Annotated in this window: 46 protein-coding genes (2 of these 46 running past the window's edge); 32 read left to right on the forward strand and 14 right to left on the reverse strand. The window is 68.6% G+C overall.

Translation table 11 applies throughout. The features are described from left to right. The 5 genes in view from E0H45_RS19270 to E0H45_RS19290 are tightly spaced (at most 20 nt apart) and all read left to right on the forward strand, a layout consistent with a single transcriptional unit that may run on beyond the window. Positions 1 to 460: the final stretch of a potassium transporter Kup gene (locus E0H45_RS19270; RefSeq protein ID WP_131339130.1), read on the forward strand. Its footprint begins 1,493 nt before the window's first position; only the last 460 of its 1,953 coding nucleotides appear in the window; its start codon lies beyond the left edge, outside the window; the stop codon is at positions 458 to 460. A 20-nt stretch (positions 461 to 480) separates the two neighbouring features. Beyond that, positions 481 to 1,329: a helix-turn-helix domain-containing protein gene (locus E0H45_RS19275; RefSeq protein ID WP_131339132.1), complete on the forward strand. Its 849-nt coding sequence runs from the start codon at positions 481 to 483 to the stop codon at positions 1,327 to 1,329. Further along, entirely contained in the window at positions 1,310 to 2,539 is a 1,230-nt protein-coding gene (locus E0H45_RS19280; RefSeq protein ID WP_131339134.1) for an FAD-binding oxidoreductase, read from the forward strand. Before E0H45_RS19275 ends, E0H45_RS19280 begins: the two co-directional genes overlap by 20 nt. Beyond that, entirely contained in the window at positions 2,536 to 3,096 is a 561-nt protein-coding gene (locus E0H45_RS19285) for a dihydrofolate reductase family protein (RefSeq protein ID WP_131339136.1), read from the forward strand. The genes E0H45_RS19280 and E0H45_RS19285 overlap by 4 nt, the downstream gene beginning before the upstream one ends. Further along, a complete protein-coding gene (locus tag E0H45_RS19290; RefSeq protein WP_131339138.1) occupies positions 3,093 to 3,701 on the forward strand; it encodes a DinB family protein in 609 nt (202 codons plus the stop codon). Before E0H45_RS19285 ends, E0H45_RS19290 begins: the two co-directional genes overlap by 4 nt. A 114-nt stretch (positions 3,702 to 3,815) precedes the next feature. Here E0H45_RS19290 and E0H45_RS19295 read toward each other — a convergent pair whose 3' ends face one another. After that, a complete protein-coding gene (locus E0H45_RS19295; RefSeq protein ID WP_131339140.1) occupies positions 3,816 to 4,430 on the reverse strand; it encodes a maleylpyruvate isomerase family mycothiol-dependent enzyme in 615 nt (204 codons plus the stop codon). An 88-nt stretch (positions 4,431 to 4,518) separates the two neighbouring features. Between E0H45_RS19295 and E0H45_RS19300 the strand changes: the two genes are divergently transcribed. The 6 genes from E0H45_RS19300 (at position 4,519) to E0H45_RS19325 (ending at position 12,449) form a co-directional block, all read left to right on the forward strand. Then, positions 4,519 to 5,733: a helix-turn-helix domain-containing protein gene (locus E0H45_RS19300; RefSeq protein ID WP_131339142.1), complete on the forward strand. Its 1,215-nt coding sequence runs from the start codon at positions 4,519 to 4,521 to the stop codon at positions 5,731 to 5,733. A gap of 144 nt (positions 5,734 to 5,877) precedes the next feature. After that, complete coding sequence (locus E0H45_RS19305) at positions 5,878 to 7,776, forward strand: outer membrane protein assembly factor BamB family protein (RefSeq protein WP_131339144.1); 1,899 nt, start codon at positions 5,878 to 5,880, stop codon at positions 7,774 to 7,776. After that, positions 7,773 to 9,743, forward strand: coding sequence for a PQQ-binding-like beta-propeller repeat protein (locus E0H45_RS19310; RefSeq protein ID WP_131339146.1), 1,971 nt, complete (start codon positions 7,773 to 7,775; stop codon positions 9,741 to 9,743). The genes E0H45_RS19305 and E0H45_RS19310 overlap by 4 nt, the downstream gene beginning before the upstream one ends. 23 nt (positions 9,744 to 9,766) lie before the next feature. Continuing rightward, on the forward strand, positions 9,767 to 10,999 hold the full coding sequence (locus tag E0H45_RS19315; protein ID WP_131339148.1) for a DegT/DnrJ/EryC1/StrS family aminotransferase: 1,233 nt from the start codon (positions 9,767 to 9,769) through the stop codon (positions 10,997 to 10,999). Beyond that, entirely contained in the window at positions 10,996 to 11,724 is a 729-nt protein-coding gene (locus E0H45_RS19320; RefSeq protein WP_131339150.1) for an amidohydrolase family protein, read from the forward strand. The genes E0H45_RS19315 and E0H45_RS19320 overlap by 4 nt, the downstream gene beginning before the upstream one ends. Next, on the forward strand, positions 11,718 to 12,449 hold the full coding sequence (locus tag E0H45_RS19325) for an amidohydrolase family protein (RefSeq protein WP_131339152.1): 732 nt from the start codon (positions 11,718 to 11,720) through the stop codon (positions 12,447 to 12,449). The genes E0H45_RS19320 and E0H45_RS19325 overlap by 7 nt, the downstream gene beginning before the upstream one ends. Here the strand turns inward: E0H45_RS19325 and E0H45_RS19330 are convergent. From E0H45_RS19330 to E0H45_RS19345, 4 genes are all read right to left on the reverse strand, one after another. Next, positions 12,439 to 12,972 (reverse strand): GNAT family N-acetyltransferase, encoded by a 534-nt coding sequence (locus E0H45_RS19330; RefSeq protein ID WP_131339154.1) that lies wholly within the window; start codon positions 12,970 to 12,972, stop codon positions 12,439 to 12,441. The genes E0H45_RS19325 and E0H45_RS19330 overlap by 11 nt on opposite strands. Before the next feature lie 58 nt (positions 12,973 to 13,030). After that, positions 13,031 to 13,396, reverse strand: a complete 366-nt coding sequence (locus E0H45_RS19335) for a hypothetical protein (protein WP_131339156.1) — start codon at positions 13,394 to 13,396, stop codon at positions 13,031 to 13,033. Between the two features lie 63 nt (positions 13,397 to 13,459). After that, the gene (locus tag E0H45_RS19340) at positions 13,460 to 14,257 is read right to left on the reverse strand and encodes a CPBP family intramembrane glutamic endopeptidase (RefSeq protein ID WP_131339158.1); all 798 of its coding nucleotides are present in this window, start codon (positions 14,255 to 14,257) and stop codon (positions 13,460 to 13,462) included. A gap of 3 nt (positions 14,258 to 14,260) precedes the next feature. Further along, the gene (locus tag E0H45_RS19345) at positions 14,261 to 14,845 is read right to left on the reverse strand and encodes a TetR/AcrR family transcriptional regulator (protein WP_131339160.1); all 585 of its coding nucleotides are present in this window, start codon (positions 14,843 to 14,845) and stop codon (positions 14,261 to 14,263) included. Positions 14,846 to 14,891: 46 nt separating this feature from the next. Here E0H45_RS19345 and E0H45_RS19350 point away from each other — a divergent pair, with 46 nt between their 5' ends. Next, positions 14,892 to 17,297, forward strand: coding sequence for a beta-glucosidase family protein (locus E0H45_RS19350; protein ID WP_131339161.1), 2,406 nt, complete (start codon positions 14,892 to 14,894; stop codon positions 17,295 to 17,297). Between the two features lie 17 nt (positions 17,298 to 17,314). On the opposite strand, the gene E0H45_RS19355 is transcribed toward E0H45_RS19350, so the two are convergent. Next, the gene (locus E0H45_RS19355; protein WP_238155091.1) at positions 17,315 to 18,019 is read right to left on the reverse strand and encodes an NUDIX hydrolase; all 705 of its coding nucleotides are present in this window, start codon (positions 18,017 to 18,019) and stop codon (positions 17,315 to 17,317) included. A gap of 67 nt (positions 18,020 to 18,086) precedes the next feature. On the opposite strand from E0H45_RS19355, the gene nadA reads away from it, so the two are divergent. Beyond that, positions 18,087 to 19,067 carry a quinolinate synthase NadA gene (gene nadA, locus E0H45_RS19360; protein ID WP_131339163.1) on the forward strand — a complete coding sequence of 327 codons (981 nt, stop codon included), beginning with the start codon at positions 18,087 to 18,089 and terminating at the stop codon, positions 19,065 to 19,067. Further along, positions 19,064 to 20,584 carry an L-aspartate oxidase gene (nadB, locus tag E0H45_RS19365; protein ID WP_131339165.1) on the forward strand — a complete coding sequence of 507 codons (1,521 nt, stop codon included), beginning with the start codon at positions 19,064 to 19,066 and terminating at the stop codon, positions 20,582 to 20,584. The genes nadA and nadB overlap by 4 nt, the downstream gene beginning before the upstream one ends. Positions 20,585 to 20,588: 4 nt before the next feature. On the opposite strand, the gene E0H45_RS19370 is transcribed toward nadB, so the two are convergent. After that, positions 20,589 to 21,563 (reverse strand): ArsR/SmtB family transcription factor, encoded by a 975-nt coding sequence (locus E0H45_RS19370; RefSeq protein WP_131339167.1) that lies wholly within the window; start codon positions 21,561 to 21,563, stop codon positions 20,589 to 20,591. A 59-nt stretch (positions 21,564 to 21,622) separates the two neighbouring features. Between E0H45_RS19370 and E0H45_RS19375 the strand changes: the two genes are divergently transcribed. Genes E0H45_RS19375 through E0H45_RS19385 form a run of 3 tightly spaced genes read left to right on the forward strand, consistent with a single transcriptional unit; the run spans position 21,623 to position 24,295 of the window. Continuing rightward, positions 21,623 to 22,870 carry an MFS transporter gene (locus E0H45_RS19375; protein WP_131339168.1) on the forward strand — a complete coding sequence of 416 codons (1,248 nt, stop codon included), beginning with the start codon at positions 21,623 to 21,625 and terminating at the stop codon, positions 22,868 to 22,870. Then, the gene (locus E0H45_RS19380; RefSeq protein WP_131339170.1) at positions 22,809 to 23,642 is read left to right on the forward strand and encodes an ABC transporter ATP-binding protein; all 834 of its coding nucleotides are present in this window, start codon (positions 22,809 to 22,811) and stop codon (positions 23,640 to 23,642) included. The genes E0H45_RS19375 and E0H45_RS19380 overlap by 62 nt, the downstream gene beginning before the upstream one ends. Continuing rightward, positions 23,639 to 24,295 (forward strand): hypothetical protein, encoded by a 657-nt coding sequence (locus E0H45_RS19385; protein ID WP_131339173.1) that lies wholly within the window; start codon positions 23,639 to 23,641, stop codon positions 24,293 to 24,295. Before E0H45_RS19380 ends, E0H45_RS19385 begins: the two co-directional genes overlap by 4 nt. A gap of 20 nt (positions 24,296 to 24,315) precedes the next feature. Here E0H45_RS19385 and E0H45_RS19390 read toward each other — a convergent pair whose 3' ends face one another. Then, positions 24,316 to 25,362 carry a LacI family DNA-binding transcriptional regulator gene (locus tag E0H45_RS19390; RefSeq protein WP_131339174.1) on the reverse strand — a complete coding sequence of 349 codons (1,047 nt, stop codon included), beginning with the start codon at positions 25,360 to 25,362 and terminating at the stop codon, positions 24,316 to 24,318. Between the two features lie 7 nt (positions 25,363 to 25,369). After that, a complete protein-coding gene (locus E0H45_RS19395) occupies positions 25,370 to 27,730 on the reverse strand; it encodes a glycoside hydrolase family 3 N-terminal domain-containing protein (RefSeq protein WP_238155092.1) in 2,361 nt (786 codons plus the stop codon). 268 nt (positions 27,731 to 27,998) lie between these two features. Between E0H45_RS19395 and E0H45_RS19400 the strand changes: the two genes are divergently transcribed. The 8 genes from E0H45_RS19400 (at position 27,999) to E0H45_RS19435 (ending at position 41,845) form a co-directional block, all read left to right on the forward strand. Next, entirely contained in the window at positions 27,999 to 29,351 is a 1,353-nt protein-coding gene (locus tag E0H45_RS19400; protein WP_131339178.1) for an extracellular solute-binding protein, read from the forward strand. After that, positions 29,348 to 30,289 (forward strand): carbohydrate ABC transporter permease, encoded by a 942-nt coding sequence (locus tag E0H45_RS19405; RefSeq protein ID WP_238155093.1) that lies wholly within the window; start codon positions 29,348 to 29,350, stop codon positions 30,287 to 30,289. The genes E0H45_RS19400 and E0H45_RS19405 overlap by 4 nt, the downstream gene beginning before the upstream one ends. Before the next feature lies 1 nt (position 30,290). After that, positions 30,291 to 31,181, forward strand: a complete 891-nt coding sequence (locus tag E0H45_RS19410; RefSeq protein ID WP_131339180.1) for a carbohydrate ABC transporter permease — start codon at positions 30,291 to 30,293, stop codon at positions 31,179 to 31,181. 115 nt (positions 31,182 to 31,296) lie between these two features. After that, positions 31,297 to 31,941, forward strand: coding sequence for a hypothetical protein (locus tag E0H45_RS19415; protein WP_131339182.1), 645 nt, complete (start codon positions 31,297 to 31,299; stop codon positions 31,939 to 31,941). 174 nt (positions 31,942 to 32,115) lie between these two features. After that, positions 32,116 to 34,362 (forward strand): HelD family protein, encoded by a 2,247-nt coding sequence (locus E0H45_RS19420; RefSeq protein WP_238155094.1) that lies wholly within the window; start codon positions 32,116 to 32,118, stop codon positions 34,360 to 34,362. Continuing rightward, the gene (locus E0H45_RS19425) at positions 34,359 to 37,946 is read left to right on the forward strand and encodes an ATP-binding cassette domain-containing protein (RefSeq protein WP_131339184.1); all 3,588 of its coding nucleotides are present in this window, start codon (positions 34,359 to 34,361) and stop codon (positions 37,944 to 37,946) included. The genes E0H45_RS19420 and E0H45_RS19425 overlap by 4 nt, the downstream gene beginning before the upstream one ends. 147 nt (positions 37,947 to 38,093) lie before the next feature. Continuing rightward, on the forward strand, positions 38,094 to 40,508 hold the full coding sequence (locus E0H45_RS19430; RefSeq protein ID WP_131339185.1) for a transglycosylase domain-containing protein: 2,415 nt from the start codon (positions 38,094 to 38,096) through the stop codon (positions 40,506 to 40,508). A 74-nt stretch (positions 40,509 to 40,582) separates the two neighbouring features. Next, positions 40,583 to 41,845, forward strand: a complete 1,263-nt coding sequence (locus E0H45_RS19435; RefSeq protein WP_131339187.1) for an aspartate aminotransferase type Ic — start codon at positions 40,583 to 40,585, stop codon at positions 41,843 to 41,845. Here the strand turns inward: E0H45_RS19435 and E0H45_RS19440 are convergent. Continuing rightward, on the reverse strand, positions 41,836 to 42,348 hold the full coding sequence (locus tag E0H45_RS19440; RefSeq protein WP_131339189.1) for a PaaI family thioesterase: 513 nt from the start codon (positions 42,346 to 42,348) through the stop codon (positions 41,836 to 41,838). The two genes, E0H45_RS19435 and E0H45_RS19440, sit on opposite strands and share 10 nt — an antisense overlap. 202 nt (positions 42,349 to 42,550) lie before the next feature. Between E0H45_RS19440 and E0H45_RS42915 the strand changes: the two genes are divergently transcribed. Further along, positions 42,551 to 43,180, forward strand: coding sequence for an excalibur calcium-binding domain-containing protein (locus E0H45_RS42915; protein WP_238155095.1), 630 nt, complete (start codon positions 42,551 to 42,553; stop codon positions 43,178 to 43,180). A gap of 7 nt (positions 43,181 to 43,187) precedes the next feature. Here the strand turns inward: E0H45_RS42915 and E0H45_RS19450 are convergent, their stop codons facing one another. Both E0H45_RS19450 and E0H45_RS19455 read right to left on the reverse strand, forming a co-directional pair. After that, a complete protein-coding gene (locus E0H45_RS19450; RefSeq protein ID WP_131339191.1) occupies positions 43,188 to 44,609 on the reverse strand; it encodes a tetratricopeptide repeat protein in 1,422 nt (473 codons plus the stop codon). An 81-nt stretch (positions 44,610 to 44,690) separates the two neighbouring features. Next, positions 44,691 to 46,052, reverse strand: coding sequence for an NAD-dependent succinate-semialdehyde dehydrogenase (locus E0H45_RS19455; RefSeq protein ID WP_131339193.1), 1,362 nt, complete (start codon positions 46,050 to 46,052; stop codon positions 44,691 to 44,693). Positions 46,053 to 46,311: 259 nt separating this feature from the next. On the opposite strand from E0H45_RS19455, the gene E0H45_RS19460 reads away from it, so the two are divergent. After that, complete coding sequence (locus E0H45_RS19460) at positions 46,312 to 48,372, forward strand: M6 family metalloprotease domain-containing protein (RefSeq protein ID WP_238155096.1); 2,061 nt, start codon at positions 46,312 to 46,314, stop codon at positions 48,370 to 48,372. Here E0H45_RS19460 and E0H45_RS19465 read toward each other — a convergent pair. Then, the gene (locus E0H45_RS19465; RefSeq protein ID WP_202872398.1) at positions 48,337 to 49,008 is read right to left on the reverse strand and encodes a histone deacetylase; all 672 of its coding nucleotides are present in this window, start codon (positions 49,006 to 49,008) and stop codon (positions 48,337 to 48,339) included. The two genes, E0H45_RS19460 and E0H45_RS19465, sit on opposite strands and share 36 nt — an antisense overlap. A gap of 183 nt (positions 49,009 to 49,191) precedes the next feature. On the opposite strand from E0H45_RS19465, the gene E0H45_RS19470 reads away from it, so the two are divergent. From E0H45_RS19470 to E0H45_RS19480, 3 genes are all read left to right on the forward strand, one after another. Continuing rightward, positions 49,192 to 50,625 (forward strand): HNH endonuclease signature motif containing protein, encoded by a 1,434-nt coding sequence (locus tag E0H45_RS19470; RefSeq protein WP_238155097.1) that lies wholly within the window; start codon positions 49,192 to 49,194, stop codon positions 50,623 to 50,625. A 108-nt stretch (positions 50,626 to 50,733) separates the two neighbouring features. Further along, positions 50,734 to 51,312, forward strand: a complete 579-nt coding sequence (locus E0H45_RS19475) for a GNAT family N-acetyltransferase (RefSeq protein WP_131339199.1) — start codon at positions 50,734 to 50,736, stop codon at positions 51,310 to 51,312. A 184-nt stretch (positions 51,313 to 51,496) separates the two neighbouring features. Then, positions 51,497 to 53,530 (forward strand): phosphocholine-specific phospholipase C, encoded by a 2,034-nt coding sequence (locus tag E0H45_RS19480; protein WP_131339201.1) that lies wholly within the window; start codon positions 51,497 to 51,499, stop codon positions 53,528 to 53,530. Here the strand turns inward: E0H45_RS19480 and E0H45_RS19485 are convergent. After that, a complete protein-coding gene (locus tag E0H45_RS19485) occupies positions 53,527 to 54,147 on the reverse strand; it encodes a LysE family translocator (RefSeq protein ID WP_165546519.1) in 621 nt (206 codons plus the stop codon). The two genes, E0H45_RS19480 and E0H45_RS19485, sit on opposite strands and share 4 nt — an antisense overlap. A gap of 127 nt (positions 54,148 to 54,274) precedes the next feature. Here E0H45_RS19485 and E0H45_RS19490 point away from each other — a divergent pair, with 127 nt between their 5' ends. Both E0H45_RS19490 and E0H45_RS19495 read left to right on the forward strand, forming a co-directional pair. Beyond that, entirely contained in the window at positions 54,275 to 57,082 is a 2,808-nt protein-coding gene (locus tag E0H45_RS19490; protein ID WP_131339205.1) for an AfsR/SARP family transcriptional regulator, read from the forward strand. A 42-nt stretch (positions 57,083 to 57,124) separates the two neighbouring features. Next, positions 57,125 to 57,671, forward strand: the 5' portion of a protein-coding gene (locus E0H45_RS19495; RefSeq protein WP_165546520.1) for a class I SAM-dependent methyltransferase. Its footprint extends 245 nt past the window's final position; only the first 547 of its 792 coding nucleotides appear in the window; its start codon is at positions 57,125 to 57,127; its stop codon lies beyond the right edge, outside the window.

The raw sequence follows: 57,671 nt of genomic DNA on the forward strand, positions 1-57,671 counted from the left end.
GACGGCGATCTTCCTGAACCGCGGCGGCGTCAGCGCTCCCCTCGCACTGCGGGCGAACGTCGAGCACAACCAGGTCCGGCACGAGCACGTGGTGATCGTTGCGATCGCCACGGAGCCGGTGCCGCGGGTCGCCGAGGACCAGCGGGTCACGGTCGACGACCTTGGGTACGGCGACGACGGGATCACGCACGTCACGATCAAGTTCGGGTACATGGAGTCCCCCGACGTACCGGCCGCCCTGGCGCGGCTGGACCCGGCCGACTCCGAAGGCCCGCTCGATCTCGACAAGGCGTCGTACTTCCTGTCCAAGATCGAGCTCCGCCGCGGCAAGGCCGCCACGATGGCGGGCTGGCGCAAGCAGTTGTTCCTCGCCACCTCGCACATCACCGCCGACGCCGCCGAACACTTCGGTCTCCCCCAGGACCGCACGGTCATCATCGGCTCCCATATCGAGTTGTAGACCCATGGAGGATTAGACGCATGGAGCAGACGTACGACGAGAGCGCGCCGGTGCCCGCACTGGCCGGTCTCGTCCGTACAGTCTGGATCCAGCGCACCGGATCGCAGCCCTACCCGCAACGTGATCTGCCGACGGGTGGCGTCGAACTGCACTGCCCGGTCGGCGGCGTACCGCGGCTGATCGGGCCGCTGACCCGGGCGCATCTGCAGGTGATTCCGCCGCGGACGACGATCGTCGGCGTGCGGTTCATGCCGGGCGCGGGGACGCCCATGCTCGGCGTACCGGCGGACGAACTGGTGGACTGCGCCGTGGAGCTGTGGGGTCCTGCGGCGGACGCTCTCGGGTCCGCGGTGGCCGATGCGGCTGGTCCGCAGGCGGCATTGCTCGCGGTGCAGCGATACCTGGCCGGCCGGCAGCTTCGGCCGGATCCGGTGGTGGCGGAGATGGTACGGCGGTTGATGCCGTGGGAGCCGACCGGGATCGCTCCTCTGGCGGACGAGTTGGCGTTGTCGGAGAGTCAGATGCGGCGGCGGTGCCTGACGGCGACGGGGGTCGGGCCGAAGACGTTGCAGCGGACGCTGCGCTTCCAGGGGTATCTCGCGTTGGCGCAGGCCGGGTTCGGGAGCGGGCTGTCGGATCTCGCGGCCGAGACCGGGTACGCCGACCACGCGCATCTGACCCGGGAGTGCGTGCGGCTGACCGGGGTGACACCGCGTGAGCTGCTCGGCGACAAGGCTGATCGCTGCGACTGCGGTCACGACCACTCGGCGTCGTACCGGCCGTTCCTCGCCGAGTGGTACGCCCGTTTCGTTCAAGCGCAGTCGGGTCGCCGCGTCCTAACGTCGGTCCATGGACCTGATCAGGCCTGACCACTCGCTGTACGACGTACTGCGGAGGCCGGCGCTGCCGCAGTACGACGACATCCGCCCTGCGGCGATCGCACGGTGCTCCTCGACCGAGGACGTGATCGAAGCATTGTCGTATGCCCGCTCCACCGACCTTTCCCTGACCCCTCGCGGCGGTGGCCATTGCTTCGCCGGCCGCTCCTCCACCACAGGCCTCATGCTCGACCTGTCCCCGCTCTCCACGATCTCGGTCGAGCCCACAGGGCTTGCGACGATTGGGGCGGGGGCTCGGCTATCTTCCGTTTACCGGGGGTTGCACGAGTACGGGCTGACGATTCCGGCGGGGTGTGGGCCGACGGTTGGGATCGCGGGGCTGACGTTGGGTGGCGGGCTCGGGTTGCTCGGGCGCCGGTACGGGCTGACCTGCGATCGCCTGGTCGCCGCAACCGTCGTCCTTGCAGACGGCAACGTCGTCACGTGTGACGCGGAGCGCGAGGACGATCTGTTCTGGGCGCTGCGCGGCGCGGGCGGCGGTCAGTTCGGCGTCGTCACGTCGCTCGTCTTCGCCGCCGTACCGTCACCCGCCGCGACCCGCTTCAAACTCACCTGGCCACGCATTCACGCCGCAGAGGTGATCGCCGTCTGGCAGTCCTGGGCCCCCGACGCACCAGACGACCTCACCGCCAGCCTGACCGTGAACGCCGACCAAGTGCAGGTCTTCGGCGCCACCCTCACTGCGTTCGATCCCGGCCCCCTCGCCGCCCTCGCCCCCGAGATCGACCTCCGCGCCGACCTCACCTGGCCAGCGCTCAAGGCCAGCCTCTCCGAAGGCGAACCGGACAACCGCATCATCCACAGCAAGTCCGAGTTCTTCCGCTCCCCGCTGCCATCGGACGCCGTCGCCCAACTTCTCAACGCCGGCTGCGAACTCAACTTCACCCCGATGGGCGGCGCCTACAACCGCATCCCCGTCGACGCAACAGCCTTCGCGCACCGCAGAGAGCGCTTTCTCCTGGAACACGCCGGCCCCGACCGGAACGCCGTACGCCGCTCCTGGTCCATCGCCCACGCGTACGCCTCCGGGGCCGTCTACCCCAACTTCCCCGACCCCGACCTGACCGACTGGCCCACCGCCTACCACGGCCCGAACTACCCCCGCCTCCGCGACCTCAAGGTCAAGTACGACCCCGGCAACGTGTTCTCATTCCCCCAATCCCTCGGAGGTTCCCGATGATCCGGCTCTACATGTCCATGTCACTCGACGGTTTCGTGGTCGGCCCCGACGACAGTCCCGAGGAGCCGATGGGACGCGGCGGGTTCCGCCTGTTCAACTGGCTCGACGACCGCAACTCCGACGGACCGAGCGGGCAGGTGGTCCGCGAGTCGCTCGCGACCGGCGCGCTGATCGCGGGCCGCCGTACCTACGAGCACGCCGGCCGCTGGAACGGCGACCACCACAACGGCGTACCGATGTTCATCCTCACCCACCACGTCGACGAGGACGATGTACCGCCGGGGAGCGCTCTCTACGTTTCCGACGTCGCCGACTGCGCCGCCCAGGCGTTGGCGGCCGCCGGCGACCGGGACGTGATGGTCCACGGCGCCGGCGCGGCCCAGGCCCTCCTCCGCGCCGGTCTCCTCGACGAGCTCGAACTACACGTCGTCAATGTCCTCCTCGGCCAGGGCCGCCGCCTCTTCGACAACCTCCCCGCCGAGTACATAGAACTCGAACAAGTCCGCCAGCTCCCCGCCCGCGACGTCACCCACCTCCGCTACCGTGTCGTGAAATGACCCCCGAGAAAGCCCAACTGCTCAAGCACCTCACCGAGGTACAGCAATCCTTGCTGTGGAAGGTCGAGGGACTGAGCGACGACCAACTCCGTCGTCCGATGACACCGACCGGGACGAACCTGATCGGCATCGTGAAGCACCTGACCGGCATCACCGGCGGCTACCTGTGCTCGGCGTTCGGGCGGGACCGGGAGGTGCCGTCTTACGAGTACGACGAGGAACTGTGGTTCGGGCTGGATCTGTGGGCGACACCGGACGAGTCGACCGACGAGCTCGTGGCCGCCTATCGACGAGCGTGTGCGGACGGTGCACGGGCGATCGAGGAGCTGGATCTCGACACCGTGGGCACGCATCACTCCGGCTCGGCCGTCACGCTGCGGGAGATGCTGCTGACCGTGTTGCTCGACACGACCCGGCACGCCGGCCACGCCGACCTCGTGCGCGAGTTGACCGACGGCCGGGTCGGCAGCCGCCCGAACGATCCGATGTCACCGGATGACCCGGAGTACCTGCGGATGTACCGGGCCCGCATCACCGGCGAGATCGACCGGGACACCTGGATGGCCTACGTCCGGAGCCGGCCGCAGCACGACCCATCGCCCTGAGCCAAGTTTCTCGCAAGGGTGCAGTCTTAACTGCAGGCGGCAAGATGTGAACTTGGGGAGGAATGTTTCCCGTTTCGGGCAGGAAATCCTCCCCAACCCCGCCCGCACTCCGGTTCAGAGCCAGGGCGGGAGGGGAGCCACGGGTGTGCCTTCCGGCCCGGTGACGCTGGAGTACGGTCGGCCTGCCAGGTATGCCGCGAGCTCGGGGAGTGGGCCGGTCACCTCCGGTACGTCGCCGCGCTGCGTGCGGATGTCTTCGCACAGCGCTTCGAGGAAGTCGGCGGGGAGATCGGCGAACGTGAGCCCGGCGCCGAAGTCGACGGCGTGGATCAGCACCTCGCGAGAGCGCATCCACCGGATCTCGGACGCCGGGATCGGGGCGCCCCGCGAGGTCCGGACCTGCGTCTGCCACTGCTCGTCCGTGAGCGCCGCCATCGCCGCGACGAGGCCGGCCGCGGACTCGTCGAACCACGCCCGCAGCTCGTCGGCCGGCCGCGCGGTGGCCTTCTCGATGTCCGCGTTCCGCGCCTCAGCCGACGGATACATCGGCCGCTCCTCACCGGTCCGCGCCCAGTGCACCAGGTTCCCCAGCGCCTCGGCGTTCAGCGACAGATGGGCCGCGACATGCCGCCGCGACCAGCCCGGCAGCGACGACGGCGCCTCCAGGTCGCCCAGTGCTCCGCGGCACAGCGCAGTACCCTCGTCGATCCACTCCAGAACGCGCTCCATGAGGCGAACGTAGCCGACCACGGCGCGGGTTCTTGCAGCAGTGGGGTGTTGTGGTGAGACTGACCCCCATGGAGGAGGGGGATCGCGCGTGGTGACGACGATCGGAGTAGTGGGACCGTCGGACCTGGTCACCTCCACCAGCCGGATCATCAAAGGACTGCGTGGCGTCGAGGTGGTCCCGCTCCGGTACCGCCGGGAGACCGACACTCCCAAGGTGATGGCCGACGCGCCGGGCAGCGTCGACGCGTGGCTGTTCACGGGCGTCGTCCCGTACCAGATCGCCGCCGCGCAGGACCTGCTGGACCGTCCGGCCGCGCACGTCGAGTACACCGGCGCGACGCTGATGCGTGCCCTGGTCCAGTTGCTCCGCGACGGTCACGACGTGACGTCGCTCAGCATCGACGTACTCGACGAGGGCGACGTCCGGGAGACGTTCGACGAGGTCGGGCTCCCGATGCGGGGTGTCCGCGTGCTCCCGTACCGGCCCGGCCTGAGCCTCGACGAGATCGTCGCGTTCCACCACGAGGCCGGCGCGACTGTCGCGATCACCTGTCTGCGGTCGGCGTACGAGAAACTCCGGACCGAGCAGACCACGCTCCGCCTCGCCCCGTCGGTGCACTCGGTACGTGCCGCGGTCAACAGACTGCTCCTGGTCCACGACGCTTTGCGCAGTGACGATGCGCAGATCGCGCTCGGCCTGGTGGAGATGTCTCCGGACGCAGAGAGCGCTCTCCAGCGCGAAGCCGGCTCTCTCGGCGGCAGCGTCATCCGGTACGACGACAAGCGCTGGCTCGTGATTGCGACCCGCGGACCGCTCGAACAAGCAACCGCAGCGTTCACCGAACTCGGCATGCTGACCCGGCTGAAGGAGCAGTTCGGTCCGGTCCGGATCGGGTTCGGCATCGGCGGATCCGGGACCGAGACCGAAGCGCTGGCCCGCCGCGCACTCGGCCGGGCGAAGACCGCCGGACGTACGGCGGCCGTCGTGTCACTGCGCAACGACATCGATCTCGTGCTGGTCGGCGGCGCGCCGCCACGGGCTCAGCAGCGCTCGAAACTGCAGCTGCTCGCGCAGCGCGCCGGCCTCTCGAAGGCGACGCTCGAACGGTTGCAGGAGCTTGTCCGCGCCACCCCGGAGGACGGGCTGACCACGCGCTCCGTCGCCGACTACCTCGGCATCCAGCCGCGGACCGCACGCCGCGTCCTGAATCGCCTCGAGCGCGCCGGACTGGCGGATGCCACCGGCACCCAGCTCGGCACCGGCAGCGGTCGCCCGCTGGTCGTTTATCGCGTTCATCTCTGATTAGTTCTCAACGGTTGACGTGCTGACGCACGTCCGGCTAATTTCAGCCATGACCGTAATTCGGTGCGTACTGTCCCGGGAGGCCTTGTGGACAAGCGATTCGCACGGGGAATGATCGTTGCTTTGGTCATCTGCGCAGGTTTGGTGAGCATTTCTTCTCCAACCAGCACCGCCGCTCCGGCCGGCGCCTCGATTCCGGTCGGGACCGAAACTCCGACCGTTACCAGCCTGGGTCCGGCGTCCGCCGTGACCTCGACCAGCGTCGCCGAGCAGGTCGGCGACCGGATCTGGACCATCACCTCCGGCGTCTCGCCTGTCCAGGTCGGCGCGTTCGACCCGGTCGGCAAGACCGTCGACCGCAAGTTCTCGCTGCCGACCGGCGCCGGAGCGTGGGCCATGACCCACATCGGCACCGACCTGTACATCGGCCTCTACACCCCCGGCGACGTCTACAAGGTCGACACGACCACCGGCACCGCGACCAAGGTCGCGCAGTTCGGCTCGTTCGTCTGGTCGATCGCCGCGACCCCGGACGGCAAGATCGTCGCCGGCACGTATCCCGACGGCGCGGTGCACGAATACGACCCGGCCACCGGCGCGACCAAGTCGTACGGCGCCGCCATCGCCGGTGAGCAGTACGTCCGCAGCATCGCCGCCGACGCCACCACGATCTACGCCGGCGTGGGCACAAAAGCGCACCTGATCGCCATCGACCGCGCGACCGGCACCCGCCGCGACGTACTGCCCGCCAAGTACGCGGACCGCACGTTCGTCGCCACGCTCGCCCTCGACGGGACGAAGCTCGCCGCAGGCCTCTCCCCCACCGGCACGATGCTCGTCTTCGACACCGCCGACCTGAGCAATCCGGTCGAGGTGCAGACGCCCGGCGGCGACCAGTACGTCACCGCGATCACCCTCGACGGCGACGACATCTACCTCGGCACCCGCCCGTCCGGCACGCTCTACCGGTACCGCGACAACGCGGTGACGCGCCTCGGTTCGCCGTACGACGGTGCCTACTTCAACCGGATCTTCGTCGAGGGCTCGACCATCCGCGCCGAGCTGACCAGCCAGGTCGTCGACTTCGACGAGGCGAGCGGGACCTTCACGGGCACCGATCTCGGCCAGGCCGGTCTGCCGCCCGCGCCCGAACAGGTGATGGCGCTCGCCGCCACGCCGTCGTCCGTCCTGGTCAGCGGCAAGGCCGGCGTGCAGATCCACGATCTCGCCGCCGGCACGAGCACCCGCACGTTCCTCCCCGGCGAGGCGAAGACCATGACGCCGGTCGGAAAGAACGTGTACCTGGGCGTCTACACGCTGGCCCGTCTCTGGCAGATGAAGCCCGACGGCACCGACCTGCACGAACTCGGCCAGATCGGCAACGAGCAGACCCGACCGACCGACGCCGCGTACGACGACCGCTCGCAGACGTGGCTGGTCTCCACCGAGCCCGACTACGGCAAGTACGACGGCACGCTCGTCGAACAGCACCTGGATAGCGGCGACCGCGAAGTGCACCGTGGCGTCGTACCGCACCAGTCGGTCCGCTCGGTGACGACCGCCGACGGCATCGCGTTCCTCGGCGGAGCGGCCCGGAACAGCCTCGGCACCGACCCGATTTTGCCCGAGGCAACCGTCGTGGCGTTCGACCTGCGCCGCAACCGGGCGTTGTGGGAGACCGCTCCCCTGTCTCTCGCGCAGACCTACAGCGATCTCGTGCTCTACCGCGGGCGGCTGTACGCGACCACCGACGACGGCCGGCTGGCCGTCCTCGATCCGCGGACCGGCAAGCTCGTCACGAGCGCGACGCTCGGCACCGGTCAGAGCCGCCTGACGATCGCCCGCTCCGGCCTCTACGGCACCGACAACAAGCGCGTCTTCAAGATCATGCCGAACCCCACCGGCGCCCCGACCGTGAGCACCGTGGTCGACGGCCTGGACGCGCAGATCTACAGCTACCCGCTGATCACCACGTCGTACGACGGGAACGCGCTCTACACGATCAAGGGCCGCGATCTCGTCCGTATCGGAGGGCTCCGATGATCATCTCCCGCCGTACCGCTCTCGCCGGCGCTGTGGCGACCGGCGCGCTGACCGCTCTCTCCACGACCGCCCACGCGGAGGACAGCACCATGGACAGTCTCACGGACGATCCGATCGACGGTTCCACACTGCCTACGTCCGGTCCCGCGGTCGTCACGGCGGCCGTCGTCGCGATGGCGGTGCACGACGGCCATGCCTACGTGATCAGCCGCGGCATCGTGCCGCCCCGGCTGACCGAGGTCGACCTGACCACGCGCCGCGTGACCAGGACGGTCGAGCTGCCGACCGGCGAAGGCGGCTGGGGAATCACGGTTGCCGCAGGCAAGGTCTACTGCGGGCTCTATCCGACTGCCGACGTCTACTGTTTCGACCCGGCCGACGGATCCGTGACCCACGTAGGAGCGCTGGCCGGTCCCGGCGGCTTCGTCTGGGACATGACGACTGCCCCCGACGGCCAGGTGTTCGCGGTCAGCTACCCGAACGGCGCGGTCTGGCAGATCGATCCCGCGACGAACGCAGCCACTCGGCTCGGTGCCCCGGTCACCGGAGCGCAGTACGGCCGGTACGTCGGCGCCGCGGGCAACCACGTGTTCGCCGGCATCTACACGCCGTCACAGCTGGTCGGGTACGACCGCAGTGCCGGCGCCTTCCGTGACCTCACGCCCGAGGCGTCCCGCGGGCAGAATTTCGGCCCGTTCGCGGGCGCCGGCGACCGGATCTACGTGGGCAGCAGCCGGGCATTGCTGAGCATGGCGCTCGACGGCAGCGACGTACGCAGCGTGCCGTTGCCCGAGGGCGAGTCGAGCGTCGACGCGATCACGGTCGCCGCGGACGGCACGGCGTACCTGACCACCCGGACGTCGGGGACGGTCTGGTCGTGCGGACCGCAGGACACCAGCCTCACCGAGGTGGCGACGCCGGCGCCGGCGGACGAGCATCGCCGTCTCGTGATGCTCGACCCGAGCACGCTGCTCGGCTCGACCGGGTCCGGCGTGCTGTGGTGGCTCGACGTCGGAACGGGTGAGTTCGAGCTGCTCGATCTCGTCGACGCCGGGTTCACGCCCGCGCCGGACAAGCCGCAGTCGATCGTGATCGGCGACCCGCACGTGTACGTCGGTGGGCACTGGGTCGTCACCGAGCACGTGATCGACACCGGCGCCACCCGCCGGCTCCGGGTCGCCGGTGAGGCCAAGACGCTGAGCTGGGTACGGGGCGAGCTGTACTCCGCTCTATATCCGAGCACCGAGGTGGTCCGGATCAACCCGCGGACCAAGGAGGTGCACAGCTTCGGCGCGATCGGTCACGAGCAGATCCGGCCGTGGCAGGCCGCGTACGACCCGAAGTCGAAGCTGCTCGCGATCGCATCCGCACCAGGTACTGGGAAGCTGACCGGCGCACTCACCCTGCTCGACGTACGCACCGGTGCACTCGACGTGCACTACGGCGTGCTCCCCGACCAGAGCCTGCTGTCGGTCTCGATCGTCGACGGCATCGCGTACCTCGGCGGGGATGTGGTCGGCGGCGGGGGCATCCCGCCGACGCGCACCTCGGCGGCGATCGCGGCGTTCGACCTGTGCCGCCGCGAACTGCTCTGGACCGCCGAGCCGCTCGCCGGAGAGCGCTCCATCCAGAGCGTCGCCGTTCACGACGGCATCCTGTACGGCGTCCTGAAGCGCACCAGCGGCGGCTGGTTCACGTACGACCTGCGCACCCGCGCCGTCGTCCGCGGCGCGAACAAGCTGTCCGGGTACGGCCAGATCCACACTGACCGGACCGGCGTCTACTGTGAAACGAACTTCGGCGGGAACCTGTACCAGCTGGGGCCGGGCCTCAGCAGCGCGAAGCTGCTCGTGAACAGGCTGGGCGACGGGTGGTACACCGTGCCGCAGCTGACCCCGGTCCCCGGCGCCCAGCACGCGGTCTGGGGTCTCGCCGACCGCGATCTCGTCCAGTTGCCGTTGCCGTAAGCAAATATCGGAGGATTGCTGCGATGCAGAACAGTCAGCTCGCCCGCGACGGCGGTACGCCGGTGCGCACGGACCCGCTGCCGTCGGTGATGAACGCCAGCGGCCGGCGCTTCGGCGACGACGAGGTCAAGGCGGTCGAGCGGGTGCTGCGCAGCGGCATGCTCTCGGCGACCTGGGGAACGGAGGTTCCCGCGCTCGAGATGGAGTTCGCGTCGCTGCTCGGCGCCGGGCACGCGGTGGCCTGCAGTTCGGGAACGGCGGCACTGCACCTGGCCGTCGCCGCCGTGAACCCCGATCCCGGTGACGAGATCATCACCACGCCGATCAGCGACATGGGCACCGTGTTTCCGATCATGATGCAGAACGCCGTTCCGGTGTTCGCGGACGTCGACCCGATCACGGGAAACCTGACGCCCGAGACCGTGGCCGCCGCGATCACGCCGCGCACGAAGGCCGTGATCGTCGTGCACCTGTTCGGAAAGCCGGCCGCCGTCCGGGAGCTGCGTGAGCTCTGTGACCAGCACGGCATCCTGCTGATCGAGGACTGCGCGCAGGCGTATCTCGCCCCGGTCGGCGACACCTTCGTCGGCCGGATCGGCCACATCGGATGCTTCAGTCTCCAGCAGACCAAGCACATCAGCGCCGGCGACGGCGGGCTGGCGGTCACCGACGACGCGCAACGCGCCCGCCGGATGCGATTGTTCGCCGACAAGGGCTGGCCGCGGGACACCGACGAGCGGACCTACCTGTTCCTCGCGCTCAACTACCGCATGACCGAACTCGTCGCATCGGTCACGAGAGCGCAGCTCAACCGGCTGCGCGGCGTCGTACAGGATCGTCGTACGGCGGCGCTCCGGGCGACCGCAGGCATCGCGGACCTGGCCGGGGTCACGGCCCCGCCCGACGGGCAGGACCACGTGTACTGGCAGTACCCGCTGATCATCTCCGAGGCGGCCGGCGACATGCGCGAATGGGCCGTGGCGCTGACCGCCGAGGGCGTGCCGGCGAACGGCGGGTACCTGACCAGCCCGCTGTACGCCGCACCCGCCGTCCGCGAGCGGATCACGTACGGTCGGTCCGGGTTCCCGCTGCAGGACGTCTCGTACCCGGCCGGCCTGTGCCCGAACGCCGAGGAACTCATCGACCGCCGGCTGCTCGTCCTCGCCTGGAACGAGAACTACACCGAGTCCGACGTCGACGACATCGTGGCGGCGATCCGCAAGGTCCACAACGCCCTGTCCCGGAAGGCATCATGACCGATTCCCCCCTGCTGCTCGACTGCGACATCCTGGTCGGGCACGACGTGACGACGGGGCGCTGGGGGCGGCCCGAGAACGTCGCGAAGGTGTTCGCGGAGAGCGGTATCTCCGGCGGAGTCGTGTCCGGGTTGCGGGCGGTGCACTTCGACGTACCGTCCGGGAACAACGAGGCGCGGCAGGTTGCTGACGGCAACGGCTGGACGACGTGCCCGGTGCTCGACCTGCGTGATCCGCTCGGCGCGGAGAAGGAACTGGAGCGTCAGCTGGCGAGCGACACGCCGCCGCGGGCGATCCGGCTGGCGCCGACCTCGCAGAGTGTCGAGCCGACGTACCCGGCCTTCGGTCATGTCGTGCAACTGCTCGTCAACGCCGGGCTGACGATCTTCGCCGAGGGCGACGTCCGCAAGGTCGGCCCGGCGCTGCGTGGACTCGGAGCGCGCGTGGTGTTCCTCGACACTCACTTCTACTACCTGGGCGACTTCGTGGTGCTGGCCCGGTCCGAGCCCGGGTTCCACACCTCCACTCGGATGCTCACCGGACCGGACTCGCTGGAGATCGTGGCCGCGGAGGTCGGCGCCGAGCGGCTCGTGCTCGGGTGCCGGACGCCGTTCCACGAGACCCGCTCGGTGATCCGCCGGCTGCTCTCTTCCAAGCTCAGCCCGGACGAGATCGCCCAGGCCGGAAGCCGCAGTCTCACGACCCTGCTGGAGCCCGCATGCTGATCGACGTACACGCCCACTGGGGACCGTGGTTCTTCTCGATGGACGTTGCGAGCATCGACGCCAACATCGACGGACTCGACCGGTTCGGCATCGACCTCCAACTGGTCTCCGCGATCGAGGCCATCGTGTACGACGCTCCGCTCGGCAACCGCTCTCTCGCGAAGCAACTCCCGGCCGATCCGCGGCTGCGCGGGATGATCGTCGTCGACCCGCGCCGCCTCGACGAGGCCCGCGCCGACCTCGACGAGCTGCTCGCCGGGGACGGGCGGACGCGGTGGGTCGGCGCCAAGATCCACACCGAGTACAGCCGGACGCCGATGACCTCGCCCGCGATGCAGGCCGCGATCGAGCTCACGACGGAGTACGGACTGCCCACGCTCGTGCACACGTGGGGCGACACCGTCGTCGACCTGGCCGACGTCGCTGTCCGGATCCCCGACGCCCGGGTGATCGCCGGTCACATGGGCGCGAACGGCTGGCCCCGGGTCCCCGAAGCGGCAGACCGCACCGACCGGATCTGGTTCGAGCCGTGCTGGTCCGCGCCCGAGGCCAACCGGATCCGCTGGATCCTGGACCGGATCGACCCCGGCCGGATGATGTTCGGCACCGACGCCACGCTCATCGACCCCTCGATCGCCCTCGGCGCTCTCGAGGCCGCCGACCTCACCCCCGACGAACACGAGGCCGTCACCCACCGCAACGCCACCGCCCTCTTCAGCCTCTGACTGCGCCGGCGACGAACACCAGGATGTCGGTTTCGGGGCCGCGCACCTCGGGCTCCTGCCAGCCGAGGTGGCGGTAGAACGCGATCGCGTCGTGGTTCTGGTTCCAGGCGAGGAGCCAGGCGCGGTGGTTGTCGCGCGTGGCGGTCTCGAGAAGGCGCCGGGCCAGGCCGGTGCCGCGGGCGTGCTGCAGTACGCCGAGCTCGTCCACCTCGTAGGCGCCGATCAGCAGCTCCTCGACCTGCTCACGACCGAGCCGGTCGAGGACGCTCCCGTACGAGCGGTCGGTCCGGAACGGCGCCGGCGTCGTCCAACCGGTCAGGAACCCGGCGATCCGCCCGTCCTCCGACCGCTCGATCCACGCCTGGAACCCGTCCCGCTCCGCATCGGTCTCGAGCCGTTTGCGGAACGCGATCCGGGTCTCCTCGGGATCGCGGCGCTCGAACGGCGGCGCCGTGAACACCTCGACGTACGCCGTGGTCAGTTCGTCCGCGATCTCCAGAATGTCCCGCCCATGCGTCTGCACCGCTCCAACCTACCGATGGAGCGGTGCGTCCTGCTGGTGTTGCCGCTGTGCTGCGGCCTCAGGTGGTCGCCGCCGACTGGAGATCCGAGGGAGCGCTCTCCGAGCCGCCCGCCGGAGCCCCGGCAGAGGACCTGGTCGCGACGCTCGTGGTTGCGGAGCCGGGCGAGCCCGGTGTGGCCGCGATCGTCTCCAGTTCGGCGCGGAACTGCGGAAGCATCCAGCGCAGCGGCTGGTCCAGAACACGTGCGATGGCTGCCTCGTCGACCTTCAGCAGGCCGCCGATCCGGGCGAGCGCGTCCGGCTCGTCGGTGGCGGCGTACAGCAGATGGACGACCTCGTGCCGGTGCGCGAACACGGCAAGCGCCGCGGCCGCGAGTCCGGCGTCGATCTCAGGCGGACTCGTGATTTCCCCGTTGACTGTCACGTCATCCTCAACCCGTTCGGACGCCGATCGGTTACGTGTCAGTCTTTACAGTTGACCAAATTGTCAGCTGGGCAGCCAGGACACCTTGCCGAGCAGGTACGTCGCCCCGATCAGAGCGGCGGTGTCGATCAGGGTGTGCGCGACGACGAGCGGCATGATCCGGCCCCACCGCCGGTACAGGTAGCTGAAGATCACGCCCATGATCACGTTTCCCGCGAACCCGCCGAGCCCCTGGTAGAGGTGGTACGAACCGCGCAGCAACGAGCTGGTCGCGGTCGCCCGGCGTACCGACCAGCCGAGTTGGTCGAGCCGGTGGTTCAGGTACCCGAGCACGATGACTTCCTCGAGTACGGCGTTCTGCGCGGAGACCGCGATCAGGATCGGGATGCGCCACCAGTCGTCGGGCAGCTGCGACGGGTCGACGGTCAGGTTCACGCCGGTCGCGTGTGCACCGATGTAGAACAGCAGCCCCGCTCCCCCTACGGCGGCTGCGATCGCCGTACCGCGCCCGAGGTCGCGCATCCTGTCCCGCAGGTCGAACCCGATCGTCCGGAACGACTCCTTGCCACGTGCGAGCAGGTGACCGACCAGCGCGACCGGCACCAAGGCGGTGACCACCGCGAAGACCTGCCACGCCAGATCCAGCCACGGCCGGCCGGGCGCGCGCGAACCGACGATCACGGCGGTCTGCCCGCTGATCGGCTTCGACGAGGTCAGTACACCCGTGAACGAGATGATCGCCGCCACACCGGACGCTCCGAGCGACAGCGCCAGCACCAGCCAGATCTCCCGCGAGAGCACCGACCGACTGACGCCGACCGGAGGAGACGCTGCGGGCGGAACGTCAGCCGGGGTCGTCATGGTTCAACTATCCCGCGTGGGACCAGTCAGCAGATCGAGCAGGTGGCTGAAGAGGTCGGCGGTGTCGGCCTGCAGCTCGTACTGCGACTGCACCTGGAGACCGTCGGAGAGCGCGATCAGCAGGGTCGCGATCGTCTCCGGGTCGGCCGATGCGTTGAGGGTGCCGGCGGCCTGGCGGGCGCGGACCGCGTCGGCGAGGGCCGCGCGGATCCCGGCGTACCGCTCCACGAAGAACTCGTGAGAGCCGTGTTCCGGGTCGCCCGCTTCGGCGGAGAACGTCGAGTACAGCTGCACGAGGCCCGGCACCGATCCGTTGTGGCGGATGATCGCGGTCAGGTTGTCGATCGAGTCGCCGGTCTCGAACCGGGCCATGTCGGCCTCGTCACGCGCCCGCAGGACCGCCTCGAACAGCTGCTCCTTCGAGCCGAAGTAGTGCAACATCCCGGCCTCGCTGAGCCCGGCCGCGGCGGCGAGCTCGCGCGTCGAGGTCTTCCGGTACCCGTGCCGCGCGATCACCTCCAGCGCGGCCCGCAGGATCTCCGCGCGCTTGGCGACGCCTTTCGCGTACGGACCCCGAGAACTAGCCATGTTCAAAACCTAGCATCACTTGGTTTTCGCACGTACAGTCGTCGCCATGAACTTCGACGACCTGCTCGGCCGCCTCTCCCTGGAGGAGAAGGTCCGGATCCTCACCGGCCAGGACTTCTGGTCCACCCATCCGCTGCCCGCGATCGGGCTGCGTTCGATGGTGCTGTCCGACGGCCCGAGCGGCGTCCGGGGCGCGGTCTGGGACGAGCGCGATCCGTCCCTGAATCTCCCGTCAGCAACCGCTCTCTCGTCGTCCTGGGACGTCGGCATCGCCCATCGGTACGGCGTGGTGTCGGCGCTCGAGGCGCGGCGTAAGAACGTCGACGTGGTGCTCGGCCCGACGATCAACCTGCACCGTTCCCCGCTCGGCGGCCGGCACTTCGAGGCGTTCAGCGAGGACCCGGTCCTGACCGCCGACCTGGCCGCGGCGTACGTCGCCGGCGTGCAGGAGCTCCGCGTCGGCGCCACCCCGAAGCACTACGTGGCGAACGACTTCGAGACCGACCGCTTCACCGCGAACGTCGTGGTCGACGAACGCACGCTGCGCGAGGTGTACCTGCTGGCCTTCGAGAAGGCGGTCACCGAGTCGAAGGCGTGGCTGGTGATGAGCGCCTACAACTCGATCAACGGCGCGACCGCGTCGGAGAACGACCTGCTCGAGACCCCGCTCAACACCGACTGGGGCTTCGACGGCGTGGTCGTCAGCGACTGGACCGCGGTACGCAGCCTCGAGAGCGCCAAGCACTCTCAGGACCTGGCGATGCCCGGTCCGGTCGGGGCCTGGGGTGACGCGCTCGTCGAGGCCGTCCGGTCCGGTGAGATCAAGGAGGACGCGATCGACCGCAAGGTCCGTCGCCTGCTCGCACTCGCGGCCCGCGTCGGCGCCCTCGAGGGCTACGAGAAGCCGGCCGACCCGCCACAGGTCGACGGCATCGCCTTCGCCCGTACGGCGGCCGCGGAAGGCACCGTCCTGCTCCGCAACGAGGGAGCGCTCCCCTGGCGTTCCGACGAACTGACGAAGGTCGCGGTCATCGGCCACAACGCCCGCGACGCGCGAACGCAGGGCGGCGGGAGCGCGACGGTCATCCCAGAGAGCGTTATCTCGCCGCTCTCCGGGCTGCGCACGGCGCTCCCGAACGCCGAGATCACGTACTCGATCGGCGCGGTCGTTCAGGAAGGTGTCGCCGAGCTTCCGCCGGCGACGATGACCAACCCGCAAGCCGGTGAGCCAGGCGCCCGCGTGCGGTTCCTCGGCGCCGACGGGTCCGAACTGTTCGCCGAGGACCGGTTCTCCAGCGCGCTCGTGTACCTCGGCGGCAACGCGCCGATCGGAGAGTCGGCGGTCTTCGAGTTCCGCACCACCTGGACGCCGAGCGAGTCCGGCGCGATCCAGCTCGGCTTCGCGTCGGTCGGCCGCGGCCGGATCTTTGCCGACGGCAAGCTCCTCCGTGAGGACACCGCGGTTCCGGTCGGCAACGACCTGGGCGCCGCGTTGCTCTCGCCACCGTCGATCTCCACACCACTCGAGGTCACCGCCGGCACCCCGATCGACGTCCGCGTCGAGCTCGACGTGCCCAAGCTCGAGGGCGGTCTGAGCAACGCACTCAGCATCACGGTCGGTGTCGAGCCGAGCAACGACGACCCGCAGGCCCTGATCGACGAGGCCGTCGCCGCAGCCCGGGCCGCCGATGTGGCACTGGTTGTCGTCGGCACCAATTCGAAGGTCGAGTCCGAGGGCTACGACCGGACCTCGCTCGCGCTCCCGGGCCGGCAGGACGACCTGGTCCGTGCGGTCGCGGCAGCGAACCCGCGGACGGTCGTGGTCGTGAACGCGGGATCCCCGGTCCTCCTCCCCTGGCGGGACGAGGTGGCCGCAGTGCTGGCGACGTACTTCGGCGGTCAGGAATACGGGGACGCGCTCTCCGACGTTCTCCTCGGCCGTGCCGAGCCGGGCGGTCGTCTCCCGACCACGTGGCCGCGTGAGCAGGAGGACGTCCCGGTCATCAACGTGACGCCGAAGGACGGCGTCGTGCGGTACGACGAGGGCATCCACATCGGGTATCGCGCCTGGCTGAAGGCGGGTACCGAGCCGGCGTACGAGTTCGGTCACGGCCTCGGGTACACCACCTGGGAGCTCTCCGACCTGCGCGCGAACGACCCGTCGTCCGTCGCACTGACCGTGCGCAACACCGGCGACCGCGCCGGCAAGCACGTCGTTCAGGTGTACGTGGAACGCCCGGAGAGCGCTCTCGACCGTCCCGTCCGCTGGCTCGCCGGTTTCGCCGTCGTACGCCTCGACGCGGGTCAGGCCCGCGAGATCACGGTCGGCCTGCACGAACACGCCTTCGAGCACTGGGACAACGAATGGGCGACGGAACCCGGCGCCTTCACGATCCGGGCCGGCTCGTCGATTTCGGACCTACCGCTCTCCACGGAGCTCCAGGTCCGTTAGCTGTCCGGCCGCACGCTTCAGCGCGGCGGACGTAGTACGGCGAAGGGATCCGTGACGGTCAGTTCGCGGGCAGCGAACTTGTACACGGTGGCGGGTCGGCCGCCGGACTGGCCGGGGCGGGCTATCCGGCCGGTCGGGTCGATCACGTGGCGCCGAGTCAGCACCCGGGTCAGGTTGGTGGCGCCGAGTTCGTAGCCCAGCGCCGCGCCGATCAGGTCGCGCAACTCGGAAATGGTGAACTCGCGCGGCGCCAGGGCGAAGCCGATGTTGGTGTACGACAACTTGGCGCGCAGCCGGCCGACCGCGGCGTCGATGAAGTGATGGTGGTCGAACGCAGTGTCCGGCAGGTCGTCGACCGGATACCACGCCGTGTCGGCCGGAAGCTCGGGCTGTACGTCGGACGGGACCAGGCCGAGGTACGCCGTGGCGAGCACGCGTTCTCGTGGATCGCGATCGATGGCACTGTGCGTGGCCAACTGCTCGAGATGCGCCACCTCGCGGACGTCGACCTTCCGTGCCAGGTGCGCGGTGATGGCCTCGCGAAGCCGCTGAGTCGGCTCGACGCCACCGCACGGCAAGGACCAGCGGCCGCGATACGGATTCCGTGCGCGCTTCCACAGCAGCACGCTCAGCCGGCCGTCACGGACGGACAGGACCACCGCCAGCACCTCGTGCGGATAGCTCGGCCAGTTAACCGGATCACCTTTCTTGGCAGTGGACACGTCGACGATGGTAGCGTCGTCCCTAGTTATCGACTGCTAAGCGAAAACCTCCGGAAGGGGTCCCGTCGTGACTGTTGGCCAGAGCACGGTGCGCAACTGGCAGGACGAGGTACGCCGCCTCGCCCGCGAGCGAGACGCGGTCCTGCTCGCCCACAACTACCAGGAACCGGCGATCCAGGACGTCGCCGATCACGTCGGCGACTCACTCGCGCTGTCCCGGATCGCCGCTGAAACCGACGCGTCGACGATCGTGTTCTGCGGCGTGCACTTCATGGCGGAGACCGCCAAGCTGCTCAGCCCTGACAAGACCGTGCTGATCCCCACCGCACAGGCCGGGTGTTCGCTGGCGGACACCATCGACGCCGACCAGCTGCGTGCCTGGAAGGCGCAGCACCCCGGCGCGGCGGTCGTCGCCTACGTCAACACCAGCGCCGCGGTGAAGGCCGAGGCGGACGTCTGCTGTACGTCGTCCAACGCGGTGGAGGTGGTGAACTCGATTCCGGCGGACCAGCCGGTGCTGTTCCTGCCCGATCAGTTCCTCGGCGAACACGTCCGGCGGCAGACCGGCCGGAAGAACATGGAAGTGTGGATGGGCGAGTGCCATGTGCACGCCGGCATCAGCCCGGTCGAGTTGCGCGCCCAGGTGGCGGCGAATCCCGACGCGGAGGTTCTGGTCCATCCCGAGTGCGGCTGCGCCTCGTCGACGATCTGGCTCGCCGGACGCGGTGACCTGCCGGCGGAGCGGACCCATATCCTCTCCACCGCGGGCATGCTGGAGAGCGCTCGCGGCATGACGGCGAAGACCGCCTTGGTCGCGACGGAGATCGGCATGCTGCACCAGCTCCGCAAGGTGAACCAGCAGACGACGTTCCTGCCGGTGAACCCGAAGGCCTCCTGCCGCTTCATGAAGATGATCACGCCGGAGCTGCTGCTGCGCTGCCTGCGTGAGGGCCGCGACGAGATCCAGTTGCCGCCCGACCTCGCCGAGCGCGCACGGCGTTCCGTCCAGCGGATGGTTGCCATCGGCAAGCCGGCAGGCGCGCGATGACGCGGGCCGTCGATGTCGTCGTGATCGGTGCGGGCGCGGCCGGACTCTCGGCCGCGCTCGGCCTGGCCGCGACCCGTCAGGTGCTCGTGCTCAGCGCCGGCGACGGCAGTACGCCGTGGGCACAAGGCGGCGTCTCCGTCGCGTTCGGTGACGACGATCCGCTCGACCACGCACACGACACCCACGTCGCGGGGGCAGGCTTCTGCGATCCGCGGAACGTACGTGCCCTGGTCGAGGAGGGACCGCAGCGGGTGGCCGAACTGATCGCGCACGGTGCGCTCTTCGACCGGCGCGAGGACGGCTCCCTGTCGAGGACTCTCGAGGGTGGCCACAGCCATCCCCGGATCGTGCATGCCGGTGGTGACGCCACTGGCGCGGAAGTTGATCGCGCGCTGCGTGCCGCGGTCCGCGCCGCCGGTGTCGAAACGATGGCCGGGCGGGTGATCGGTCTGACCAAGTCGACCTCGGGGCGGGTCAGTGGTGTGCTCGTCGAGACGGGCGGCGAAACTGTCCGGATCGACGCCCGCGCCGTCGTCTTGGCGACCGGCGGCATCGGCAACGCCTACCTGGCGAGCACCAACCCGTCCGCGGTGCGCGGTGATGGCATCGCGCTCGCGCTGCTGGCGGGGGCGTCCTTGGTGGACATGGAGTTCGTCCAGTTCCACCCGACCGCTCTCTTCACCGGACAGACCCGCGGGCAATTGCCGTTGGTGACCGAAGCGGTCCGGGGAGAAGGCGCCGTACTGCGTGACCTCCGTGGCCGCCTGATCATGGCCGGTCGGCATCCACGGGCCGATCTGGCTCCTCGTGACATCGTCGCCCGGGAGATCGAGGCAGCGATGCGCAGGGACGGCACCGATCATGTCTGGCTCGACGCCAGAAGCATCGAGCCGGACGTTCTCCGCCGACGGTTCCCGACCGTACTGGCCTCGTGTGCGTCGATCGGTGTCGACATGCTGTCCGAGCAGATCCCGGTGGCGCCTGCCGAGCACTTCCTCTGCGGCGGCGTCCAGGTCGACCGCGACGGCGCAACCGGCGTACCAGGCCTGTACGCCGTGGGCGAGGTCGCAGCGTCGGGTGTGCACGGGGCGAACCGGCTCGCCTCCAACAGCCTGCTGGAAGGGCTGGTCTTCGGGCGGCGGGTGGCGACTGCATTGACCTTGGACCTGCCGGCGACCACTGACAGGTCGTACGACGTTGTGCTGACCGAGGACCGCGAACCGGAGCGAATCCGGGCGATCCTGACCAAGTACGCGGGCATCCGGCGCGACGGCGCCGGCCTCAACGCCGCCGCGGACGAGTTGAGTGCCCTGGGCAACGGACCGCTCGCGACGGTGGCACGGTCCGTCATCGTGGCGGCAACCGCGCGCGAGGAGAGCCGAGGCTGCCACTGGCGCTCGGACCACCCGCACACCGACGACCGATGGAACGAGCACGTTGCGATCGGCCTCGACGAAGAAGGCCTGCCGACTACCCGCGACGCCGCGACGCAGAGGGCACGGACGGGACCCCGCTGAGGCGCTAGGAGCGGTTCGGCGCCGGCCGGCGGACAACCCGGCGGCCGGTGTCGGACTGCCAGTAGAGGACCGATCGGCCGGAACGACGACGTTCGAGCAATCCGGCGTCGGTCAGCACGCGCAGGTGGTCGGAGATGGTGCCGAGCGACAGGCCGGTGGTGGCCACGAGCAACGTTGTGCTCACGGGCTCGGCGGCCTCGACCAGGATGCGGGCGCGGTTGCGGCCGAGCAGCTGCACCAGCGGTTCGTCCGGGGTTGCGGTGGTCGCGAAGATCCCGGTCACCGGGTACGTCAGTGCGAAGCGATCCGGCAGCCGCCAGCTGACGTTGACGCGTTGGGTGTGCGCTGCGATGAACATCAGGTCGCGCCCGCGTACGTCGGTCACCGGGTAGTCCCAGCGGTTCACCTGGATCCGTCCGTCGCCGAGCCACCGCACATCGGGTCCGAGTCCGCGCAGTACGCCGGACCACCCCTGCTCGCTGAGGCGCGACGTCCGCGACACGATGTCGGCCTGCAGCACCCGCAGCCGCCGCGGCCAGTCCGGCTCGACCGTCGTCCGCCACACCCACCGCAGCAACCCCGCTGCCTCAGCGGCAAGCCCCGGCGACTGCCCGGACGACGAGAGCAGGATCGACGGCAACGGCGTCCGTACGACGCTGAGGTCCGCGCGGATGTGGTCGTCGGAGAGCGAGGTCAGGTACTCGAGTTCCGCGTCCAGCGTGAGGTCGGGCTCGAGCGGCGGCACGGTCAGGAAATCGGCGACCCAGCTACGTCCGAAAGCGCTCTCCAGCAGCGCTGACCAGATCGGGTTCGCCGCCACCGCAGCCTGAAACGCCGCGCTGTGCAGGTCCTTCCACGGCCGGAACCACGGCTCGACCGGCGCGCGGAGCAGCTTCAGCGCGGACACGGTCTCCGTGAGTTGCGACGTACCGAATCGCGCGTTCACGAGCGTGTCGGCATCGACCAGGAACTCGGACAACGTTTCGCCTCCACCCGAAACTGTAGGCGACGCGAGAACGGCGGTCGATGCTGCGGACCATGAGCACGTACCGGGCGATCTTCGCCAACCGGGAGTTCCGGAACCTGTGGATCAGCAGCGCGCTGGGCAACGCGTCCTCGACGATGACCAGCCTGACCCTCGCGATCCTGGTCGACGCCGCCACCGGATCCGCGTTACTCGCGGCGACCATCATGTTCGGACCGTCGCTCGCGCAGGTTCTCGGCGTTTCCACGCTGATGTCCGCCGCGGACACGGCGCGTCCCCGCCGAGTGCTCACGCTGCTCTCGGTTCTCTCGGCCGTCGTGGTCAGCATCCAGGCCGCGGTCGAGCTCTCCCCCGGTCTGCGGCTCGTCCTGTCGCTTGCGGTCGCGTACGGGCTGTCGATCGGGGCCGGTGTCCGCTGGGGGCTGCTCGGCGAGGTCGTGCACTCCGACCAGTTCGTCCTCGGCCGGTCCGCGATGAACCTGTCGGTCGGCGCAATGCAGATCGCCGGCTTCGGTGTCGCAGGTGTCCTCCTGCAGTCGGTCCCGCCGTCGACCGTGCTCTGGATCGCGACCGCCTGCGCCGCCGTCGTCGTACCGGTCATCCGTTTCGGCCTGCACGACCGCGCACCACGCCGAGTCGCGCGGACCGGACTCGCCGAGACGTGGCGCGGCAACCGCTCTCTCCTTTCTCTGAGCCGCATCCGCCCGCTGTTGCTCGCACTCGCGCTCCCGAACGGCCTGATCGTCGGCTGCGAGGCGCTGTTCGTCCCGTACGCCGGTTCCCGCGCCGGCTGGTTGCTCGCCGCCGGCGCTGCCGGGATGATGACCGGCGATCTCGTGGTCGGCCGTTTCCTGACGCCCGCAGGTCGCCGGATCGCGGGACAGGTTCTCCGGTTCGTGCTGGCCGTACCGTTTCTCGGTTTCCTGTTCGATCTGCCGATCGCGATCCTGTGCATCTTGGTCGCTCTCGGGAGCAGCGGCTACTCGGCTTCCCTTGCGCAGCAGGAGGTCCTGGTCGAGCTGACCCCGACCGAACTGCGGGGCCAGGTGCTCGGGTTGGAGTCCGCGCTGCGGATGACGACCTTCGGTGTGGTCGCGATCCTTGCGGGAGCGCTCTCCGATCTGACCGCGCCTGCCCCGGCGATCGCCGCGTTCGCCGCGGCCTCGCTGCTGGTCTCGATCGTCCTCAGCCGCCCGCTGACCCGCGTGATGAGGCCTGCACTCTGGATAGGCTCGCCGCATGGAAGTAGTCCGGTTGCAGAAGGTCTCCAAGCGGTACGGACGCCGGGAGATCCTGGCTGACGTCGACCTCAGACTGAACGCAGGGGAACTACTGGCTCTGGTCGGCGCGAACGGTTCCGGCAAGTCGACCGTACTGCGGCTGCTGGTCGGCCTGTCGCGACCGTCCGCGGGATCGGTGCAGCGCAACGCCGACGTCGTCAGCTACGTGCCCGACGTGTTCACTTCCCACGACCGCCTCTCGGCCGCGGCGTACCTGCGGCACATGGGGCGGATCCGCGGACTCAGCACGAGAACGGCGAGAGGCCGCTCTCTCGAGTTGCTCGACCGCCTCGCACTCTCGGGCGGCGCAGACACCCCGATGCGCAAACTGTCGAAAGGCAACGCGCAGAAGGTCGCGCTGGCGCAGGCACTGCTCGACCCGCCACAGTTGCTCGTTCTCGACGAACCCTGGGCCGGCCTCGACGCGACCGCTCACTCGACCCTGCGCGAGCTCCTCACCGAGACCGCGGAACAAGGCGCCGCAGTCGCCTTCACCGAACACTCCGCCGAAGTCGTCCGCTCAACCGCAACCCGCGTCTGCGAACTCGATCACGGCCGACTCGCCACACTGCGCCAACAGACCGCCCTCACCGAGCTCCACCTGACCCCCGCCGGCACACACCTCAACGGCGCGGGCGTCGACTGGGAACGCCACCCCGACGTCCTCGAGGTACGGCGTACCGAGGCCGGCGTGACTGTGCTGCTGCCGACCGGTCGTCATGACGCCGCGCTGCTGACCGCGCTGAACCACGGCTGGTCGGTCGTCACCGTACGGCAGGTGAAACCCGAGTGAGCGCTCTCTACCGTTACCTGCTGACCAGCGTCCTGCTCTCCCAGCGGTACCTCCCGCCGACGCTGATCTTCCTCGCCGCGATGGCCGTTGGTACGACGTCCGACAACGGCCCGCTGCAGTCGTCGTACTCGTTCTGCGTCCTCGCGATGCTCGTCTGCACGACCTGGCTCACCGTCAGCATCGTCAACCACGAGGACCCGACCCAGCGGCAGATCACGCTGGTCATGATCGGCGACTCGCTGCGCGTCCTGACGATCACGGTCGCTGTGGTGATCACCTGGTGCGTACCGCTCCTGCTGATCGGCCTCGTCTACCCGATCGTCACCGGCAAGCACGTCGTCACCGCCGGCGACCTCGCCGTCGGTGCGGCCGCGCAACTGGGCGCGGCGATGATCGGGATCGCGATCGGCCTGCTCTGCTCGCGTCTCGTGATCCCGCGGATCGGGGTCGCGATGCTCACCGCGGCCGCTGCGATCCTCGCCGTCCTGCTGCTCCGCTGGATCTCCCCGATCCGCCCGATCATGACCGTGCTGTCCAACGAGAAGCCCGCCGCCACGAACGCCGTACCGCTCACCCTGCTGGCCGCGCTCGCCGCGATCCTGCTGACGGCCGCCGTCCTCGCCACGAAGGTCCTCGCCGACCGCAAGGAATAGCAAGGAACAGCAAGGAACAGTCAGGACGCGGCCACCGACGACAACCCGTGGGGGGCGGCTGAGCCGCGGACGATCAGGGTTGTCGCCAGCTCGACGTGGTGTGAGGCGATCGGCTCCCCCACCGCCAGCTGCAGCGCGGTGCGTACGGCGACCGCGCCGATCTCGCGCAGCGGCTGCTTCACCGTGGTCAGCTGCGGAGACGCATGCCGTGCCACCTGGGTGTCGTCGAAGCCGATCACGCTCAGGTCGTCCGGGATCCGCAGACCGCGGGCGCGCGCCGCTTCCATCACGCCGACCGCGATCTCGTCACAACCGGCGAAGATCGCCGTCGGCCGGTCCGGCAGGTCGAGCATCATCGACCCGCCGGCCAGGCCGTCGTCGTACAGGAAGTTGCTCAGCCAGATGTAGTCCTTCGGTACCTCGGCGCCGACGGCGTCCATCGCGCTCCGGAACCCGCTCATCCGCGCCTGGTTGCAGGCCGACGTCGGCGGCCCGCCGATGTACCCGATCCGCCGGTGCCCGAGATCGAGCAGGTGCTGCGTCGCGGACATCCCGCCCGCGAAGTTCGTCGACCCGACGCTCGTGACGTCGGGCTGCGGTACGTCGGCCGGATCGATGATCACCAACGGCAGCCGCGCCCGGGACAACGCGGCCAGGTCGGCGTCGGACAGCTCACTGGTGATCCCGACGGCGGCCCGGCGGCCGGACGCGATCAGGTCCCGCACCCAGGGCGCCGCGCGGCCCGCCGAGTGCCGGCTCGGGTGCGGCGGCCGGGAGCTGAGCACGACCTCGACCCCGGCCGCCGCGCCCGCGTCGAGCACGCCCTGGATCACCTCGACCGAGTAGCTGTTCAGTACGCCCTGGTAGAAGAGTTCGACCGTCTCGTGCTGGACGGGTTCCGGGCGGCGCCCGACGTACCCGTGCTTCTCGAGGACGTCCTGGACCCGGGCGCGGGTCGACGCCGAGACGTCGCTGCGCCCGTTCAGCACCTTGGAGACCGTGGCGACCGAGACACCGGCCGATCCGGCCACTGTGGCCAGGGTGACACGACCCTTCAACGGCGACATCTCATCATCACCCTCCTCCAGGATCCTTGCTGATCGTCACCGGCGTCGTCAGGACTCGGTCGTGTCCGACCACCCTCACATCCCCGGTGATCCGCAGCATGGCACGACACGGCAGGTCCAGCGACGACGTGCCCACCATCACTTCGACGTCTCCGGGCTCGACGATCCGGCGCAGATCGGGACCCGTGTACGCCGTCCGATCGGAGTGCACCCGGAACGTGACGTCGGCCGCCTGACCGGGCTCGAGCGACACCCGCGCGAACCCCGTCAGCAGCTTCAACGGCCGCGCGACCCGGGCGACGACGTCGCGCAGGTACAGCTGCACGACCTCGTCGCCGCCCCGGTCACCCGTGTTCGCCACCCGCACCGTGGCAGTGAACTCGCCGTTGCTGCCGATCTCCGGCACGCTCAACCGGAGATCGGCGATCGTGAAGTCCGTGTACGACGCCCCGTACCCGAACGGATACAGCGGCCGGGTCTCGAGCCCGCTGATGCCCGCGCTCTCGACACTCCCGAGGGCCGGCTGCAGGTACGTACCGGGCTGCCCACCGACATGCCGCGGGATCTGCACCGGCAGCTTCCCGCTCGGCACGATCCGCCCACTCAGTACACCGGCGATCGCCGCCGCACCCTCCTGTCCCGGGATGAACGCCTGCACCAACCCTGCAGCCCGATCCGCGAACAACCCCAGCGCATAAGGCCGCCCCGACACCACCACGACGACAACGGGTCGCCCCGTGTCGAGCAACGCTTCGAGCAGATCCCCCTGCACCCCAGGCAGCCGCAGATCCTCGGCATCGCATCCTTCGCCCGAGGTCCCGTGCCCGAACAGCCCCGACAGGTCACCCACGAAGGCCACACACAGATCCGAGTCCTCGGCCGCCGCAACAGCCGATGCGAACCCGGAGCGATCGTCGCCGACGACCTCACATCCCTTGGCGTACGAGACCTCGGCGTCGGCCAACTCGTTGCGCAAGGCATCGAGTGGCGAGATCACCGAGATCCCCGGCCCACGCTCGGGGTACCGCGGCAGCACGTGGTTCGGGAACGCGTAACAGCCCATCAGCGTCCGCGAATCGTCAGCGCAAGGACCCACCACGGCGACCTTCGCAACACCCGACAGCGGCAGCACCGAGCCGGCGTCCAGCAACACGACCGACTTCTCGGCCAGCTCCGAAGCGATCGCCCGATTCTCCGCCGAATCCAGGTCGACGCCGGCCTGCACCGAACCCTCAGGAGTCCAGTCCTCGTCGAGCAGACCAAGCTCGGCCTTCTGCAGCAGCACCCGCCGCGCCGCGCGGTCGATCAGGTCCTCGGACACCTCCCCCGCCTTCACCTTGTCGAGCAGGCTCAAGTACCCGATCGTGTCCGGCAGTTCGACATCGGTCCCGGCGGTCAACGCGGCGACCCCCGCGTCCGCGTTGTCCGCCGCCACCCGGTGCATCGACGCCAGGAACGGCACCGCCCAGTAGTCCGAGACGACCGTCCCCTCGAAGCCCCAGTCCTCCCGCAGTACGTCGGTGAACAGCCACGGATCCGCACTCGCAGGCAGCCCGTCGAGGTCGGCGTACGAACTCATCACCGACCCGGCGCCGGCCGTCGCGATCGCGGTCTCGAACGTCGGCAGGATGATGTCCAGCAACTCGCGGCGCCCCATCGACACCGGCCCGTGGTTCCGGCCGGCCCGCGACGCGGAGTACCCGGCGAAGTGCTTCAGCGTCGCGATGACGCCCGCGCTCTGCAGACCACGCACGTACGCCGAACCCAGGATCCCCACCAGGTAAGGGTCCTCGCCCATCGTCTCCTCGACGCGACCCCAGCGATAGTCGCGCACGACGTCGAGCACCGGCGACAACCCTTGATGCACACCGACCGCCGCCATGTCGCGCCCGATCGCCGCCGCCATCCGCTCGACCAGCGACGGGTCGAACGTCGCACCCCACGCGATCGAGGCCGGGTAGACAGTCGCGCCGTACGTCGTGAATCCGGTGAGGCACTCCTCGTGGACCAGCGCCGGCACACCGAGCCGGGACTCCTTCAGCACCACCTCGTGCTGCCGGACGACCTCGGCGATGCCCTGCTCGACCGTCTGCGGGTAACTGCCCCAGACCCGGGTGAGATGACCGAGCCCGTCGCGACTCGCGTCCGCCAGCGACAGCGAACCGCCGACCGAGAAGACGTCCTCCATCGGCGCGACGTTGATCGTCTCGTCCTCGGGCAGGTCGTGGTCGGCCATGTCGTTGCCGGCCCAGCGGCTGCCGAGCTGCGCGATCTTCTCCTCGAGCGTCATCGCCGCCAGCAGCAGCCCGGCTCGCTCCGCGGCGGGCAGCGCCGGGTCGCGCCAGGGCCGGTCAGTCGAGATGGACAAGAAAATCTCCCTTGATGAACGTTCCATTCGGTGAGCAATTATCGAAAACTTTTCGATGCTCTCCGGTCGACCCGGCCGATCCGCCGTAGATCGATGAATCCCCTGTACCGACAGGTGATTACGTGACCTCACTGTGACCCCAAAGTCTACTTAGTTCAAGTCTTGACAGCACTATCTCCGAAATCTATGTTTCGAAAACAAGTCATATCGGCAGGTGCTTCCGCAACCTGTGGGGGCAGCACGGAGTACGGAGATCACTGTGGATCCCATGACGACATCCCGACGTACCTTCCTTGGTCTCGTCGGTGGCGGCGCACTCGCTGCCGGCCTCGGCGCCTGCGGCAGTTCCGGCCCGCAGAGCACGCCTGGGTCAACCACCGGAGCCGGCGGCGCAGGTGGCGGGGCGACGTACTGGTTCCTCACCGGACAGCCGCAGCAGGGCATCCGGGAGGCACAGGTCAAGAGGTTCAACGACGCGAACGCGGACAGCAAACTCAAGACCACCGAGTTCCAGAACGACGCGTTCAAGGCGAAGATCAAGACCGCCATCGGCGCCGGCCAGGGCCCGACGCTGATCTGGGGCTGGGGCGGCGGCGGCCTGAAGGCCTACGTCGAAGCCAACCAGGTCGAGGACCTGACCGACTGGCTCACCAAAGAGCAGGCCGACCTGAAGAACTCGATCTTCCCGTCCGCGTTCACGGCGGCGACCGTCAACGGCAAGATCTACGCGGTGCCGGGCGAGACCGTCACGCCGATCGTGCTGTTCTACGACAAGCGCGCGTTCGAGAAGATCGGCGCGGAGCCCCCGCAGTCCTGGGGCGACATCATGGACCTGGTGCCGAAGTTCAACGACAAGGGCATCGCGCCGTTCTCGCTCGGCGGCCAGTCGCGCTGGACCAACATGATGTGGCTGGAGTTCCTGTTCGACCGGATCGGCGGCAGCGAGGTCTTCCAGAACATCTTCGAGGGCAAGAAGGACGGCTGGTCCGACCCGTCCGCGATCAAGGCCCTCGAGGAGATGCAGAAGCTGATCAAGGCGAACGGATTCGTCAAGGGCTTCTCCTCGATCACCGCCGACTCCAACGCCGACCAGGCGCTGCTGTTCACCGGCAAGGCCGCGATGATGCTGCACGGCGCCTGGACCTACGGCAACATGAAGTCGTCTGGTGGCGACTTCGTGACCGGCGGGCACCTTGGATACATGAACTTCCCGCCGGTCGACGGCGGCAAGGGCGACCCGAGCGACACGGTCGGCAACCCGGGTCAGTACATGTCGATCTCGTCCAAGGCAACCGACGCCGAGAAGGCGACCGCGAAGAAGTTCATCGCGAACAACACCCTCGACGACGCCACGGTGGAGGCCTGGGTGAAGTCCGGCAACATCCCGGTCGTGAAGAGCGCGAAGGACAAGCTCTCGTCGATCACCGACAAGAACGACTCCGCGTGGCTGAACTTCGTCTACGACACGGCGGCGAACGCGAAGAACTTCGCCCAGTCCTGGGACCAGGCCCTCAGCCCGACCCAGGCCGAGACGCTGCTCGACAACATCGCCAAGCTCTTCCAGCTGTCGATCTCCCCGCAGCAGTTCGCGACGAACATGAACGCGGTGATCGGCCAGTGACTGTGACCGCCCCGCCCGCTGCACCGGAGACCGGCCGAAAAGTCTCGTCCGGCGCCGGCTCGTCCGGGGTCGGGCGGAGCGGTCCGGTCGCCTGGATGGTGCTGCCAGCGCTCGTCCTGTTCATCGTGTTCGGGGTCGTCCCACTGGTCGGCGTACTCCTGCTGAGCTTCACCCAGTGGGACGGCCTCGGCGCGATCCACAACGCGGGCCTGTCGAACTGGAAGTCGGTGCTGTCCGACTCCCAGTTGCCGCACAGCATCCTGGTCACCTTCGAGATCATGATCCTGTCGTGGCTGGTGCAGACCCCGATGAGCCTGCTGCTCGGCACGTTCCTCGCCGGGCGGCAGCGGTACCGCGCGTTCCTCGCCGTCCTCTACTTCATCCCGCTGCTGCTCAGCTCGGCCGCGATCGCGATCACCTACAAGGCCCTGCTCGACCCGAACTTCGGGCTCGGCCCGGGCCTGCACCTCGACTTCCTCACCCAGGACTGGCTCGGTCGCAGCGACCTCGCGGTCGGCGTGGTGATCTTCATCGTGTCCTGGCAGTTCATCCCGTTCCACTCGCTGATCTACCAAGGCGGCGTCCGGCAGATCCCGACCACGATGTACGAGGCGGCCTCGATCGACGGCGCCGGCCGGGTCCGGCAGTTCTTCAGCATCACGGTGCCGCAGCTGAAGTACACGATCATCACGTCGTCCACGCTGATGGTGGTCGGCTCGCTGACGTTCTTCGACCTGATCTTCGTCCTGACCGCGGGCGGTCCCGGCGACGCCACGCGCGTCCTCGCCCTCGACATGTACAAGCGGGGCTTCATGTCCAACCAGATGGGCCCGGCCAGCGTGATCGCCGCCCTCATCGTGCTGCTCGGCCTGGCGCTCGCACTGCTGCTGCGCCGACTGGGTGGCAGCGCGACCGCAAGCCAGCAGGAAGGTGCGTGACATGGCTGTGGCTACCAGCAACTCGGGTACGACGACCCGCCCGGTGCGCAGCCCTTCGTTCCGCGCCCGCAAACTGCTGCAGCTGAACTGGTTCGGCGGACTCGCCGGCTGGATCTGGCTGGCGATCGTGCTCGTGCCGCTCTACTGGATCGTCGTCACCAGCTTCAAGGACCAGAGCGCGTACTTCACCCAGAACCCGTTCGCGCTGCCGTCCGCGCCGACGACGAACAACTACAGGCTGGTCGTCGAGTCCGACTTCCCGCGGTACTTCCTGAACAGCGTGATCGTCACCGTCGGCACGATCCTCCCGGCCGTCGGGATCTCGTTCATGGCGGCGTACGCGATCATCCGCGGCGCCGGCAGCAAGTTCCTTGCCGGAGTCAACGGTCTGTTCCTGATGGGGCTGGCGATCCCGCTGCAGGCCACGATCATCCCGGTCTACCTGCTGATCATCAAGATGCATCTCTACGACAGTCTGCTGGCGCTGATGCTGCCGTCGATCGCGTTCTCGATCCCGCTGTCGGTCCTGGTGCTGACGAACTTCATCCGCGACGTACCGAAGGAACTGTTCGAGTCGATGCGCGTGGACGGCGCCACCGAATGGGGCATGCTCCGCGGCCTCGCGCTGCCCCTCACCCGGCCGGCGCTCGTGACGGTCAGCATCTACAACGGGCTCGGCGTGTGGAACGGGTTCCTGCTGCCGCTGATCCTGACCCAGAGCCCCGACAAGCGAACCCTGCCGTTGGCGCTGTGGACCTTCCAGGGCCAGTACAGCGTGAACGTCCCGGCAGTCCTCGCCTCCGTAGTCCTGACCACCCTCCCGATCGTCATCCTGTACGCCGTGAGCCGCCGCCAACTCCTCAGCGGCCTAACCGCCGGCTTCAGCCGCTAAGCCGTCTGCCCGCGTTGTCCGGGGTCTGAGCACCCCGGACAACGCGGGCGTGCTCGTGCTCTCACGGACTGCTAATCTCTGCGGCCTACCTGGACCGTCTTGAGTAGTGGGGGCGATGAGCACCGTGGCGGACGACGAACCTGACGCAAACACCTCGGACACTCGCGGCGAAGGCTGGTTCGGCAGACACCAGAAGGGTGCCTGGATCGCTGCCGGAGCGACAGTTGTCGCCGCTCTGATCGCGGCGTTGGTGCCAGTCCTGGCCTCCTCCGGCGACGACAACAACGCCGTCGTGTCTACCCCGTCGCCGGCCGCATCCATGTCCGGATCGGCACCGACCACGACCCCGGTGCCCAGCCAGACCCCGTCTCCGAGCACCACTGCTGCCGGAAGCCAACTCTGGCAAGGGGCCCTGCTGCTCGACACCACGGCGAAGGATCTGGACGCCGTGCCACCGGAACCAGTCGGCTATGCCGACGAAGGCGACGTGTACATGCTGCTCAACAACGAGATGAGCGGCTGGAACGGCACCCTGATCGCGCAGTGGACCGGGCCCGGCGACCTGCCAGGACTTCAGGACTGCTCGAACGTCGTAGGCACCCTGGGCAGCACCGACAAGGTGAAGCTCACGAAGAAGACCGTGCTGTGCGTACGCACCAGTGACCGCAACATCGCGAGGCTCAAGGTCTCCGCGCTCGGCGCCGGCGGCGCCCTGGAATCCCGCGCCACCTTCGACGCGGTCATCTGGAAAGCAGGCTAAGCCGCCCCTCAGCCGATCTCCGAACACCCGGCGCGTTCTGAATCTCTTGCGGCGAATACCCCCGGAAAGGTACCGTGGGGTGTTTGTGCCGTAAAACAAAAAAGAAGCCCTCTTCGGGCTTCTAGGTTCAGATTATCAAACTCTCCGGGTTTGTGCAAGGGATCGGGGGCAGGGGTGCTGGAGCAGGAGATCGCTGCAGAGCAAGGCGAAGTGACGATCATGTACGAACGGCTCGATGTGCTGCGGGAAAAGGCACGCGGTGAACTGGGCCGGGTGCAGGTCGAGGAAACCACGGGGACGGATCAGTCCTGGTCGGAGCGGGAATCGTTCACGGATCTGTTCTCCGGGCGGTTCTCGCAATTGTCGTCGGTGGAACGCGGATTGTGTTTCGGGCGGATCGACCAGACCGCCGGCGAACGGTTCCATATCGGCCGGATCGGGTTGTTCGACGACGACTACAACCCGCTGCTGATCGACTGGCGGACGCCGGTCGCGCAAGTGTTCTACCGGGCGACCGCCGCCCAACCGCTCGGCGTCAAACGCCGCCGGCACATCCGGCTGCAGGGCCGAACGGTGGTCGGGGTCGACGACGACCTCCTGGACGCCGACGCGATCGACGACGGCGAACGCAGCACGCTGATCGGCGAGGCGGCGCTGCTCTCGTCGCTCGGCGCGAACCGTACCGGCCGGATGAACGAGATCGTCGCGACGATCCAGTCCGAGCAGGACGAGATCATCCGGTCCGGCCTGCCCGGGGTGCTCGTAGTGCAGGGCGGCCCCGGCACCGGCAAGACCGTGGTCGCGCTGCACAGAGCGGCGTACCTGCTCTACACACATCGCGAGCAGCTCGGGCGGAGCGGCGTACTGGTAGTAGGACCCAACAGCACGTTCCTGCGCTACATCGACCAGGTACTCCCCTCGCTCGGTGAGACCGATGTCGTGCTCGCGACGATCAGCGAGATGTTCCCGGGCGTCGCCGCGACCGCGGCGGAGCCGGCCGAGGCGGCGCGGATCAAGGGCAACCTGGCGATGGCCGACGTGATCGCGCAGGCGATCGCCGGCTACCGGGTGGTGCCGGCCAAGCCGATCCGGCTGAAGGTGAACCAGGACGAGCTCGTGCTTCGGCCGGGCGCGATCCGCAAAGCACAGCAGGGCGCGCTCTCGACCCAGCCCCAGCACAACCGCGCCCGGCCCCTGTTCGTCCGCCGCGTCCTCAAGATCCTCACCAACCAGGTGGTCGACCGCATCGGCCGGCAATACGTCGGAGACGCGGACATCGACGACATCCAGCAAGAACTGTTCGACGACGACCAAGTCCTGGAGCTCCTCGACCAGTTGTGGCCTGAGCTCACACCTGAGCTCCTCGTCTCAGTGCTGTTCTCCTCGGACGACCGGCTGGCCGCGGCCGCACCGCATCTCAGTGCATCCGAGCGTTCCGCCGTACTGCGTCCACTCGCCGCGGACTGGACTGCGTCGGACGTCGCGCTGCTCGACGAAGCGGCCGAGCTGCTCGGTGAGACCGCGGACGTCGTTGTCGGACGCAAGCGCCAGGCGGCCGAGGATGCTGCCGCCGAGGAGGCCGGCCGGGAGTACGCGCACGGCATCGTCGACATCGAACTGACCGCCGATCGGATCACCATCGAGCCGTGGGAGATCGAGCAGTTCAAGGACCTGATCGCCCAACGCACGCGGGTGTTCAACAGGCCGGCGAGTACCGCCGAGGGCACCGCCCACGACCGCAACTGGGTGTTCGGCCATGTCATCGTCGACGAGGCCCAGGAGCTGTCCGCGATGGACTGGCGGATGCTGATGCGCCGCTGCCCGCGCCGCTCGATGACGATCGTCGGCGACATCGCGCAGACGGGTTCTGCCGCCGGCGTACGGTCCTGGGCCGAACTCCTCGACCGGTACGCCGCCCGCCGCTGGCGCACCGCCGAACTGACGGTCAACTACCGCACCCCGGCCGAGATCATGACGATCGCCGCCGATGTCCTCGCCGCCATCGATCCGACCTTGCAGCCACCCACCTCGGTCCGCGAAACCGGCACCGACCCCTTCATCGACCCCGTCCCGCCCGCAGCCCTCGCCGACGCCATCCGCACCGCGATCAAGTTCGAGCAGCGGGAGATCGGCGACGGACACCTCGCGGTGATCGTCCCGGCCTCCCGGTACGACGAGTTCGCCGCCGTACTCCCAGAAGTTGCCCACAGCCACGACCCGTCCGTACTCGACGGCACCGTCGCCCTCCTCGACGTACCCCAATCCAAAGGCCTCGAATTCGACGCTGTCCTGATCGCCGACCCCTCCACCATCGTCAACGAATCCCACCGAGGTCTCTCCGACCTCTACGTAGCCATCACCCGAGCCACCAAACGCCTGACAATCCTCGGCAACCTCCCGGACGTGCTGAGGCGCAGGTGAGGCTTCTGAATCGGTGGACCGATGGACCGCGTCGCTACCTCCAACACGCACGGGTGTTGTGGCGGGCGGCGCCCGGCTGGTCCACGCTCGCACTCGCGCTGACCGTGCTCGAGGCAGTGGTCCGGACCGGCCTGATGATCGCGATCGGGCTCTTCGTCGGCTCGCTCAGCGAATCGGCGACGTACGCGACCTGGCAATGGTTTCTGCTGATCGCCGCGCTGCTTGTCGTCGGGCCGTTGCTCCAAGCGTGTCTGTCGGCGGCAACGGCACGCAGTTCGGTCGCGTACCTGCGCTACGTGTCCGATCTGGTCGCCGAGGTCGGCCTGCACCCGCATGGGATCGAACATCTGGAGGCGCCCGATTTCGCGGGCTGCCTCCGGACGGTTGTGACCGCGACGCGGGACTGGTCGTTCGTGACTGGTGTCGACGCCACGTGGTCGATCATCGGGCCACGCCTGGCGGGAACTGGTGCGCTCGCCGTCCTGGTGCCGTGGCGATGGTGGGTTCCGCTCCTGGTCGCCGCCTCGTTCTTCGCGCTCTCCAAAGTGTTCACCGGATGGATCAGCCTCGCCTTCGACAAGTTGCTCACGAGTCCCGGAGACAGTCGGCGCCGAGCCACCTATCTCCGTGGACTCCTCACGCAAACCGAGTCTGCGAAGGAGATTCGGTTGTTCGGCCTGACGGACTGGCTCACCGACGTGTACCGGGCGAGCTGGTTCGACGCCATGACGCCGTTGTGGCGGGAGCGACGCCGAGGACTCGGTCCGGTTCTCCTCACCTGCCTGGTCATGGCTCTCATGGTCGGTGGCGCCTTCGCCCTGATCGCGTACGACGTCTCAACCGGAGCGATCTCGCTGGCGGCCACCGTGACCATGGTCCAGGCGATTCTCCGGCTGCAGAACTTCGGCCTTCTCGGGGACGTGAGTACGGCGCTCGCACGCAACACGTCAACGCTCCAGGCGTTGGTAGGTCTCCGCCACGATCTCGGACTACCGGCGGTCGCTCCGGTCCGCCCTGCCGGCTCAGTGTCGCCGCAAAGGCGCCCGGCAGGTGCTGCTGAGGTTCACCTGGACGCGGTCACCTTCACCTACCAAGGCAGCACCGAACCTGCAGTCAAGCAGGTCACTCTGCACATCCCGGCCGGCCAGTCGATCGCCGTCGTCGGCGCCAACGGCGCGGGCAAGTCGACAATCATCAAGCTGCTCTGCGGGCTGTACACACCGGCTGAAGGGACTGTACTGGTCGACGACGCCGACCCAGCCGTCGATGAGGCTGCCCGTCGCCGGGTCGCGGTGATCTTCCAGGACTTTGCCCGTTATCACCTCTCGTTGCGCGACAACGTCGTACTCGGTGCCGGAAGTGCGGATCATCCGCTGGTTGAGCAAGCGCTGACCGACGCCGGCGGCGCCGTACTGCTTGAACGGCTCGACCGAGGATGGGACACGGTCCTGTCGGCAGAGTACGACAGCGGCACGGACCTCTCCGGCGGTCAATGGCAGCGTGTTGCCCTGGCCCGTGCGCTGGCTGCAGTGGCAGGTGGAGCAGGCGTGCTCGTACTGGACGAACCGACGGCGGCGCTCGACGTCCGCAGCGAGGCTGCGCTGTTCGAGCGGTTCCTCGAAGTCACACGAGGCGTGACCACCATCCTGGTGAGTCATCGGCTGTCGAGCGTTCGGCATGCCGATCGCATCGTCGTACTGGCAGGTTCCGGCATCGTCGAGGACGGCAGTCACGAGGAACTGCTCGGCCCTCGGCGGGCGCTATGCCGAGCTCTTCACGCTCCAGGCGCGTCGTTTCGTTTCGGTGCCCCGATGAGCCCGGCCCTGCGGGGAATGGCGCTGGTTCTCACCACGACGGTCAGAACGAGTCCGGCTCAGTCCCTGCTGTGTCTGCTCGAGACCCTCGGCAAGGTGCTCGCGGCATTGTCACCGCTGTACGTCGGGATCTTCGCCGACGCCGCCGTCCATCGGAATCTGGACCGGATGCTGCTGGCCGCGATCGCGCTGGTCGGATCGACCGCGGCGAACACGGCTCTGCAAGCTGTTGGGGTCAACGCCCGCGTCCGGCAGATGGAACTACTCGGTCATGTCTTCGATGCACAGGTCGCCGAGCTCACGGCACGCATTCCGACCCTCGATCATCTGGAGTCCGCGCGCTACCTCGACAAACTGCAGATCCTGCGGGACAACGAGAATGTGCTCGGCGGAGCGCTCAACACGATGATCAACACGCTGAACACCCTGGCGTTCGCCATCAGCGTCCTGCTCGTCGCAGTCACCGCCGACTGGCGGCTGTCGATCCTGATCGCGGTGGGAGCGACGCGCCTGGTCACCGCACGCTGGTCGCTGCGCTGGGACAAGGCCGCCGAAGAGGCCAGCGCCTCCTCTGGTCGCTTGACCCGCCACCTGATCGAACTGACTACGTCGCCCACCGCGGGGGCGGAGACCCGGGTCTTCGGCCACCAGTACGAGCTCCGGCGGCAGATCCGTCGCGCAATCACCGCTTGGCGACGACCGATCATGCACGCGACCAGCCGCAAGGCAGTACTCGCGGCCGGTCACACCGTCCTGTTCTTCGTCACCGCGAGCGCTGTGCTGGCCTGGATAACCCAGGACGCGCTCGCCGGAACCGTCTCGATCCAGTCCGTTGTCGTCGCGGTCGCTGTCCTTCAAAGCCTGCAGACCGTGAGTTCCTCGTTCGCGGGGGTCGTCGGAGGGATCACCAAGGTCGGACGCAACTGTGCCCGGTTCATCTGGCTTCGCGACCATGCGGCCGGCATCTCGACCGGCCGCGAGACACCGCCGTCACGGCTGTCCGACGGAATTCGGATCGAGCACCTCAGCTACCGGTACGGCGACTCGCAACGAGACTCGCTGACCGATGTCGATCTGCACCTCCCGACCGGCGCTGTCGTCGCAATCGTCGGTGAGAACGGCGCCGGGAAATCCACCCTGGTGAAGCTGCTGAGCGGACTCTACCGACCGACGGAGGGCCGGATCCTCGTGGACGGCCAGGACCTGTCCGCACTGGATCCGGTCGCCTGGCGATCCCGGCTGGCCGGGGCGTTCCAGGACCATGTCCGATTCGAATTCACCGCGCAGCAATCCGTCGGCGCCGGTGACGTCGCCGTACTCGACGACCGGCAGCGCGTCCACCAAGCACTGCGTGACGGCACGGCCGAAGAGATCGTCGCGGCACTGCCGAGTGAGCTGGACACCCAACTCGGAACGGCCTGGACCGGCGGCGTCGGCCTGTCCGGTGGCCAATGGCAACGAATCGCCATTGCCCGCGGCATGATGCGCCGCGCTCCACTGCTGCTCATCCTCGACGAGCCGACGTCGGCCCTCGACCCTGTCGCTGAACACGCGCTGTTCGAACGCTACGCGGCAGCGAGCCGCCGTACCGGGCGGCGCGGTGGAGTCACCGTGTTGGTGACCCATCGCTTCTCAACCGTCGCCGCCGCCGATCTGATCGTCGTACTCGATCAAGGCCGAGTCGTCGAATACGGCTCGCACACCGAGTTGCTCGCCGGCCAGGGACAGTACGCCGACCTCTACGAACTCCAGAACCGCGGCTACCGCTGAGGCCCCCTGCGGGGGCTTGGTTGGGGGCTGGCATGATCGTCGGGTAGTGAAGTTGTGGTCACTGACGGTGAAATCGTTGGGCTAATGTGTAAATTCCGTAACGAGGAGACTCCCGGAAAGCACTCTCCTCACGTAATCTGCCCAACCATGCACAGAGGCGAGCGGCGGGCCAAGCGGCCCAATGTCGTGTGGTCAGTGTTCGTGTTCCTCGCGGTCAGCGCGCTGGCTGGAGCGCTGACCGCCGGTCTGGCCCTACCCTTCGCCGGTCTGGCCGGGGTGACCACGGCCAAGGCACACGACACGGTGCAGTTCCTGCCCCAGGACCTGCAGACGGCGCCGCTGGCGCAGAAGTCGATCATCCAGGCCGCGGACGGCAAGGTCATCGCGACGCTGTACCAGCAGAACCGGACCCCGGTCCCGCTGAAGGCGATCAGCCCGGTGATGCTGAAGGCGATCGTCGCGATCGAGGACGACCGGTTCTACGAGCACGGGGCACTGGACTTCAAGGGCACCCTGCGCGCGCTGCTGCGCAACCAGTCGTCCGGCGGGGTCTCGCAGGGCGGCTCGAGCATCACCCAGCAGTACGTGAAGCTGAGCCTGATCAACAAGGCCCGCACGCCGGAGGAGGTCAAGGACGCCACCGCCGAGACCTACGAGCGGAAGATCGCCGAGCTGCGCTACGCGATCGCGGTCGAGAAGGAGATCCCGAAGACCGAGATCCTGAACCGCTACCTGAACCTGGCCTTCTTCGGTGACCGTTCGTACGGCGTCGAGGCCGCGGCGATGCACTACTTCGGCGTCCACGCCGCGAAGCTGAACCTGCCGCAGGCCGCGATGCTGGCCGGCCTGGTGAAGAACCCGACCGGGTACGACCCGATCGACAGCCCGGTGCGCGCCAAGGCCCGGCGCGACGTCGTCCTGCGCCGGATGCACGAGCTGAACATCATCACCGCCAAGCAGTCCCAGGACGCGATCAAGACCCCGGTGATCGACCCCAAGAAGGTCCGCGTCATCCCGAGCGGCTGCGCGAACTCGACGTACCCCTTCTTCTGCGAGTACGTCGTCTCCAAGCTCAAGGCGAACAACGCGTTCGGGAAGACGCCGGAGGAACGCGAGAACTACATCGAGACCGCCGGCCTGGTGATCAAGACCTCGCTGGACCGCAAGATGCAGACCGCCGCTGATCTCGCCGTCGCGAAGCACTCGAAGGCGACCGACGATGTGGTCGCGGCGGTCACGCTGGTGGAGCCGGGCACCGGCCTGGTGAAGGCGATGGCGCAGAGCCGCCCGTACGGCGCGAAGAAGGGACAGACGGCGTACAACTACAACGTCGAGAAGTCCTACGCCGGCGGGTTCGGCGGGTTCCAGAACGGGTCGACGATGAAGGCGTTCACGATCGCCGCCGCGATCGGCAAGGGCGTGCCGACGACGTACCGGATCCGGTCGCCGCAGACGATCAGCCTCAGCGGCCAGAACTTCAGCACCTGCAACGGCCCGATTTCGGACGACTCGTACAACCCGAAGAACTCGACGACGACAGTCCTCGACCCGTCGATGGTCGACGCGGCCCGCGCCTCGACCAACACGTACTTCCTGCAGTTGTCGCAGCAGATCGGTCTGTGCCCGATCACGACCATCGCGTCCAAGCTGGGCATGTACGACGCGCAGACCCTGAAGCCGCTGAAACAGGTGGTCTCGTTCACCCTCGGTTCGGCGGGTCTGATCTCGCCGCTGATGCTGTCCAACGCGTACGCGACGTTCGCCGCCCGCGGCATGTACTGCAACCCGCAGATCGTCACGTCGATCACCTCGCTGAAGACCGGCAAGGCGATCCCGACGCCCGGCCCGAACTGTCACCGGGTGCTGTCGCCGGGCGTCGCGGACGGCGTCAACTACGTTCTGCAGCAGGTGATGGCGAAGGGCGGGACCGGCGCCAAGGTGAAGTTCGGCACCAGCGACCTGGCCGGCAAGACCGGTACCACGGACGAGAACAAGGCGGTCTGGTTCTCCGGCTATACGTCGAAGCTCGCGGCGGCTTCGGTGGTCGCCGACGCCGACCCGCCGGCGCACAACCTGATCAACCAGGTCTTCAACGGCAAGAAGCTCAGGGACGCCTCGGGTTCCGGCACCGCCGGCCCGATCTGGGAGGCCGCGCTGCAGGGTGCGTTGCAGGGGCTGCCGACCACGAAGTTCGTGAAGCCGGACGACATCATCATCCGCGGCAACGTGAAGGACCTGCCCTACCTGAAGGGCATGACGCCCGCGGACGCGGCCGCGAAGCTGCTGTCGATGGGCTTCAAGGTCCAGATGAGTCACGGCCCGCAGGTCGACTCGGATGCGCCGCTCGGCACGGTCGCCTGGACGAACCCGCGGCAGGAGGACGGCGCACCCGAAGGCGCGATGGTCCTGCTGTACATCTCCAACGGCAGCAAGGCCCAGCCACCGACGCCGCCGGTCACCCCGCCGACCCCACCCGTGACCCCGCCGACCATCAAGCCGCCACCCGGCTTCCCGACCTGCCCACCCTGGGACCCGCGCTACCCCAGGTGCAAACGCGGCTGACCCGCCCCGAAAGGCCGGTCGGGTGATCACTAGGCTGGGGGTCAACACCTAGTACTTGGGAAAGGACTCCCCCCGTGAGTGTCGATGAGCTGGTTGGTCAGGTTGAGCGTGCGCGTTCGGACTATGAGGCGCTGGTGGCCAAGGGGCTCAAGCTGGATCTGACGCGGGGGAAGCCGTCGCCCAAGCAGTTGGATGCGGCGAACGGCGTGCTCGGGCTGAGCGGTGACCCGGTGTCCGCGGACGGGACGGACCTGCGGAACTACGGCGGGCTCAACGGGCTGCCGGAGGTACGGGCGATCTTCGCCGCGGACCTGCAGGTGCCGGTCGAGCAGCTGCTCGCGGCCGGGAACTCGAGCCTCGAGCTGATGCACGACGCGGTCGTGTACGCGCTGCTCGGCAAGGTGCCGGGCGCCGAGCAGCGGTGGGCCGACGTCGAGGGGCTGGCGTTCCTCTGCCCGGTCCCGGGGTACGACCGGCACTTCGGGATCTGCGAGCGATACGGGATCAAGATGATCCCGGTGCCGATGACGCCCGAGGGCCCGGATATGGACGTCGTCGAGCGGCTGGTCGCCGAGGACGCCGCGATCAAGGGCATCTGGTGCGTGCCGAAGTACAGCAACCCGGACGGCACGGTGTACTCCGACGAGACCGTCCGGCGGCTCGCCGCGATGGAGACCGCGGCGCCGGACTTCCGGATCTTCTGGGACAACGCGTACGCCGTGCACCACCTGACCGACTCCCCCGCGCAGCTCGCCGACGTGCTCGCGCTGTGCGCCGAGAACGGGAACCCGGACCGGGCGTTCGTGTTCGGGTCGAGCTCGAAGATCACCTTCGCCGGCGCCGGCGTCGCGTTCTTCGGGTCCTCACCGGCGAACATCAAGTGGTGGCTGAGCCACACGGTCAAGCGGAGCATCGGGCCGGACAAGATCAACCAGCTCCGGCACGTGCAGTTCCTCCGCGACGCCGACGGCCTGCACGAGCACATGCGCACGCTGGCCGCGCTGATCCGGCCGAAGTTCGACGCGGTCGACAAGATCCTCACCGCCGAGCTCGGCGGCACCGGCCTCGCATCCTGGACGGCACCGGCCGGAGGCTACTTCGTCAGCCTGCAGGTCCCCGAGGGGTGCGCCCGCGAGGTGGTCGCCAAGGCGAAGGCGGCCGGGATCGCGATCACTCCGGCCGGCGCCACGCACCCGTACGGCGACGACCCGACCGACCAGGTCATCCGGATCGCCCCGACGTTCCCGGAGCTGCCCGAGGTCGAGGCGGCGATCACCGGTCTCGCCACCTGCGTCCGGCTGGTCGCGAGCGAGAAGCTGCTCGCCGATCAGGCGTGAGGTAGTTCGAAGAGCAGGCAGTTGGACGTTGCGTGGGCGAGGAGTTTGCCGCGTTCGTCGTACAGGTGGGCCTCCGCGACCGCCGTACGACGACCGCGGCTGATGATCCCGCCCTCGCAGCGCAGCAGGCCCGAGTCGATCGTGACCGGCTTGATGAAGCGGGTCATCAGGTCGAGTGACGTGTAGCCGACGCCGGCCGGCAGCGTCGAGTGGACGGTGCAGCCGGCGGCGGTGTCGAGCAGCGTCGCGATGACGCCGCCGTGCACCGTGCCGAGCGGGTTGTAGTGGAACTCGGCCACCGGCATCAGCACCGTGACCTTGCCTTCCTCGACCTCGATCTCGGTCCCGCCGACCAGGTGCAGGATCGGCGGCGCCGGGAGCTCCCCGTCGCGCATCGCCTGCAGCATCTCCAGCCCCGACGAGCGGCCGACCCGGGCCGCGGTCTCGGCCGGATCCGCCCAGGAGAACGTCCGGCTCCGGGTCGCCTGCTCAGTCTCCGTCATGGACCGAGCCTCACACCGCCCACCTGGGTCTGTCAACGAGACTTAGCACTCAGTGCGAGGTGTGCAACGGCCTCCGCGGGACGCCGTACCGCGTCCGGGACCGGGGGCGCGGAGGCGGACAAACGTATGAAATACAAGGGATTCGGAGGGTAGGGGTTTCTCTTCGCAGCAGGGTGGCTAGGGTGCTGCTGGGAGGATGGAAGTGAGGCAGTTCAATACGCCGCCGGATTGGCCCGACCCGCCGACGCCGGACTGGCGACCACCGCGACGGTGGCAGCCACCGAAGTCGTGGCCGGCCGCACCGGATGGATGGACGTTCTGGGTCGACAAGCACGGACGACCGGTTCGCGGACCGATCGGGAGGTACGGCGGACCGCGTCCGCTGGCGGCCGCGGCGATCATCGCGATCCCCGTGACGTTGATGGTGCTCGTGTTGCTGAGCCCGTTCGGCGGCAGCGGAGATTCCACGAGTACGGCGCCGGTGTTCGGGCCGAGCGCGCCCGCGACGACACCGGTGCCACAGGCCCCGACCCGTAGCACCGAGCAGCCGGCACGGGTCGTCGCCACTACGCCAACACCGACCTCCACACCGACACTGACGCCCACCGAGTCGCCGACGCCGTCCGAGGCGACCACCACGGCACCGACCACACCGACTCCGACACCCACCGTCGTACCGACACCGACCTCGACACCCACGACGGTCGTGTTCCGGAGCTGTGCGGAGGCTCGCGCGGCGGGCAAGGCGCCGCTGCACCGAGGGGATCCGGGCTACTCGGCGGCGCTCGACCGCAACGGTGACGGCGTGGCCTGCGACCGCGGCAACTCCTGACGGTCGTTCAGGGGCGCACCACGAAGGGCCGGAACGCCGCCTGGACCTGCGCGTCGCTCGGGGTCACGCTCTCTACGTCCGTACTGCTGGAGCTCAGGCGGTACGGGCAGGCCTCCCCCGACATCTGCACGGTGGCGGACGCCACCAGCCGCCCGGTTCGCAGCTCGTACACCTTGGTCGGGACCGTCACCTTGCGGAACGTCACGTACGTGACCTCGCCGCCGTACGGATTCGTCTCCGGTACGTACGGGCAGGTCTGCACCGCCGCGCCCATCCCCGGCGTGTCGGTGCACACGATGATGGTCGCCCGGTACGGATCGTCGATCGACCACGCGGCCGGCAACTGGTCGGCGTACTGCGAGCCGTCGCCGAGGAAGACCGCCGGGTTGAAGCCGCGGTGGTATGGCTTCGCGCCGCTGTACTTCGCGGGACTCGAGCAGTACGCCCCGTCCAGCAGCAGGCTCCGGACGTTGTCCAGCTCGATCGCCAGCGTGGCCTTCACGAGTCCGGCCCGTGCCCGCGCCGTCTGCTTGGCCTTGGGGTACGTCGCGATGAGCCGCTGGTACGTCGCGCGCGCGGTCACCCAGTTCTCGCGGGACGCGTAGCCGTCGGCGCAGGCCAGCAGGGCGTTCGGCTCGATCCGGGGTACGACGGCATTGGCGCGATCGAGCAAGGTGCTGGACAGCTTGCGCGTGCGCAACCAGGCGGTCATCGTGATCTGCGCACACGGCTCCATCGCCTGCAGGTCCTTGACGAACCGATCCATGACGACTCCTGCGGTCGCCTGCTGCCGCGGGTCGGAGGCGATCGGGCCGAGGATGTCGTAGCCCTGCCTGAGGGACGACACGTCGGTCAGTCCCGCGGCTGCCGAGAGGTGCCCCCTCGCTGTGTCCAGCCTGCCGCAGGTCTCTACGTCGCCGTCACCGCGGTCCATGTCCTTCCCGGAGACGAGACGGTCGCCGAACCAGACCTCGCCCTGTGCCTGCACGACCTTCGCGCAGTCGCCGGCCCGCCGCGCTGCGGTCACCCGGTCGGCGACATCGGCGGCATCGCGCTTGAGCACGACGCCCGACGCCACGACCGCGAGCGTGATCACAGCAGCGACGATCCGCTTCGGAATACTGGCTGTCCGCTCCGGTGCCCGGGTCGCCAGGAACAGGCCGTGCAGCACCTGCAGCAGTCCCCACGCGATCAGGCCGAACTGGTACGCCGCGTCCTTGCGCTGGTACATGAGGACGAGGAGTACCGCCGTACCGGCGAGGCCGAGGATGCCGAAGAACCAGCGGCGGATCAGGAAGTAGCCGAGGCCGAGCAACGAAGCGTTGCCCAGGGCAACGGCCAGTGGATCGTGCGGCCGGAGCCGCTTCGGCGGTCGTCCCGGGTACGGCGTGCCCTGCGGGGGCGGGGGCGGCACTTGCTCGTAGGTCATCTGTATCGCTCTCAGTCACGAAGTGTCACCACCCACTGTGACGTCGTCCACCCCCACCCGCAGCGCGCTGACCGGTTCCTGTCATCCGAGCCGGATGGACTTCTTGTTCATGAATTCCTCGATGCCGGCCGGGCCGAGTTCGCGCCCGAGGCCGGAGCGTTTGATACCGCCGAACGGGAGGTCGGCCTGGGAGCCCCCGGCGCGGTTCAGGTACACCATGCCCGCGTCGATGCGGTCGGCGACGCGGCGGTTGCGGACGGGGTCGGTGCCCCACACCGACGCGCCGAGGCCGAACGGGGTGTCGTTGGCGAGCCGGACCGCGTCGTCCTCGTCCGCAGCTTCGAACACGATCACGACCGGCCCGAAGATCTCTTCGTAGTACGCGTCCATCTCCGGCGTGACGTCGGTGAGGACGGTCGCCTCGAGGTACGCGCCGGGCGTGATCCGGCGACCGCCGGCACGCAGCGTCGCGCCTTGTTCGACCGCCTTCGCGACCTGGGCGGCGACCTCGTCCGCGGCGGCGGCCGAGGCGAGCGGCGGGAGCTTCGTCGCGGGATCGGCCGGGTCGCCGGGAACGTAGTACTCCGTGACCCGCTTGGTCAGCCGGTCGACGTACTCGTCGTACAGGCCGGCCAGGACGATCATCCGCTTCGGGGCGTTGCAGGACTGGCCGCAGTTGCGCATCCGCGCGGTCGCGGTGGCGTTGACGGTCTCGTCCAGGTCGTCGGTGTCGAGGATGATCAGTGGGTCGGAGCCGCCGAGTTCGAGCACGGTCTTCTTCAGGTTCTTCCCGGCCTCGGCGGCGACCGAGATACCGGCCTGCTCGCTGCCGGTCAGCGAGACGCCGGCGATCCGCGGGTCGGCGAGGATCGCCGGGATCTGCCGGCTCGACGCGTACGTGTTCACGTAGACGCCTTCCGGTACGCCGGCCGCGTGCAGGATCTCCTCGATCGCGCGCGCCGACCGCGGGCAGATCGAGGCGTGCTTGAGCAGGATCGTGTTCCCGAGGACCAGGTTCGGCGCGACGAAGCGGGCGACCTGGTAGCACGGAAAGTTCCACGGCATGATCCCCAGCAACGCGCCGATCGGCCCTTTGGTGATGACCGCCTTCCCGTCCCTGAGGTCGATCGGTTCGTCGGCGAGCAACGCCGGTCCGTGCTCCGCGTAGTACCGGAAGATGTCGACCACGATCCCGACCTCGCCCCGGCCCTCGTTGACCCGCTTCCCCATCTCGAGCGTCATGATCGCGGCCAGCTCGTCGGCCCGCTCCGCGAACAGGTCCGCCGCCCGCGCCACGATCGCCGCCCGCTCCCCCACGGTCCGCTGCCGCCAGTCCGGGTACGCCGCATGCACCCGCCCGATCGCCGCGCGCACCTCCTCCTCCGTCGAGTTCGCCACTTCCTCCACCAACACCCCACACGCCGGATCGGTCACTGAGTACATCGGCTACCTCCATCCAGAACCGTCAATCACCATACTGTATACAGCATCCCCCACGCCTGTCGCCGAGCAACTTTGGGAACCCACCAACCGTTTCGAGCGCCCCGGAATGGTTGGTGGGGGCTCAAAGACGTCCTGGGCAGCGCGCCGTGTGCGGTTGTGACATTTGCGTCATGGGGGCATGCTCATGGCTGGTCCCGTTGTCCCGCCCTCTTTGATCGGATGCCCGCCCGTGTCTGAGCAACGGAAGTTTCGTCGTGTTGTGCGGCTGGTCGCAGTGCTGGCCGTTGTTTCGGTGCCGTCGATGGCACTCGCCGCGCCGAGTGCTCCCCCGGACCCCGTGAACGCCTGGCAGTACCCGCACTGGCCGCAGAAGCAGCCCTGGCAGGAGTCGGGGCCGGACACCCGGGTCGCGAAGACCCTGTCGAGCGGGCTGCCGGGCCCGATCGACCCGCAGAACTGGGAGAACCCGGACCACATGACGTGGGACGACTACGTCAAGCCGCCTGGGACCAGCTGGGCGGATCCCGCGGTGAAGGGGTCCGAGCGGACCTTCAAGGGTGCGCTCGTGCTGCTCGACTACCCGAACCAGGACTTCGTCATCACCAAGCCCAAGGGCTCGACGGCGTTCGGCAACCCGAGTGCCGCAGCGAACGGCGTACCGCGGGATCAGACCGCGCAGTTCTACAAGAACTTCCTGAACACCCCGGAGCCGCTGAACCACGGTCACACGCTGCACGAGTACTGGATGGAGGACTCCGGCGGCCGGTACGGCGTCGACCTCACCGCGTTCGGGCCGTACCGGATGCCGGGCAAATCGCACGAGTACGCGATGGAGTTCCAGAGCGACGAGGACTGCCCCGCCGGTGACGACTGCTCGCGGAACATCCGCACCGACGGCCAGGCGGCCTGGGTTGCCGACCAAGGTCCCGACGTACCGGCCGGGTACGACTTCGTGTTCTTCCTCAGCGCCGGCCAGGACGAGTCGTCGACCTGGCAGGAGTTCGGGATGATGAAGTTCCCGACCAAGGAGGACGTCACCGAGGAGTTCGGTGGGCCGGATCCCGCGCAGCGCAACTGGTCCGAGACCCGGTACGTCGACTGGACGTCATGGGCGGCCGGCTCGTCGATCTGGCCGAACGCCGGCGGCGGCTCGTCCACGCAGGCGGAGAGCTCCGGGATGGCGGTGTTCGCGCACGAGTTCAGCCACATCCTCGGCATCGGCGACAACTACAACAACCCGTACGGCGTACCGCCGAGACGCGCGTACACGGGCATCTGGGAGATGCTCAGCCGGGGCAGCTTCAACGGCCCGGGCGGCCCGCACAGCCGCTGGATGATCCCGGCGACCGGTGGTGCGTCGATGGGCGCGCAACACATGCTGCGCAACAAGATCAAGCTGGAGATGGTCGACGAGCAGAACGTGCTCAGACTCTCCCGCGAGGCACTCGCGACCTCGGGTGTGGTGATCGCGAACGTCAAGGCCCGCAGCGTGAACCCGGGCGCCAACGACCTGTCCGGCGTCAACATCGAACTCGGCGGCGCCGGTGATCTCGACGCGCCGTGCGACGCGACGAAGGATCCGATGTGCGACGGCCGCGGGTACCAGAACTACACGATCGAGGTCGTGGACCGGATGGGCACCGACTCGTTCACGCCCGATTCCGGCGTACTGGTCGCGAAGACCAAGAACCAGGACCGCGCGCCGTTCGAGTGGGTGGTCGACGCGAACCCGCAGGACATCAACCTGACCGACTACGTGCTGCCCGACGGCACGAAGGTTCCGATCACGATCGGCGACTACCGGCAGTTGTCCGACGCACTGTTCCACGCCGGCACGAACTCCGGCAGCGAGTACGAGTACACCGACGCCGCGAACCGCCTGCACTTCTACATCACCAACGTGCACCGCAACGCGAAGGGCGAGCTCTCGTACACGGTCGCGATCCGCTCGCTCGACGGCGCCGGCGCGCAGAAACGCGGCGTACGGCTGCTGCCGACGGTCGCGAAGCCGGACCGCAGCGGCGTCCAGACCTGCAACTTCAGCCTTACCAACACGGGCAAGGCGGGTACGACGTCCACGCAGCCCGAGGACGTCACGCAGTACGTGAAGGGCGACGTCTACCGGCTGTCCGCGAAGAGCAACGGCTGGCCGATCGCCCTGCCCAACGCGCTCGCCACCGCGAACGCGGGCCAGCAGGTCACGGTCCCCGTCTACACGAAGGCCGGCACCAGCCCGCTCGCCAAGATCACCCTCACCGCCACCTCCGAAAGCGACCCCACCAAGTCATCCACCGCCACCTGCATCGCCGTCAAGCACTGAGCCGTCAAGCACTGAGCCGTCAAGCACTGACAGCAGCGCGCCGGGCGTCCAGCCGAGCTGGACACCCGGTGCGTCATGCAGGTAGTCCACGACCTGCTGGATGTTCCAGCCGTGCGCCTCGATCAGGCCGGTCGCGATCCAGTGCAGGTACGGCGCTGTGGGCGCGACCGGGGTGAGGTCGGCGATCGTTCCGTGGGTCACCGTGAACATCGGCATGCCGTCCAACTCTCCCAGCCGAACCACCGTCTCGTAGCGGCCCGGCCCCATCGTGTGGATGGCGTCCACAGCGGGGAGGAGTGCGGCCACCTCGAGGGCGAACGGGCTGCCTGGGGCGCGCCACATCTCCTGGGCTACCACGTCACCCAGTTGGTCAGCGGTGAGGAGGTAGGCGCGGCCGGCCAGCTGCGTGGACGCAGACGGGTTGTAGAAGGCCGACCCGCCACCCCAGACCTTGGACGCGCCGGCGAAAACCAGTCCGCCGGGGACGGTGACGCCGACGGACTGGCGCGGTGGGTCCTGGTTGCGACAACCCGAGTACACCCTTGCGCCACCGTGCGGGCGACCGCCGGCGAGGTAGCACGTGAAGCGTTCGAGGGCGAGGTTGGACCCGTAGGCGACGTACCAGACGCGTTCCATCAGGCCCCTTCCGGGAGCGGGCTGATTGCCGTTAGCAACGAACCAGCTCGGTGACTTACCCAGTTATCATCGCACCGGTACGCACGCCTGGCGATCTGTGGATAACTCTGGATCGCTGGATTCCCTTGAAAACAAGGGCATCTGGCTTTGAAAACTGTCGGAGGGGGTGTCTACGCTGTGGGTATGGAGATTCTCGGGGAGCGACCGGTGTGGTCGATGAGCGGCGGCGAGATGGTGTCGGCTCTGGATGCCACGTATGCCGAGATCGCTCGTCTGAAGACCTACGCCTTGCAGCTCACCGCCGGCCTCGAGACGATCGGATACGCCAAGGAAGTCGGGGCCGGCACCACCGCGAGGTTCCTGACCCTCCGCTACCGCGTCGACGCCACCGAGGCCCGCCGCGACGTACACCTGGCGAACGCTCTGCCGAAGTACCCCGCTGTCGCGGCCGCGCTCCCCGATCCCAATCCCGACCATGCTCCGGAGACGGCAGGCGACGAGGGCGGTGCGGGTTCTGGGGTGCTGGTGCATCCAGCGCAGGCCGAGGCGATCGTGTCCGCACTGGACAGACTGCCGAACACGGTGCCGGCCGAGGATCTGCGCGTCGCCGAGCAGGAAATGGTGGAGCTGGCGCGCACGCACGGCCCGCTCGACCTGCGCAAGGCCGGCGTACAGGTCCGCAACCGGCTCGACACCGACGGCCCCGAACCCGCCGAGCAGCAGGCCTACGACCGCGAGACGCTGAAGTTGAAGAACGCCGACAACGGCGTCGCGTTCAGCGGGTTCCTGGCCAACGAGAACGCCGAACTGTTCCGGACCCTGATCCACACCCACGCCAAACCACGCAAAACAGTCGACGGCGCCCTCGACCCCCGCACCCGCGACAAGCGCCAGGCCGACGCCCTCATCACAGTCCTCAATGCCGCCAACACGTCTGGGCACGGTTCGACGCCGCACATCACCGTCACTATCGACTTCAACGACCTCAAGGCCGCGACCGCGGACGCGACCGGGCAGCTGATCTACGGCGAAGCACTGTCCGCGGCCACCATCCGCCGACTCGCCTGCGACGCGCACATCCTGCCCGTCGTCATCGGCTCGGACTCGCAGCCCCTCGACCTCGGCACCACCGTTCGCCTCGCCACCGGCCCCATGCGCAAAGCCCTGATTGCCCGCGACAAAGGCTGCGTGTGCTGCGGAGCCCCGCCGATCTACTGCGACGCCCACCACGTGATCTCGTGGATCGACGGCGGTGAAACGAAGATCGAGAACCTTGTGCTCCTGTGCAAACGGTGCCACCGCGACCTGCATGCCGGCCACTGGAACATCCACATCGCCAACGGCATCGTCGACGTCGCCCGCCCCACCTGGGCAACCCCGGACCCGGTCCCCCGCGGCAGATACCGCCCACCAACAACCACGCGCGGCTCAAGCAGACCTGACGCGACCAGTGCCGGAGCACCCGCGCGCGCCTGGCCCAGAGACACCGATCCACCCTGGATCACAGCCGAGGAAACCGCACACCTCAACCCCTGGGGCGACGCGCAGGACAGCGGCCGCGCGCCGGACCCTTGGAGTGCCTCGGGCCCGGACCGCGGCGACAACGCTGCGGCGTAGGCGACGTACGCGCATCTGACGCAGCCATCTACCCTCGCGCCGGCCTATCGTTCGAGCTGTCTGCGGAGACTCCCACGGCCGAGGGTTGCCGGCGCTAGCATGAAAAGCATGCCTCTGCTCGTAGATCCGGCCTTGCCTCAAGGAACGCTGCGGGATGTCGCGCAGCCGCGTCTGGCAGCCGACGGACTGACGCTGCGGCCCTGGCGGAGGAGCGACGCCGCAACGGTGCGGACTGCATTTGCCTGTCCCGATATCCAGCACTGGCACGTTCGGCGGCTCGACACTCTCGATGAGGCAGGTGAGTGGGTCACCGGGTGGGTTGACCGCTGGGACAGCGAGACAGCGGCAAGCTGGGCGGCTGTCGATGGAGACGACCAGCCGCTCGGCCAGGTCGGACTGCGCGACATCTCTCTGGCCGAGGGGTCAGCCTCACTGTCCTACTGGGTGACCCCGGCGGCCCGGGGCCGAGCCGTCGCCGCGCGATCAGTGGACGCTCTGTCCGCCTGGGCGTTCGGGCTGATCGGTTTCAACCGGCTGAACATCCACCACTCCACCGCCAATACCGGGTCATGCCGGGTCGCCGAGCGCACCGGCTACCGGCTCGAGGGGACGCTGCGGCAGGCGGTCAAGCACGCCGACGGCTGGCACGACTGGCACGTCCACGGCCGCCTGCGCACCGACACCTGACCCAGCCGCCGGCGGCCCCGCTTCGGCAAAGAGCCACCAGGTCGTGCTCGGAATAGTTTGGAAGTCACCTGGGGTGGACAGGAGAGTTCATCTTCCGTCGGTTAATCGTTCAGATTAGGGTGCCTGCGACGCAGTGCTGGTGTTTCAGACTCCATCCGCCCCACCGCCCGTCAGGAGGCTTTGCATGCCAGATATCAATCGCCGTAGGTTCCTGCAGCTGGCCGGAGCGTCGGCCGCGTTCGCCGCGATGGCGAACAGCATCGAGCAGGCCGCCGCGATCCCCGCGCACCGCCGGTTCGGCAGTATCCAGGACGTCGAGCACATCGTCGTACTGATGCAGGAGAACCGGTCGTTCGACCACTACTTCGGCAGCCTGAACGGCGTCCGCGGGTTCGGTGACCCGCGCCCGGTGACGCTGCCCAGTGGACAGTCGGTGTGGCACCAGAAGAGTGCCCTCGGCAAGGAGATCCTGCCGTTCCGGCCGGAGGCCGACAACCTCGGGATGCAGTTCATCCAGGACCTCGCGCACAGCTGGTCCGATGCGCACCTGGCGGTGAACAACGGCAAGTACGACCAGTGGATCCCGGCGAAGACGTCGACCACGATGGCGTACCTGACCCGCGAGGACATCCCGTTCCACTACGCGCTCGCGGACAAGTTCACGCTGTGCGACGCGTACCACTGCTCGTTCATGGGCTCCACCGACCCGAACCGGTACTACATGTGGACCGGCTACACGGGTAACGACGGCACCGGCGACGGCCCGGTCCTCGGCAACGACGAGGCCGGCTACGGCTGGGCGACGTACCCGGAACGGCTCGAGCAGGCCGGCGTCTCGTGGAAGATCTACCAGGACATCGGTGACGGCCTCGACGGCGACCACGGGTGGGGCTGGATCGACGACGCGTACCGCGGCAACTACGGCGACAACTCGCTGCTGTACTTCAACAACTACCGCAACGCGCAGCCCGGGAGCCCGTTGTACGACAAGGCCCGCACCGGCACGAACGCGAAGGCCGGCGAGAGCCTGTTCGCACAGCTCACCGCCGATGTGCAGAACAACCGGCTGCCGAAGATCTCCTGGATCGCGGCGCCGGAGGCGTTCACCGAGCACCCGAACTGGCCGGCCAACTACGGCGCCTGGTACATCTCCCAGGTCCTCGACGCGCTCACGGCGAACCCCGAGGTGTGGAGCAAGACCGCGCTGTTCATCACGTACGACGAGAACGACGGCTTCTTCGACCACGTCGTACCGCCGTACCCGCCGATGTCCGCATCACAGGGCCTGTCGACCGTCAACCCGGGTCCCGATCTGTACACCGGGTCGAAGGCCGCGCACGGCGCCTACGGTCTCGGTCAGCGGGTGCCGATGCTCGTGGTGTCGCCGTGGAGCACCGGCGGCTACACCTGCTCCGAGGTGTTCGACCACACGTCGATCATCCGCTTCATGGAGTCCCGTTTCGGCGTCCACGAACCGAACATCTCGCCGTGGCGGCGGGCGATCTGCGGCGACCTGACATCGGCGTTCGACTTCGGTACGGCGGAGACGCGGCCGGCCACGCTCCCGGACACCAGCGCGTACGAGCCGCCGGACAACAAGCGGCACCCGGACTACGTGCCGACACCGCCCGCGGTCGGCAAGGTCCCGGCGCAGGAACGCGGCCGCCGCCGTACCCGGCCGTTGCCCTACGCACCGGTCGTCGACGGAGCCGTTGCCGACAGCAAGTACAGGCTGACCTTCAGCTCCGGGGCGCACGCGGGCGCCCAGTTCCTGATCACGTCCGCGAACCGTACCGACGGCCCGTGGACCTACACCACCGAGGCCGGCAAGACCGTCGCCGACAGCTGGAACCCGATCTACTCGGCCGGCGTCACCGACCTCACCGTCCACGGCCCGAACGGCTTCCTCCGCACCTTCAAGGGCAAGCCCGCGACCGGCCTGGAACTCGCCGCCCGCGAGAACGCCACCACCGGCAACGTCGACCTGACCCTGACGTCGGACACCGCCCGCCGCATCACGATCACCAACACGTACGCCGGCACCACCCAGAACCTCGACCTATCCAAGGGCACCACCACCCGCACCATCACCACGACAAGCGGCTGGTACGACGTCTCGATCACCACCGCCACCGACACGACGTACCTCCGCCGCCTGGCCGGCCACGTAGAAACCGGCACCCCCAGCCTGAGCGACCCAGCCATCAAGACCGTCTAGGTCAGCACCGCGAGTCCGGCGAGGGTCAGGTAGACGCCTCCGGTGGTCTGTTTGATCCTGCGCCGGGCTTGCGGGGACTGGTTGATCCTGGGCGCCAGGGTGCCGGCGATCGTCGCGTAGGTTGCGTCGCAGGCGACGGCCAGGAGGACGAAGCAGGCACCGAGGACGAGGATCTGCGTCGGTCCGGACCCCTCCGCCGGACGGACGAACTGTGGGAGGAAGGCCAGGAAGAACAGCACCGTCTTCGGGTTCAGCAGGTCGACGAGGATGCCGTCGCGGATCATCCGGAGACGGCTCCTCGGCACCGCGCGGTGCTTGGGCGCGCTGTCGTTCGGCGGTCGGAGCTCGCGCACCCCCATCACGAGCAGGTAGGCGGCCCCGACGTACCTGATCAGCCGGAACAGGTCAGGTGACGACGCGAGCACCGCGCCCAGCCCGGCGGCGGCCGCGACGACGTGGACGAGCGCGCCGAGTTCGAGGCCGAGCACCGACGCGAGGCCGGCGGCGCGCCCGTGGCGCAGGCTGCACGCCACCACATAGGCGACCGACGGCCCCGGTACGACGAGCACCACCAGTGCCGCCAGGCAGAAGGACAGGACTGTTGTCCCGCTTGGCATGATCCCCCCGATCCGGGCCTTCGCCCGTTCACGAAGGGACGGTACGGACGAGCGCTGCCAGTTCGCTGTCAGTCCGGGACGACCCGTTCGATCGGTAAAGTAGGTAGCCGTATCTCTCGGGGGTGAGATGGGACATCTCGACATTCGGCTGCTCGGCCCGTTCGAGATCCGTCAGGACGGCGCGGTGGTTCGGGTTCCGGGCCGCAAGGTCCGGGCGTTGCTGGCGATGCTCGCGCTGAACTGCGGACGGACGGTTTCGTTCGACGGTCTCGGACGTGCGCTGTGGGCCGACGATCCGCCGCAGCGCCTTCGAGGCAGCCTGCAGACGTACGTCGGGCGACTGCGGCGCGTGCTCGGCGACGACGCGGTGACGACCGAGCCGACGGGCTACCGCCTCGACGTGCCGGTGGAGAGTGTCGACGTACTGCGCTTCCATCGCCTGCTCGACGAGGGGAAACGCGAGCAGGCGTTGGAATTGTGGCGCGGAGACCCGTTCGGGAGCGCGCTCTCCCCGTGGTTCGACGAGCACGAGACGCCCACGCTCGTCGAGCGTTATCTGACCGCCTGGGAACAGCGGACCGACGCCGGCCTCGCCGACCTCCAGAAGCTCACCACGCGCTACCCGCTCCGGGAAACGTTGTGGCTAAGGCTTCTCACCGCGCTACGCGACGCCGGCCGACGAGCGGAAGCGCTGGAACGCTACGAGACGCTACGCCGCCACCTCGCCGACGAACTCGGCACCGACCCATCCCCTGAGCTGCAGGCACTGCACCACGACCTACTCGCTCTGCCCGCAGTTGGGAGCACGCCGCAGCGCCCGGCTCGTGACCTGACGCGGTTCTTCGGGCGGGCGGCCGAGCTGACCCGGGTCGATCGCCTGCTCGCAGCGTCCCGCCTGGTCACGATCGCCGGTCCGCCCGGCGCAGGCAAGACGCGACTCACCCGCGAGTACGCCGTACGTCAGACGTCACCAGTCGTCCTGGTCGAACTCGCACCGGCCGACTCGGTGGCGACTGCAGTCGCGGACACGATCGGACTCGGGGCCGGCGAGCCACTCGACCCGGCGAGCACGTTCCTCCTGATCCTGGACAACTGCGAGCACCTCGCGACCGAGGCAGCGCAGTACGCCACCCAGATCCTTGCGACCTGCCCGGCTGTTCGGATCCTGGCCACGAGCCGTACCCCGCTCGGCGCGGCCGGCGAACACGTCTACCGTCTGCCCCCACTCGCCCACCGCACCGCGATCGAGCTCTTCACCGACCGCGCGCGACTCGTCAACGCAGACTTCCCGGCCGATCCGAGTGACACCATCCGGCAGATCTGCCGCCAACTCGACGGACTCCCCCTCGCGATCGAGCTCGCTGCCGCCTGGATCCGCGTGCTGTCCGAGCGCCAGATCCTCAACCGCCTGACGCCGCTCCTGCATGAGAAGCACGGCCGCCACACGACCATGCGCGCCGCCCTGGATTCCAGCTACTGCCTTCTGCAACCACCGCAGCAACGGCTGTTCGGTCGCCTGGCGGTGTTCGCCGGCGGATTCGACCTGGACGCCCTGGAAGCAGTTTCCGACCTCGGCGACGACCTGCTCACCGCCCTCACCGCACTCGTCGACCACTCCCTCGTTCTCACCGAGTCACTGCCCGACGGCCGCATGCGCTTCCGCCTGCTCGAGCCTGTGCGCCAGTACGCCGTGACTGTCTTCGTCACCGATGACAACGAGGACTCGGTCCGCGACCGCCATGCCCGTCACTACCTGGCCGTTGCCCTCCATGACGACGCTCGCCTCCGCGGACCGGACCGTGCCGCTGCACTCGTCGACCTGCGACGCGAGGAAGCCAATCTGCTGGCCGCGTTGGCGTGGGCCCGCAGCCGGCCCACTGACCTGGCGCTGCGGTTGAGTACGGTCCTCGGGTACTACTCCGAGCATCGAGGCGAGGTGAACGAGGCCCGGACCCGGATCGAAGAGTTCCTGGACCACCCTCCGGCCGAGCCCAAGGTCCGTGCTGCCGCTCTGGCTCGGCTGGGACGACTCGCCTGGCGGCAACGCGACTATCCGGCCGCGCAGCACGCCTACCGGCAGAGCCTCGACCTCCGCCGACGGCTCGGCGATCAGGACGGTACGGCGCGCAGCCTGCGGGACCTCGCTCTCGCGACGGCGTCCGGCGGCGACACCGGTCTCGCCGCCGAGCTGTGTGAGCAGAGCATCGCGATGTTCAGGCGTTCGGGCAATGAACGCGGCCGCGGCTGGGCTCTCACGGTGCTCGGCCTGACCCTCTTCGAGAACGGCTGCTGGGCCGAAGGCGAGACGCACTACCGCGAGGCGCTCGAGGTGAGCCTGGACGGCGGCGGCGCGGCGATGAACGTGACCGCACGGCTCGGCATCGCGTTCTCCGCGGCGGTGGCCGGCGATGTCGGCGTCCATCGGCAGCAACTCGTGGCCGTCGTGGATCAGATCCGTGCGGCCTCCGGCCTGATCGAGGATCCCGAGTGGTTGTGGGCCGCGATGAGCCTGGCTGCGAACGAAGGACGGACCCGCGCGGCGCTCCGGCTCGCCGGCGCCGCCATCGCGCTCAGCCGGCGCGGCGGGCGGATGTCCGGGACCATGACCACCTTCTGCGACGGGACGGTCGAGCGCCTGCGCCGCCAGATCGGGGCCCGCCCGGCCGGCCGCCTGATGGCCGCCGGCCGCGAACTCGCGCAGGACGCGTTGATCGTCGAGGCACTCGCCCCGCCGACGGTCGGCGACCGGCCGTTGAGCGCCCGTGAGCTGGAGGTCGCCGACCTGGCTGGACAGGGGCTGAGCAACGACGACATCGCGCGGTCCTTGACGATCTCCCGCCGTACCGTCGAGACCCATCTCGAGCACGTCCGGCACAAGCTGGAACTCACCAGCCGGTACGAAGTGGTGGCCTGGGCGCTGTCGCGATCCGGGTGATCACGGATGTGCCGGTCACCCGCGTCCGCGCAGGCTGAAGCGATGAACGACTACATCTTCGACACCGGCAGCGAGCTCGGTCAGCACCATCTGGACCATCTCGGCAACCTCCTCGACGCCCCGAGCCGATGGTCCCTCGAACGGCGCGGACTGCCGCCCACCGCCCGCTGCCTGGAGATCGGCGCCGGCTCCGGCGCGATCGCGACCTGGCTGGCGGCCCGGACGGCCGAGGTCGTTGCCGTGGACATCGACACCAGTCAGCTGACGGACGTGCCGGCCAACGTCGAGGTTCGCCGGCACGACCTCCGCGAGGGCCTCGGGGTGGACGGGCCGTTCGACCTGATCCATGCGCGGCTGATCCTCATGCATCTCCCGGAGCGTGAGCAGATCTTCGCCCAGCTGGTCGACGCCCTCGCACCGGGCGGGCGGCTCGTCGTCGGCGACTTCACCGGCCGCCGCCTGCACCCCATCACCACACCGACCGCCGAGGACGAGGCGCTCTGGGCCCGCGTGCAGTACCTCTCGCACGAACTCGCCAGCCCGGCCCGCGGGATCAGCTTCAGCTGGGCGGCCGGTACGGCGGCACGGA

It is taken from the genome of Kribbella soli, from assembly GCF_004331345.1.
Taxonomy (GTDB): Bacteria; Actinomycetota; Actinomycetes; order Propionibacteriales; family Kribbellaceae; genus Kribbella; species Kribbella soli.

Coding starts and splice junctions, on each gene's coding strand:
- E0H45_RS19465 (WP_202872398.1), bottom strand. CDS start 49,008: ATGGAACGCGTCTGGTACGTCGCCTACGGGTCCAACCTCGCCCTCGAA.
- E0H45_RS19375 (WP_131339168.1), top strand. CDS start 21,623: ATGAGCACGTACCGGGCGATCTTCGCCAACCGGGAGTTCCGGAACCTG.
- E0H45_RS19415 (WP_131339182.1), top strand. CDS start 31,297: ATGAGCACCGTGGCGGACGACGAACCTGACGCAAACACCTCGGACACT.
- E0H45_RS19320 (WP_131339150.1), top strand. CDS start 10,996: ATGACCGATTCCCCCCTGCTGCTCGACTGCGACATCCTGGTCGGGCAC.
- E0H45_RS19340 (WP_131339158.1), bottom strand. CDS start 14,257: ATGACGACCCCGGCTGACGTTCCGCCCGCAGCGTCTCCTCCGGTCGGC.
- nadB (WP_131339165.1), top strand. CDS start 19,064: ATGACGCGGGCCGTCGATGTCGTCGTGATCGGTGCGGGCGCGGCCGGA.
- E0H45_RS19290 (WP_131339138.1), top strand. CDS start 3,093: ATGACCCCCGAGAAAGCCCAACTGCTCAAGCACCTCACCGAGGTACAG.
- E0H45_RS19285 (WP_131339136.1), top strand. CDS start 2,536: ATGATCCGGCTCTACATGTCCATGTCACTCGACGGTTTCGTGGTCGGC.
- E0H45_RS19310 (WP_131339146.1), top strand. CDS start 7,773: ATGATCATCTCCCGCCGTACCGCTCTCGCCGGCGCTGTGGCGACCGGC.
- E0H45_RS19390 (WP_131339174.1), bottom strand. CDS start 25,362: ATGTCGCCGTTGAAGGGTCGTGTCACCCTGGCCACAGTGGCCGGATCG.
- E0H45_RS19480 (WP_131339201.1), top strand. CDS start 51,497: ATGCCAGATATCAATCGCCGTAGGTTCCTGCAGCTGGCCGGAGCGTCG.
- E0H45_RS19380 (WP_131339170.1), top strand. CDS start 22,809: ATGGAAGTAGTCCGGTTGCAGAAGGTCTCCAAGCGGTACGGACGCCGG.
- E0H45_RS19350 (WP_131339161.1), top strand. CDS start 14,892: ATGAACTTCGACGACCTGCTCGGCCGCCTCTCCCTGGAGGAGAAGGTC.
- E0H45_RS19475 (WP_131339199.1), top strand. CDS start 50,734: ATGCCTCTGCTCGTAGATCCGGCCTTGCCTCAAGGAACGCTGCGGGAT.
- E0H45_RS19485 (WP_165546519.1), bottom strand. CDS start 54,147: ATGCCAAGCGGGACAACAGTCCTGTCCTTCTGCCTGGCGGCACTGGTG.
- E0H45_RS19400 (WP_131339178.1), top strand. CDS start 27,999: ATGACGACATCCCGACGTACCTTCCTTGGTCTCGTCGGTGGCGGCGCA.
- E0H45_RS19410 (WP_131339180.1), top strand. CDS start 30,291: ATGGCTGTGGCTACCAGCAACTCGGGTACGACGACCCGCCCGGTGCGC.
- E0H45_RS19315 (WP_131339148.1), top strand. CDS start 9,767: ATGCAGAACAGTCAGCTCGCCCGCGACGGCGGTACGCCGGTGCGCACG.
- E0H45_RS19450 (WP_131339191.1), bottom strand. CDS start 44,609: ATGACCTACGAGCAAGTGCCGCCCCCGCCCCCGCAGGGCACGCCGTAC.
- E0H45_RS19440 (WP_131339189.1), bottom strand. CDS start 42,348: ATGACGGAGACTGAGCAGGCGACCCGGAGCCGGACGTTCTCCTGGGCG.
- E0H45_RS19295 (WP_131339140.1), bottom strand. CDS start 4,430: ATGGAGCGCGTTCTGGAGTGGATCGACGAGGGTACTGCGCTGTGCCGC.
- E0H45_RS19280 (WP_131339134.1), top strand. CDS start 1,310: ATGGACCTGATCAGGCCTGACCACTCGCTGTACGACGTACTGCGGAGG.
- E0H45_RS19325 (WP_131339152.1), top strand. CDS start 11,718: ATGCTGATCGACGTACACGCCCACTGGGGACCGTGGTTCTTCTCGATG.
- E0H45_RS19490 (WP_131339205.1), top strand. CDS start 54,275: ATGGGACATCTCGACATTCGGCTGCTCGGCCCGTTCGAGATCCGTCAG.
- E0H45_RS19455 (WP_131339193.1), bottom strand. CDS start 46,052: ATGTACTCAGTGACCGATCCGGCGTGTGGGGTGTTGGTGGAGGAAGTG.
- E0H45_RS19275 (WP_131339132.1), top strand. CDS start 481: ATGGAGCAGACGTACGACGAGAGCGCGCCGGTGCCCGCACTGGCCGGT.
- E0H45_RS19470 (WP_238155097.1), top strand. CDS start 49,192: ATGGAGATTCTCGGGGAGCGACCGGTGTGGTCGATGAGCGGCGGCGAG.
- E0H45_RS19430 (WP_131339185.1), top strand. CDS start 38,094: ATGCACAGAGGCGAGCGGCGGGCCAAGCGGCCCAATGTCGTGTGGTCA.
- E0H45_RS19345 (WP_131339160.1), bottom strand. CDS start 14,845: ATGGCTAGTTCTCGGGGTCCGTACGCGAAAGGCGTCGCCAAGCGCGCG.